This is a genomic window from Paenibacillus sp. SEL3 (assembly GCF_054602585.1).
The window spans coordinates 6278528-6336198 of sequence record NZ_CM137725.1; the positions used below are offsets into that span (position 1 = coordinate 6278528).

The 57671-nt window shown below is 42.7% G+C and carries 50 protein-coding genes and 1 pseudogene (2 of these 51 running past the window's edge); 18 read left to right on the forward strand and 33 right to left on the reverse strand.

Translation table 11 applies throughout. The features are described from left to right. From ACYCS5_RS28260 to ACYCS5_RS28295, 8 genes and pseudogenes are all read right to left on the reverse strand, one after another. Window positions 1–258, reverse strand: the beginning of a protein-coding gene (locus ACYCS5_RS28260; protein ID WP_103744610.1) for an ATP-binding protein. Its footprint begins 1062 nt before the window's first position; the window shows 258 of its 1320 coding nt (coding positions 1–258); it begins with the start codon at window positions 256–258; its stop codon lies beyond the left edge, outside the window. A gap of 20 nt (window positions 259–278) precedes the next feature. Continuing rightward, window positions 279–3446 (reverse strand): TerB N-terminal domain-containing protein, encoded by a 3168-nt coding sequence (locus ACYCS5_RS28265; protein ID WP_459760524.1) that lies wholly within the window; start codon window positions 3444–3446, stop codon window positions 279–281. A 437-nt stretch (window positions 3447–3883) separates the two neighbouring features. Then, a complete protein-coding gene (locus ACYCS5_RS28270) occupies window positions 3884–4390 on the reverse strand; it encodes a hypothetical protein (RefSeq protein ID WP_459760525.1) in 507 nt (168 codons plus the stop codon). Window positions 4391–4479: 89 nt separating this feature from the next. Then, complete coding sequence (locus tag ACYCS5_RS28275; RefSeq protein WP_459760526.1) at window positions 4480–4836, reverse strand: hypothetical protein; 357 nt, start codon at window positions 4834–4836, stop codon at window positions 4480–4482. Beyond that, entirely contained in the window at window positions 4802–5095 is a 294-nt protein-coding gene (locus ACYCS5_RS28280) for a hypothetical protein (protein ID WP_459760527.1), read from the reverse strand. Before ACYCS5_RS28280 ends, ACYCS5_RS28275 begins: the two co-directional genes overlap by 35 nt. Then, window positions 5092–5811, reverse strand: a pseudogene (locus ACYCS5_RS28285) (IS3 family transposase). The gene ACYCS5_RS28280 and the pseudogene ACYCS5_RS28285 overlap by 4 nt, the downstream one beginning before the upstream one ends. 228 nt (window positions 5812–6039) lie before the next feature. Beyond that, window positions 6040–6258, reverse strand: a complete 219-nt coding sequence (locus ACYCS5_RS28290) for a hypothetical protein (protein WP_459760528.1) — start codon at window positions 6256–6258, stop codon at window positions 6040–6042. Window positions 6259–6378: 120 nt separating this feature from the next. Next, window positions 6379–7374 carry a DGQHR domain-containing protein gene (locus ACYCS5_RS28295; protein ID WP_103042445.1) on the reverse strand — a complete coding sequence of 332 codons (996 nt, stop codon included), beginning with the start codon at window positions 7372–7374 and terminating at the stop codon, window positions 6379–6381. A gap of 137 nt (window positions 7375–7511) precedes the next feature. On the opposite strand from ACYCS5_RS28295, the gene ACYCS5_RS28300 reads away from it, so the two are divergent. Next, complete coding sequence (locus ACYCS5_RS28300) at window positions 7512–7841, forward strand: helix-turn-helix domain-containing protein (RefSeq protein ID WP_103042446.1); 330 nt, start codon at window positions 7512–7514, stop codon at window positions 7839–7841. A 96-nt stretch (window positions 7842–7937) separates the two neighbouring features. Here the strand turns inward: ACYCS5_RS28300 and ACYCS5_RS28305 are convergent, their stop codons facing one another. From ACYCS5_RS28305 to ACYCS5_RS28320, 4 genes are all read right to left on the reverse strand, one after another. Next, complete coding sequence (locus tag ACYCS5_RS28305; protein WP_459760529.1) at window positions 7938–9536, reverse strand: hypothetical protein; 1599 nt, start codon at window positions 9534–9536, stop codon at window positions 7938–7940. Window positions 9537–9549: 13 nt separating this feature from the next. Beyond that, window positions 9550–10431: an ATP-binding protein gene (locus ACYCS5_RS28310; protein ID WP_258043308.1), complete on the reverse strand. Its 882-nt coding sequence runs from the start codon at window positions 10429–10431 to the stop codon at window positions 9550–9552. A gap of 111 nt (window positions 10432–10542) precedes the next feature. After that, a complete protein-coding gene (locus ACYCS5_RS28315; RefSeq protein ID WP_459760530.1) occupies window positions 10543–12540 on the reverse strand; it encodes a hypothetical protein in 1998 nt (665 codons plus the stop codon). Next, window positions 12518–13186 carry a PDDEXK family nuclease gene (locus tag ACYCS5_RS28320; RefSeq protein WP_103744597.1) on the reverse strand — a complete coding sequence of 223 codons (669 nt, stop codon included), beginning with the start codon at window positions 13184–13186 and terminating at the stop codon, window positions 12518–12520. Before ACYCS5_RS28320 ends, ACYCS5_RS28315 begins: the two co-directional genes overlap by 23 nt. A gap of 844 nt (window positions 13187–14030) precedes the next feature. On the opposite strand from ACYCS5_RS28320, the gene ACYCS5_RS28325 reads away from it, so the two are divergent. Continuing rightward, window positions 14031–16193, forward strand: a complete 2163-nt coding sequence (locus ACYCS5_RS28325) for an amidase (RefSeq protein WP_459760531.1) — start codon at window positions 14031–14033, stop codon at window positions 16191–16193. A gap of 403 nt (window positions 16194–16596) precedes the next feature. Here ACYCS5_RS28325 and ppsA read toward each other — a convergent pair whose 3' ends face one another. The 4 genes from ppsA to ACYCS5_RS28345 all read right to left on the reverse strand — a co-directional run bounded on the left by ppsA (window position 16597) and on the right by ACYCS5_RS28345 (window position 20979). After that, on the reverse strand, window positions 16597–19215 hold the full coding sequence (gene ppsA, locus ACYCS5_RS28330) for a phosphoenolpyruvate synthase (RefSeq protein WP_459760532.1): 2619 nt from the start codon (window positions 19213–19215) through the stop codon (window positions 16597–16599). Window positions 19216–19630: 415 nt separating this feature from the next. Continuing rightward, the gene (locus ACYCS5_RS28335; RefSeq protein WP_209947502.1) at window positions 19631–20002 is read right to left on the reverse strand and encodes a hypothetical protein; all 372 of its coding nucleotides are present in this window, start codon (window positions 20000–20002) and stop codon (window positions 19631–19633) included. 63 nt (window positions 20003–20065) lie between these two features. After that, on the reverse strand, window positions 20066–20275 hold the full coding sequence (locus ACYCS5_RS28340; protein WP_029515189.1) for a hypothetical protein: 210 nt from the start codon (window positions 20273–20275) through the stop codon (window positions 20066–20068). Between the two features lie 50 nt (window positions 20276–20325). Continuing rightward, window positions 20326–20979 carry a GntR family transcriptional regulator gene (locus ACYCS5_RS28345; RefSeq protein WP_029515188.1) on the reverse strand — a complete coding sequence of 218 codons (654 nt, stop codon included), beginning with the start codon at window positions 20977–20979 and terminating at the stop codon, window positions 20326–20328. Window positions 20980–21138: 159 nt separating this feature from the next. Between ACYCS5_RS28345 and uxuA the strand changes: the two genes are divergently transcribed. Together uxuA and ACYCS5_RS28355 are read left to right on the forward strand one after the other, a co-directional pair. Then, window positions 21139–22215 carry a mannonate dehydratase gene (gene uxuA, locus ACYCS5_RS28350; protein ID WP_029515187.1) on the forward strand — a complete coding sequence of 359 codons (1077 nt, stop codon included), beginning with the start codon at window positions 21139–21141 and terminating at the stop codon, window positions 22213–22215. Further along, on the forward strand, window positions 22216–23823 hold the full coding sequence (locus ACYCS5_RS28355) for a mannitol dehydrogenase family protein (protein WP_459760533.1): 1608 nt from the start codon (window positions 22216–22218) through the stop codon (window positions 23821–23823). It begins immediately after the preceding gene. A gap of 7 nt (window positions 23824–23830) precedes the next feature. On the opposite strand, the gene ACYCS5_RS28360 is transcribed toward ACYCS5_RS28355, so the two are convergent. The 11 genes from ACYCS5_RS28360 to ACYCS5_RS28410 form a co-directional block, all read right to left on the reverse strand. Next, on the reverse strand, window positions 23831–24829 hold the full coding sequence (locus ACYCS5_RS28360) for an NADP-dependent oxidoreductase (RefSeq protein ID WP_459760534.1): 999 nt from the start codon (window positions 24827–24829) through the stop codon (window positions 23831–23833). A 104-nt stretch (window positions 24830–24933) separates the two neighbouring features. Further along, window positions 24934–25959 carry an alkene reductase gene (locus tag ACYCS5_RS28365; RefSeq protein ID WP_459760535.1) on the reverse strand — a complete coding sequence of 342 codons (1026 nt, stop codon included), beginning with the start codon at window positions 25957–25959 and terminating at the stop codon, window positions 24934–24936. Between the two features lie 106 nt (window positions 25960–26065). Continuing rightward, window positions 26066–26818 carry an SDR family NAD(P)-dependent oxidoreductase gene (locus tag ACYCS5_RS28370; protein ID WP_029515182.1) on the reverse strand — a complete coding sequence of 251 codons (753 nt, stop codon included), beginning with the start codon at window positions 26816–26818 and terminating at the stop codon, window positions 26066–26068. A gap of 312 nt (window positions 26819–27130) precedes the next feature. Beyond that, window positions 27131–27703 carry a TetR/AcrR family transcriptional regulator gene (locus ACYCS5_RS28375; RefSeq protein WP_029515180.1) on the reverse strand — a complete coding sequence of 191 codons (573 nt, stop codon included), beginning with the start codon at window positions 27701–27703 and terminating at the stop codon, window positions 27131–27133. Between the two features lie 101 nt (window positions 27704–27804). Beyond that, a complete protein-coding gene (locus ACYCS5_RS28380; protein WP_459760536.1) occupies window positions 27805–28842 on the reverse strand; it encodes an aldo/keto reductase in 1038 nt (345 codons plus the stop codon). A 305-nt stretch (window positions 28843–29147) separates the two neighbouring features. Beyond that, window positions 29148–30254, reverse strand: a complete 1107-nt coding sequence (locus ACYCS5_RS28385) for a Gfo/Idh/MocA family protein (protein WP_459760537.1) — start codon at window positions 30252–30254, stop codon at window positions 29148–29150. A 75-nt stretch (window positions 30255–30329) separates the two neighbouring features. Continuing rightward, window positions 30330–31058, reverse strand: coding sequence for a ThuA domain-containing protein (locus ACYCS5_RS28390; protein WP_029515175.1), 729 nt, complete (start codon window positions 31056–31058; stop codon window positions 30330–30332). 36 nt (window positions 31059–31094) lie between these two features. Beyond that, window positions 31095–32267 (reverse strand): Gfo/Idh/MocA family protein, encoded by a 1173-nt coding sequence (locus ACYCS5_RS28395; protein ID WP_039273095.1) that lies wholly within the window; start codon window positions 32265–32267, stop codon window positions 31095–31097. 52 nt (window positions 32268–32319) lie between these two features. Then, window positions 32320–33375 (reverse strand): LacI family DNA-binding transcriptional regulator, encoded by a 1056-nt coding sequence (locus tag ACYCS5_RS28400; RefSeq protein ID WP_176715732.1) that lies wholly within the window; start codon window positions 33373–33375, stop codon window positions 32320–32322. Between the two features lie 172 nt (window positions 33376–33547). Further along, on the reverse strand, window positions 33548–34405 hold the full coding sequence (locus ACYCS5_RS28405; protein WP_069011836.1) for a GRP family sugar transporter: 858 nt from the start codon (window positions 34403–34405) through the stop codon (window positions 33548–33550). Window positions 34406–34541: 136 nt separating this feature from the next. Continuing rightward, entirely contained in the window at window positions 34542–35381 is an 840-nt protein-coding gene (locus ACYCS5_RS28410; RefSeq protein WP_459760538.1) for an AraC family transcriptional regulator, read from the reverse strand. A 243-nt stretch (window positions 35382–35624) separates the two neighbouring features. On the opposite strand from ACYCS5_RS28410, the gene ACYCS5_RS28415 reads away from it, so the two are divergent. After that, the gene (locus tag ACYCS5_RS28415) at window positions 35625–37859 is read left to right on the forward strand and encodes an alpha-galactosidase (RefSeq protein WP_340885552.1); all 2235 of its coding nucleotides are present in this window, start codon (window positions 35625–35627) and stop codon (window positions 37857–37859) included. Between the two features lie 144 nt (window positions 37860–38003). On the opposite strand, the gene ACYCS5_RS28420 is transcribed toward ACYCS5_RS28415, so the two are convergent. Together ACYCS5_RS28420 and ACYCS5_RS28425 are read right to left on the reverse strand one after the other, a co-directional pair. Beyond that, window positions 38004–38990 (reverse strand): Gfo/Idh/MocA family protein, encoded by a 987-nt coding sequence (locus ACYCS5_RS28420; protein WP_459760539.1) that lies wholly within the window; start codon window positions 38988–38990, stop codon window positions 38004–38006. A 1-nt stretch (window position 38991) separates the two neighbouring features. After that, window positions 38992–40011, reverse strand: coding sequence for a Gfo/Idh/MocA family oxidoreductase (locus ACYCS5_RS28425; protein WP_069011831.1), 1020 nt, complete (start codon window positions 40009–40011; stop codon window positions 38992–38994). A 181-nt stretch (window positions 40012–40192) separates the two neighbouring features. On the opposite strand from ACYCS5_RS28425, the gene ACYCS5_RS28430 reads away from it, so the two are divergent. After that, entirely contained in the window at window positions 40193–41059 is an 867-nt protein-coding gene (locus ACYCS5_RS28430; RefSeq protein ID WP_069011829.1) for a MurR/RpiR family transcriptional regulator, read from the forward strand. A 78-nt stretch (window positions 41060–41137) separates the two neighbouring features. Here ACYCS5_RS28430 and ACYCS5_RS28435 read toward each other — a convergent pair whose 3' ends face one another. Next, the gene (locus ACYCS5_RS28435) at window positions 41138–42265 is read right to left on the reverse strand and encodes an NAD(P)/FAD-dependent oxidoreductase (RefSeq protein WP_459760540.1); all 1128 of its coding nucleotides are present in this window, start codon (window positions 42263–42265) and stop codon (window positions 41138–41140) included. Between the two features lie 150 nt (window positions 42266–42415). On the opposite strand from ACYCS5_RS28435, the gene ACYCS5_RS28440 reads away from it, so the two are divergent. From ACYCS5_RS28440 to ACYCS5_RS28460, 5 genes are read left to right on the forward strand one after another with little or no spacing between them, the layout of a single operon-like run. Then, the gene (locus ACYCS5_RS28440) at window positions 42416–43123 is read left to right on the forward strand and encodes a lantibiotic protection ABC transporter ATP-binding protein (RefSeq protein ID WP_340885560.1); all 708 of its coding nucleotides are present in this window, start codon (window positions 42416–42418) and stop codon (window positions 43121–43123) included. Window position 43124: 1 nt separating this feature from the next. Beyond that, a complete protein-coding gene (locus ACYCS5_RS28445; RefSeq protein WP_340885563.1) occupies window positions 43125–43856 on the forward strand; it encodes a lantibiotic immunity ABC transporter MutE/EpiE family permease subunit in 732 nt (243 codons plus the stop codon). 1 nt (window position 43857) lies between these two features. Beyond that, window positions 43858–44616 (forward strand): lantibiotic immunity ABC transporter MutG family permease subunit, encoded by a 759-nt coding sequence (locus ACYCS5_RS28450; RefSeq protein WP_459760541.1) that lies wholly within the window; start codon window positions 43858–43860, stop codon window positions 44614–44616. A 37-nt stretch (window positions 44617–44653) separates the two neighbouring features. Beyond that, window positions 44654–45313 carry a response regulator transcription factor gene (locus ACYCS5_RS28455; protein WP_459760542.1) on the forward strand — a complete coding sequence of 220 codons (660 nt, stop codon included), beginning with the start codon at window positions 44654–44656 and terminating at the stop codon, window positions 45311–45313. Next, on the forward strand, window positions 45304–46692 hold the full coding sequence (locus tag ACYCS5_RS28460) for a HAMP domain-containing sensor histidine kinase (RefSeq protein WP_165146503.1): 1389 nt from the start codon (window positions 45304–45306) through the stop codon (window positions 46690–46692). Before ACYCS5_RS28455 ends, ACYCS5_RS28460 begins: the two co-directional genes overlap by 10 nt. A 298-nt stretch (window positions 46693–46990) precedes the next feature. Here the strand turns inward: ACYCS5_RS28460 and ACYCS5_RS28465 are convergent, their stop codons facing one another. Next, window positions 46991–49042, reverse strand: coding sequence for a stalk domain-containing protein (locus ACYCS5_RS28465; RefSeq protein WP_029515153.1), 2052 nt, complete (start codon window positions 49040–49042; stop codon window positions 46991–46993). Between the two features lie 378 nt (window positions 49043–49420). On the opposite strand from ACYCS5_RS28465, the gene ACYCS5_RS28470 reads away from it, so the two are divergent. Continuing rightward, entirely contained in the window at window positions 49421–49750 is a 330-nt protein-coding gene (locus ACYCS5_RS28470) for a DUF3817 domain-containing protein (protein WP_069011816.1), read from the forward strand. A 206-nt stretch (window positions 49751–49956) separates the two neighbouring features. Here ACYCS5_RS28470 and ACYCS5_RS28475 read toward each other — a convergent pair whose 3' ends face one another. Then, on the reverse strand, window positions 49957–50208 hold the full coding sequence (locus ACYCS5_RS28475) for a YolD-like family protein (RefSeq protein WP_029515150.1): 252 nt from the start codon (window positions 50206–50208) through the stop codon (window positions 49957–49959). Window positions 50209–50410: 202 nt separating this feature from the next. Further along, on the reverse strand, window positions 50411–50980 hold the full coding sequence (locus ACYCS5_RS28480) for a TetR/AcrR family transcriptional regulator (RefSeq protein ID WP_029515149.1): 570 nt from the start codon (window positions 50978–50980) through the stop codon (window positions 50411–50413). Window positions 50981–51117: 137 nt separating this feature from the next. On the opposite strand from ACYCS5_RS28480, the gene ACYCS5_RS28485 reads away from it, so the two are divergent. From ACYCS5_RS28485 to ACYCS5_RS28510, 6 genes are all read left to right on the forward strand, one after another. Further along, window positions 51118–52581: a DHA2 family efflux MFS transporter permease subunit gene (locus ACYCS5_RS28485; RefSeq protein ID WP_069011926.1), complete on the forward strand. Its 1464-nt coding sequence runs from the start codon at window positions 51118–51120 to the stop codon at window positions 52579–52581. A 207-nt stretch (window positions 52582–52788) separates the two neighbouring features. Continuing rightward, entirely contained in the window at window positions 52789–54324 is a 1536-nt protein-coding gene (nikA, locus tag ACYCS5_RS28490; protein WP_165146509.1) for a nickel ABC transporter substrate-binding protein, read from the forward strand. A 1-nt stretch (window position 54325) separates the two neighbouring features. Then, entirely contained in the window at window positions 54326–55270 is a 945-nt protein-coding gene (gene nikB / locus ACYCS5_RS28495) for a nickel ABC transporter permease (RefSeq protein WP_459760543.1), read from the forward strand. After that, entirely contained in the window at window positions 55267–56121 is an 855-nt protein-coding gene (gene nikC, locus ACYCS5_RS28500) for a nickel transporter permease (protein ID WP_340932291.1), read from the forward strand. The genes nikB and nikC overlap by 4 nt, the downstream gene beginning before the upstream one ends. A gap of 8 nt (window positions 56122–56129) precedes the next feature. Beyond that, entirely contained in the window at window positions 56130–56966 is an 837-nt protein-coding gene (locus ACYCS5_RS28505) for an ABC transporter ATP-binding protein (protein ID WP_459760544.1), read from the forward strand. Further along, window positions 56959–57671, forward strand: the 5' portion of a protein-coding gene (locus ACYCS5_RS28510) for an ABC transporter ATP-binding protein (RefSeq protein WP_165146521.1). 130 nt of this gene lie beyond the right edge of the window; the window shows 713 of its 843 coding nt (coding positions 1–713); it begins with the start codon at window positions 56959–56961; its stop codon lies beyond the right edge, outside the window. Before ACYCS5_RS28505 ends, ACYCS5_RS28510 begins: the two co-directional genes overlap by 8 nt.

Consider the following 57671-nt stretch of genomic DNA (forward strand, 5'->3'; position numbering starts at 1 on the left):
CGCTACCACAAAATCTCGATCCATTGCATAATTCCGAAGCGTCTGCAGAAGAAAGCTTTTACCGCTCCCGTAACGGCCCGTAATAAACTTAAAGGCCGCCCCTCCCTCTGCAATATTCTCCATGTCTCTTAAAATGGCTTCAACCTCTGCTCTACGGCCAACTGCGATATGCTCGAGTCCTATCCGCGGTACTACTCCGGCAGTCAGAGAGTTCACAAGGGCCGTGGTAAGTCTCTTAGGTATTTTTTGTGCGCTCATATTTTGTTCCAACATTCTGTTCACCTCTTCAAATTCTTCACATCATTTAGGTACTCTTCCACAACACCATCTTCTGACACGATCAAATCTCCAATATGCTCCATCGCGGCTTGGTTAATTTCGTCGATAAGAAGTGTTGGCATCGTTCCATGCTCTTCTGCCAATCGGCTTAGTTCTATTACGGGTGCATCGCTCATTAGTGTTGCCAAAGCGTTGAAGTGGACTTCGTTCAAGGCTTCCGCCAAGAGTAACCATTCCTCTCCAAGGTCTGCCGTATCCCACGAAGACTCTACAGAGTTATCCAGTGATTGTGCTTCTTCTGCAGCAGCACATTGTAAATGGGTGACTAGTTCCGACTCATGCGAGACTTCCGCCGACATATGAGCGTCATTTGATGTCTCGAGTGGATCTTCTATTTCTTCAATCGTTAACATCTCACGCACATACTCTGTATCCAATTGAAGCTGTGCTAGTTTATCAGTATCAATTTGAATGGCAGTTGCAATAGACTGTTTGGCATACTCTCTGGCTAAGTAACGATCAATTAGTGTCTCCACTTCTGGTTCCAAGGAACTCCCTTTTAACCGTCCCTTAAAGCCTTGGTATTCACGGAGTTTATTCTCGGCAAATTTGATAATCTGAGTAATATATTCTCGTAATGGTTCATGATCTAAAATGGGCAAATGACTGACGGAAAAAGTGCTGCCGTAAAGTCTATTGTTATATACTGCACTACGAAACAGGTATCTTTGTGTCACTAGCATTTCACCAGGAGAAAACATATCTATTAGACGCACGTCGTGTATTTTACTGATATAGCCATCCACAACGGCGAGAATACGGGGGATATAGAATTCAAGATCATCCTTTCCTTCTCCCAAGTAGAATCTGCTTCGTTTCATATCATAATTGCTTAAGCTTAATAGCATATCCAATGAAAGCTGAAGCGGAGATTCCTGGAACTTGCTTAATAACTCCATTGCAAGAAACTCTCCAGGTAGCCTATCCGGCTTCCTTGTCAATACATCCAGTTCCCCAATTGTACTTGTTAACTGGTGGACTAACGCAAAATCATATATCCAGTTAAATAAGTAGTTCTCAAGTTGACGATAAGCTTCACCATAGTGGATCAGTAGCTGTGTAAGCTGGAATAGTCCATGCTTTGGCTCTGCCCATCCTACTCCATTAATGAGCTCATAGATATGCATAAAAATATAGGATAGGTCCGTCTCTGGGTATCTCATGTTCCTGACTTCCGATCTCCAGTAAAAATACCATTTTTGTTGGGAGTCAGTCATGTCCTGATACGTAGGCCAGTAGCTCATGAATTGAACAAAAGGCGCTGGTTCACCGTTGCGATCGGCAAGTGACTCGGCCTGTTCCACAAACTGCTGCTCTCGAGATTCGTATTCTACTGACACTTTCACGGTGCGTTCCTGAAACGAGATTGTGCTTGCTGGTATATTAATTCCCACGTCCTCTTCATTGGACTCATTTAGGTCAAACTCTGAGAAAAAGAGATCATCTGAGCTATTCTTCACGCTTGTATTCACCTTCATCTGATAGGGTTCTGGCAGTAAGGCAAGCGGGGCGTTCTGATCAAAAATGGTCCAGCGCTGCTCGCTTGCAGAATGGAGTTGCAATAGCATTTCATGCGCTGATTTCACATTACTCTGCTCAAGGTAATTGGCATCTGAAAACAAGGAAAATCTGCACCGAGACTTGATGGATGAGAGTGTTCCGTATATTTTGGTGTCTGTACTTTTTGTTATAAGATCCGGCTCCAACATAATTAGCAAATCGTACTTCTGCTTTATTAAATCGGTTTGCTTGCCCAGAACACTTGGTGTCACTGCAATATAGGAAACGTCCTCCAGTTGAAGTCGATTCGCTTCGGCCAACGACGTGATCCACGTGAAATTAAACGTATCACTGCATTGCTTTTTTAATGACTCTAACATTACCTTGGTGCCAACCATGAGGATTTGCACTTTAGGAAACTGAGTGATTAGTTGAAAGAGATACTCTAGAAGAGGACTCCCCCAAATGACCTGTCCCCCTTTAACTCCACCATTCAGGCCCCAATGTGCCAGAAATTGAAGATGCTCTAATACAGGGGTGCTTGATTGGTGTGGCCAGTTGAACTCAGGGAACTCAATTTTGCTCCAGGGACCTTCTAAACGGTAGCCTCCTCTTTCGAGAATTTCCCGAGCTCCTAAAGAAAAAACGTTATCTAAAGAGAGACCATTTACAGCGCGTCCCATAAACCCGATACCTACTCGCCTTAAATCATCTACCGCAATCCATCCCGATCCATTCCTTATGTATTGCAATCTGGGTTTCAATCGTCGGGAGATTGCAGCAGCGCTCATCTGGACACCTTCAACCTTAAGCATAGGCGTTGCAGTGACTTGGCCTATGCCATTATTAATTTGAACCGATGCTGCAAGGATGAGCTTAATTGCGCTCTGAATAGGATGGGCTTGTAGTAATCCTTGAACATCGCCCGAGGTAAATCTCTTCCATTCCCCTTCGATCTGTGCAACTACATTGGGTATATCTTCCCCTTGAAGAAAAATTAGCCCATTTTCGTCTTCAGGGTGCTTAGACAGGAAATCATTCAAGTGAGCTGGATGCGGACCGGGGTATAGATGGTTTCCATCTAAGAGATAACCTTCTAGACCAGGAATTCGCTTTGGAATATCGACGTGCACGTTTACTCTTAACTGAATAGCATCTGGACCAAACTCATAAATATGAAAATGTACTGCTTCTTGGGATTCTAGGATGATAGGACTATATACTGGAAGCTTTCTGTTAATCATATCTGGTAGAATATTCGTCAGCAAAAAAGGAAGTTGAGCGGGTTGAATTTTACTGAATACCCAGCTTCGATCTACTGAGGTCCAATCAGGAAGATGCCAGACTTGGTTTCCTTTTATGAACCAACCATGGTCAAAGTTCTCTAAGTATTCTACTCCACTCGGTAGTTCCATAAGGATCTCATTTTGACTTGAGTTCCATACAACTTGAATTATAAAATCATCCGGTGGAGGTATTTGATTCAGATCCAATATAATTGGATCGATTTCAAACTGTATATGGCTTGAACCGACACTCTCCATGAAAGAGATTGCTGTCTTTCGGAGAATTAACACATCGGTTAAACCAAGCTCAATTTCGTTCAAGTCAGTATTTCTCCATCTACTGAGAACGGAGTTATCTAGTAATGAAGGAAGTGATAGCACCTTCTGAATAGCTATAGATCGATGTTTTGACCAAGCACTAAGTATAAACCTTTTATTGGGGGTAAAATACAGTTTCAAAGTATACTTCTTTCGACTAAAAAGCCTTAATAAGAACTTCATATCTCCCATCCTTAAACTGAGTCGAATGTACTATTAATAGTATATCATTCTTTGGTGGGGGTTTCTTTTCTAAAACCTATACAACAAACTTATTTCAAGAGAAATTCTATTTCATGTGCTACCAAGAGAGAAGTAAATACTCATATGTAAAATCGAACTACAACCTCCCTCTGCTTATTCTACCTCCTCTGCTTCCTCGACGATGAACTGAAGAATAAAATGAGCAAATGAATTTATTATTTGATCGGCTAAGAATACTACTGTATTTGTATCCATAAAATGTTCTCAAGTTCTTCTTCCATTTCCTTTACTTTGCTGTCGTCCACTCCATTAAGAGTATGTTCCACAAAGAATTCGTGAGCTAAATAATTTCGATATTTTCTGCATTCATGAAAAATATCTATGAATCTACTATTATCTTCAAACTTAAAAACTTTAAAATCCATATTCCTCAAAATAGTTAACAACTCTTCATTATCAAATGAAGCATCTCCAACTGAATTCTCAATTTTATCAACAAATCTTTTTCTATTCTTCTCGCTAATCCGAAAATCCATATTCTCGTCAAAAAGATCTGGACTTAGTTTGCTTGTTCCCTCCTTTTCCACAATTTCTGCTTGTTCTTTCAGAAACATTATAGTAGCAAGCTTATATTCTAATTTCTGAAGCATCTCGATTAGCCAAGTAAACAGCAACGGAACTTCCTTGGAGATGTTTGCAAATTCTTGTTTCACGAGTAAGTATTCTTTATAGTCATCTTTCAAATCAAATTCCCTCCAGAACGATCTTTCTTGTCATATGATTTATCCAAAATTGTTAAATTTAATAACTAACGTACTTATAGCTATCGCCTTCAAATTAGGCTAATCATTGGAAATTCTAATCTTCTCTTTAATGATTTCACTCGTCTCTCTCTAATCACCCACAAGCATGTTTTTTCATCATAGGTTCCAATAAAAGTAGGGATTTCAGGTATTGATTTTTCGTGTGTTTCTATTGTTTGTGATTGTACAGATACTAGTAAAGGAATAATTTTATCTAGTGCTTCGCGAAATGCTTTTTCCGATGAGATTCCATTAAACCTAAAATTGTAATGATTATTATTCACCTTTACTTCGATACCCAAAGTAGCTTCTTTTTCTTCAATACCTTTACTTGTTATTTTGTTGTATTTTTTATCTTTTACTTTTTTGAAAGTATGTAATATCACGTATCTTATGCTTTCCCACGCTGCACTTGCGATGACCCCTGAAACCAAAACCCGCTAGTAATGACGAATTAATTAAAAATGAATATACATTAGTAAAATCTTCGATTGATGCAGTAATATTTCCGTTTTTATCAAATGATTTAAGTTCTATTCCATTCTTCTTTAAGTTTGATCTAAGAATTAAGAGGTCATCTTCTTTTAAAATCCCAGATACATATAATAATCCTAATTCATAATTTGGATTTGCCACGTTACTCATAGTATTCCTCCCAGTAAAATGATTAGCTTACATTCAGCCGGACTCAAGTAATCCAGAGAACCATGAATCCGAATAGGGTTAAACCAGTGCACATAGTCATGTAATTCTGTGGTTAGCTCAGCTAGACTTTCAAAATGACGTTTCTTCACAAACTCCGTTTTGAAAATTTTAAAAGTGGCTTCTGCAACAGCATTGTCATAGGGACAGCCTTTCATGCTCAAAGAACGCTCAATCTGAAAAGCCTCCAGAGCATCGTCGATGAGCTTATTATTGAATTCATTACCTCGGTCGGTATGGAAGAGCTGAATGTCATTCAGGTTGCCCTTAATTGAAGCCAAAGCACGGTAAACTAACTTGGCAACCTTGTGGGGGCCTGCACTGTAGCCGATAATCTCGCGATTAAACAGATCTCCAAAGAAGCATACGTAGTTCCAATATGAACCCACTCGGACGTACGTCAGATCGCTTAAAATCATTCTCCGTGAGCAGTTGCTTGTACTGTTTTCGAAGTTCGATCAGCTCTAATTCCTCTGGAGTCCGGTTGTCTTTCTCTTTGAAGGATCCTGATGTGGCACTCTGTTTCACCCATTTATCCAACGATAAGGATTTAAATCATATTCCTGAATGATATCTTTTCGGGGTTTGCCACTCTGATAAAGCTGAACCATCTGCGCCTTAAATTCAGCGCTAAAGGTGCGTCTTTCTTTTTTAGTCATGATCCGTTTGCACCTCCTAGGTTGATCTGTAGTCTACTATATTAGACCACAATTTTTCTGTCTAGAAGAGTGTAGCCGATCCAGCTGTAAGAATTTTCATTATCGAGAACTCCTATATTTGTTCTTTCATTTAACACCATGCCCAAAGAGCTGATGCAGACTAGTCTTTTAGGCATGGCGCGATAGGGAAAAGATGGATTATATCCCTTTCTCTACTTTTTTTTATTATCAGCAAAATAAACCTTCTGTAAGGTCTAAAATTCTATCACAAACATCGCAATGAACTTGAATTATGATTCCTATACCTGTTGGTATAAAAGTATAAGAAAATTTTGCTCCAGTCACATCAATAGGCACACACATATCCCATTCATTAATTTTACCAGTCATTGTTTCAGTTATTATAAAATAGATTTCTTTGTCATGTACATTATTAAATGTATTCATCATCACCTATGAAAGCCACTCTCTTTCATTATTCAACATTTTATATCTGCAATTATTAATAGAATAAAAAGACTTACTTAGCACTTGAATGTCTGTATCCTAAACCTTGGTAATGTTAGACTAATTAATTTTGCATAGTGAAACTAAATCCAGTGCCAGTGCCCTAGATCCATTTAGCCCTTTGATGTATTTTAATGGACCGTTAGAGGACCAATCTAAGCTACTTATTCTATCTAAGTATTTCGGAATTTGCTGGTAATCAATGTGCTTCTTATCAGTATTAACTATCTTCATAAAAATCTCAGTCCCCGTGATAGCAAGAGCGTTAAGGGTTACGATATGTGATATACGATAGTTTTTATAGTCTAACCATTCTTTATTAAACTGTTCTTTTATATTGTTAAAGTAAACAAGGACTAGCATTAACTTATCTTCCTTAGATAATCGAGAAAGTTTATCCGGCTTAAAAAGAATCTCTAAAAGCTTATATAAATTTTGTAGTGTAACATGTCTCCCAGTATTTCTTTTTCCGGTGAGGCTACCAATATAATGGAATGGGCTATCCCCTCTTATTATTAATTCAGTTGCAATCCAACTATTATCATCATAGTTCCTTTTTAAATATCGACTTAGAGAAGTGCCGATTCCCTTGGCTTTAGTGTTGATAATATCAAACAATTGAATTTCCTCATCTTCATCTAGATAATGAAATGCCAAGAATGGAACATGGATTTCCGAATTAGTATCTTGAGTGTATCTCTTAATTCCACCCAGGCGATGCTGGCCATCCATTAATGAAGCTTCATTCTTACATAATAATCGACCAAAAGTTGGACGACTCTTGTCATAAGGCGTGAAATCCCAATGAGACTCTGCATTTACCAGTATAGGAGTGAATAGTGCATTTTCACCTTGGGACAAGTACATAGCGAAGTCATTGCAACGTTTACTATCGACTGGTCTCTGATATCCTTTTCCAGATGGATGGTCGTATGGTTTTACGTAGGTTAATTGAAGGGCAGCTGATGCTGATAAATTCCCCTGATAGGTTACTTTTCCACGCATTTTTGATTGTAGTACATTTTCAATAACATATTGCTGAGCTAATGATGCCATTAAAATTCTCCTTTTAGTCATTTATTTTAAATAATAGGTAATATATATCCTTTTTACAATGGTAAATGGTAGTAAAGTATACTTCATTCTCTTAGTGGACTTGCCTACTCTTAAAGAGAGGTGAGGATACATTGTCCATGTTCGAAGTTGGTAAAAGAATTAGGCAACACCGTAAGGCAGCTCGTTTAACTCAAGAACAAATGGGCGAACTACTTTCTATTGATCCCTCTTATCTTGGCAGAATTGAGCGTGGAGAAATCAACACCACACTGGATATGATATTTAGAATTGCAGAGGCATTAAAAATATCACCATACGAACTTTTTATATCTACAAATAATGTCGGTATCTCCGAGAAATATGAATTGATCGAGAAGATTGATACAATGCTCTTAAATTTACATACTGATGATTTAAAGACTATCTATAGAATCATGAAAGACACGGTGAGTCTAATAAAAAAATGACGCAATCATATGATTGCGTCATTTTTTAGTTTTGTTGCGCACGAAAGGTAGTAACAATTTGAAATGAAATAAGATAATTATTGAGATTTATAAGAATCAGTAAAGATTGTCAATAGCTATCTGCATGGGGTGAAATGATTCTTCCAGCTTTGATTTTCTTTTTTCTTTCACTGTTGGATATGGGCAGCTTAAAATATTGTCATTCAACCATTCATGTTTGTTATCCCAAAATACAACAAATGGCTCATTGTTTTTTTGTGGAAATAGTACCGCAAGAAAGTGTCCTTCAAATGCTATTCGCTCTTCTGTGAATTTCTTTATCGATGGGTTTGGGTTTCTTAGGAACGAAATAAACAATTGTTTTCCAATATGCCAAATCAAGTGAGATATAAGCCATTTGTAATGAGAATGAAATTGAGGTTTCTCTATAGGGAAAGCTCTAATGCACGCATCAAGAATACTTAATAATGGATCGGGACTAATGACTACAGAAAGGTCCGATATTCTTGCGCGATTTTGAAGATTTAATGGTTGGCTATCAACATCATAAAAGTGCTTAAATGATAGAAGTTCTTGCTTCCAATTGACATAAGCCTCCGCATAGGGACAGATCGGGGTTTCTTCTCGATCTATATATCGCGAAACACGTACATATCTTCGTATACATGTTTTATGATGTTTTAGTATGGTTCTTTTTAAGTGATTGGACATAGCATTGAGAATGTTACTTTTTATCTTAACAAACTCCTTTATAAGAGGCTTATTCCCATAACTATCGGCAAATGAAATACTATAATCTATAGGACTCCATTGCTCGAAAGAATAACCCTTAAAAGAATTTTCTGGAAATGGATGTTTGAAAAATTGAATGTTTGATGAACTCTGTACACTTGAATAAAACTTATCGAGCTTAACAGGAGACTTCTGCTTTTGTGAAACATTTAATAAGAATGTGAGAATTTGTGGAGTTTTGGACATTTTGCTGAGTGGATAAATATATACCCTTTCCAGTTCATTTTTTTCTTGTTCACCTAAACTCAACCAGTTTAATACTTGACAGTTCTTAATATCATCTATAGAGTATTTTCCCCAAAGACTAGATAAGGGAGAATTGGAATCAATTTTTTTAAAAGTAAAGCCGCAATAACAAAGATAAGGATGTTCAAAATATGAATCTGAAAGTTCATATGGAATTTCTCTCTTACATGATGGGCAATGGTTTATTAAAGATGAGTTATGAAAGGGACAAAGATTAATAAATTCGACTTGGTGTAGCAAGCTGTGAAATCCGTCTTTTATGCAATGCATGCAAATTGAAAGGTTCTTTTCAAGAAAATGATACTCAGAAGCCTCACTTCCTTTCTCATAGTCTTCTCCTCCTCTAAGGAATCCTACAAGGCTGTTAAGTACCGTTTCATTGTATTTTAAAAGTTTAAAGCCTAGACGTTGATCGAAGAGTAATTCATCAAAAGCGCTTAATTTATATAAATCATGATTTTTATGGCCGATAATCGTTTTTTTGTTCAAAGTTTCTGCGTTCCCAAATAATTTAAATATATCTTTTCTTTTTGCTAAATTTGTGTACTTTAGTTTTTCGAAAATCGACCATGGAGATTCAAAATCACTGATCCATCTTGTATTCCATGTGAGTGTACCGTCAGGTATAGATAGATAATCTTGTAAGACTGGAATCAAGTTCAATCTCTCCTCATATAAGATCATTGTATAATTCATTTAAAATATATCCAGATTCCTTTAATCCATCTAACCAGTGAACTTGTGAAAGGTTTGATACATTCCTACCATTAACGCCATATTTTTTGAATACGTATTCAACAGTTAATGTGAGATACTGCATAGGAATCTCCAAAGGTTTTGTTATTCCCTTAACCTTGCGTGCATTCTCAATAGTTAAGAATAGCTCCTCCGTACATTGTTCAAGGCGGAACCCTTGTTCATAAGCATTTGGGAAGTAGTATCGCGTGTAAGACCAACCACTTTGATCAGGGTATTCTGACAGTGAGTCGTATCCATTAAGACAAGTTTGAAGTTCATCTTTTGATTTAATTCCAGAAAATTTGTACTCATGCACCATAAATCTCCCAACGATCTGTCCCTGTTTTGCATTAATAAATGCAGATCTAACATGCTTTAATTCTTCCTGCCCAACAAGAATAGCTGTCATACTAATGCCACAATCTATTAAATAGTTGTAAATATCCATAAGTATATTATATTGGAGTGGCACTAAGCGCTGCGCGTCATCAATGAAAAGTACAATTCGATTGCTACTTGAATGTTCTGCTTTTTCTTGAAGAAATTTATATAACCGATCACTTTTTATTGTTTTTCGACCTGAATAAGGTAAGGCATGACCTAACTGCTTAAGAATTTCTTCATAATAAGTATTTTCATTTATTCTTGTATTTTGCTCACATTTTAACTTAAGGATGGTTATATCTTCGCCGAAATCAATAGGCAACTCTTTTTCCAAATATCTGATCGCTGTTGTTTTGCCTAGCCGAGGGCGCCCATAAGCGATTCCTCCAGGTGCTCGATTCTCTACCCATTGTTTGATGTTGGTATACATTCTCCTAACCTCTCTGGTACCTATGAAATATCTCCCCGTCTCAATAGGATGGGTTTTGGGCGGGATTAATGGTCGTTGACAAGTGTTCATCTTTTTATCACCTCTATATTTTTAGAAGTTATAAGTACGAAATGGACGGCTATCATCTTCGTCATTTGAATCAGATGTTTCCAAACTAAACCAGCTTGGATTGTTTTCGCTAATTTCTTGATTTTCATTTTCTACAATATCTTGATTTTCATTTTCTACAATATCTTGATGTTCTGTTTCAATGGATTGAAGTTCTCTCTCTAATTGCGCGAGTTTATTTCTCATACTCTTTGCTGTTTTGGCCTTTGAAGCTAAATAATCATAATATATTTGGAATGGATCTTGATAAGAATTGAAAAATATTTTTCGGTCTGTTTTTAGTTTATTTATTGCTTTTCTAGTACGAAGTGAATGTGGAGTAACCCCCCAAGTTCCATATGCCGTTAGGAAACCGAATTCACTACCATCTGGCAAGAATGCTCTAATTGTTCGTATATCCTCCATATTTACAATCAAAGTTAATTCGCTCCCAATTAAATGAGCACTATTAGATAAAACATCATTACGATAAATGACTCCTTCAAAGTGAATAAAAGGGCGCTTACCTTTCTTAACATTTCCAGCGACAGTTCTTTTCGTCTGGAGAGAGAAAAAAGCTGCCTCTTTCCTTTGTGTTGGATCTAAAACTCTCGGCTCCATCCCCTTTTCGATTCTTTGTCTCATTAACTTTAAAGGCGTAAAATTCCGAATCCCACTATGCGGAATTCCGTTATAGTCTGAAATAAGAATATGCGTTAATTCCTCCAGATCATTTAACGAAATATCATACTTTTTGGCTTGTTCTTCTGGATTCCTTCTTATAGGATCAGAAGGATTGCTACCAGTTGTGCTTAATAATTTTCTGTATCCCATTCCTTCCAGTGTCCGAAATAATCGTTCAATAATCCCTCTTAATTCAGGTGCACTAACTGGTCCATAATTAACAGTACATCCAAAAATTTGTTGTAATCTGTCCTTTACTAGATTTGCTAGGTTGGCGCGACTATTGTCCATACTGAATTCATCCCAGAGTGCCCATTCTGCTTGAGGTATTTCAGCAGATGGTAGCCCACCACTTTCGTGATAAGAAATGCCCGGTATAGTAAAAGTGATTTTTTTATATGGAACTATTGAATTACGAATGCATTGAAGTACATCATTAAGATTGTATTCTTTATTAACGCATAAATGATGCCCGAGAATTGCTCTAGTTGCCACATCAACAATAACGAGCAACCAAATTCGTTCAACTACTTCAGTGATTAAATCTCCTTCCGGTGTACTAAACGTGATAGTAAAAATGGCGTCTATTTTATGCCCATCAAACTGTACACGTTGGTATGGTCTTCTTAATAATAAATTCTCATTATCGTTATTGTTTCCTTTTAATCTTGCTTGTCTTGCAGATTCATCACCGTAAAGTTTAGCTGCTTCAGCAAAATGTGATTTCTCTAACTTTTCAAAAAATCGATATAAAGATCGATAGGCTTTATCATTTGTATTAAAGGGATACTCATGAATACTAATTCCCTCATCTTCGCATAGTTTTAAGAAATATCGATGAATCTCTTCGCTTGTTAAAGTTTGTCTCCTCATACTGGAATCCTTACGTCGTAGATATGCAGCTGTAATTTTCTTTTTAATATCGGGGAATTTGCGAAGAAGAGCCGTGAAAGCACCATTGAAATTTAGATTTTCCTTTGACTTTGGACTTGATTCTAGTGGTGATTTTCGCACATATTCGGAAATCCTTTTTCGAGGAATGAGAGCTCTGAATCCCCAAATCGTATGTGTAGAAGGATCATATTCCAGACAGCGTCTTACAAATCTTCTTAACTCTTTTGCATCAATTCCGGTCTGATCCCTTATTTCTTTTAAATCAGCGATATCTTGCATATAAAAAGTAACGGCTTTTTCTCTATTCTTATATATTTTTTGTTCTTCTGTCTCTAATTGAGTAGTATTAACTAATGGCCAATTGTTGATATCCAAAAACTGTTGATCTATATTTAGCTTTTCAAGAATACGTTTCCTGGACATTAATTGTCACCTCCGAAAGAGAGGAAATAATTTCATGATTTTGATTAAACTTAATAATTCCATAATAAATCATGGCGTAAATATGATTTCTTACAGTAATAGGATGAAAACCGGGTATTTTCTCCAGTTCTCGAATAGCTGTTGGTTCGTTACAAAGCTTATCTATGATTAAAGGGTACAGTTCATTTCTAAGTTCATTAATAGGCATGTAATAAGGAATAAGAGTTTTTTTATTTGCAAGTAAAATTAAGTTGCTTCTAATATCCTCATCAGTAATAATTCGATGTTTATATTTCATTTCTTTGCACCATATCTGCTGAGCTAATAATTCTTTTAGTGCTTTCTGCTTAACTCGATGATCATTGATATTAATCTCATAAGCGTTTCTTAAAAAAATGAATATTTCTTCCTTCTCAGTTTTAATCCACATATCAAATACAGTTTCAATAATCTCACCAGCAACTGATACAACGATTTTTTTTGGCCTCTCGCAGTAATATTCTACGCTAAGATCCGTTTCAACCATTACCCAGTTGTCATATTGAAGTGGGCTGTAGAGTCTAATTTCTCTTTTTAATCTTCGGCTAAAAGCGAAAAATCTGTTCCGACCCATTTCATTGTTTATTTCCTTAATAGGCGAATACATTCCCAATACACCTCAATACTTTTTAACTTTCATTTTTAGGACTTCGTCGCAAATCCAATGTTTTCCTTTGATGAAAAAACACTATTTTTATCGAATGCTGGATTAATTTAAATATCGATTGAGGATTAAATTACAAGAGGACAATTACTTCATATAGATGCAAGAAATTATTCTCCATTCGCAAGGGGACTTTCGTGTCAATATCCAATTATAGTGGTAAAATTGTGTCATTGTTTAGTGACACAATTTTACCACTATAATTAAAAAGAACCCTTATAGAATAAGGATTCTCAGAAGGGGAGTTTTGTGTCAATCTACATCTTTATTCATTGGTGCAGGAATTAAAATGTCATGATATGTACGCATATATTTCCTTCCAGAACCGTTCACCAACACATTTAATTATGTCCAATCGGTTTTTAACCTATTCCTATACCAAACGTTCAACCTTACTTGTTTCTGAAGCAATGGTGGATTCTGAATAACATGCCTCAATCGCCAAATGATGTGGCTGATCAATTATGGGAGCTGTTAAAAAGGAATCAAGTCATAAATTAAAACGTAAGAATTAAGCCTCTATTGCCTCCTCCCGCGAAAAAACGGCACCAAAACGGTGTCGTTTTCATTTCAAAACTTGAATCAGCGATGATGCAACAATCTGAATCATGGATTACTAGATTTCACACTTAAAAGTAGCGAATTTCCTTGTATTGCGCACTACAAAAATTGACATTCTGCATGAAAATAAGTAGTATAATTAGAAACATTTATGCTATAAAAGCGCCTTTCTCATCCCCCTCTTTTTAAATTCCTGATACTACCTAATTTTAAGGAGTGAAATGCTATGTGCGCACGAACGCTAAAAGCGAATAAAAGGAATGTAGTCAGCAACTATTGCAAATGGATTGCAGTTGGTATGATTTTAACTTTCACGGGATGCCCGCTTGCATCCGCCGCTCCTTCACCCTCATCCTCTAGTAAAACTAGTGACCCCGCCTCCTCTCTAGTCACATTTCAATTGCAAGAGGCTACGATTACTCAAATGCAGGAAGCGATGAAGTCAGGAGCACTGTCAAGTGTCGAGCTCACCGCCCTGTACCTTAACCGGGTATATGCCTATGATTCTAGTGGCATTCGACTGAATTCCATCCCTGTTCTGAACCCCGACGTACTAAAAGAAGCTGCTCAGGCTGATCAACTTAGGGCGCAAGGTATTAAAACCGGGCCTCTGCAAGGCATCCCCTACACGGTTAAAGACAGTTACAAGGTTAAGGGACTTACTGTCGCTTCTGGATCTCCAGCTTTCAAAAACCTGATGTCAAAGGACGATGCCTTTACAGTAGAGAAGATACGTAAATCCGGTGGGGTGCTCATTGGTAAAACCAACATGCCGCCAATGGCAGCAGGGGGAATGCAAAGAGGTGTTTATGGCCGTGCTGAAAGTCCGTACAATCCAAATTATTTGGCTGCAGCCTGGTACTCCGGCTCCTCAAACGGATCTGGTGTATCAACAGCCGCCAACCTCGCTGCCTTCGGCATGGGGGAAGAAACGGTATCCTCTGGAAGATCACCAGCATCGAACAATGGTTTAATTGCCTACACGCCATCGCGAGGGCTAATCTCCATTCGGGGGAATTGGCCGCTCTTCCCTATACGGGATGTCGTTGTGCCACATACGAGGACTATCGAGGACATGCTCCGCTTGCTTGACGTGATCGTTGTAGAAGATAAGATCACCAAGGGTGATTTCTGGCGAGAACAGAAAGCCGTTCGGCTCCCTTCTGTCAACAGTGTCCGTCCCAAATCCTATTTAGAACTACGAGATATTCAAGCTTTGCAAGGCAAACGCATTGGCGTTCCGAAAATCTATATCGGTAAGGACCATGAAACCTCAACTCCGATCAAATTCAGACCTTCGATACAGGCATTATGGGAAAAAGCTGTAAAGGATTTAACTGCTCTTGGAGCTGAGGTTGTGGAAGTTGACTTCCCCTTGCAGGCCAACAGCGAGAAGGACCGGGCAACAGCGAAAACACCTGAAGAACGTGGTTTAATGCCGGCAAAGTGGGCTGAAAAGGAATTCGGGCTGCTTAATCCCTATGCAGCTGAGGAATTCCTTAAAAGTGTGGACGATCCGAATTTCCCGTCATGGGCTAATATAGACCCTGCAACCGTCTTCCCGAATCCACCCGGTTCGGTAGATGCCAAACGTGGCAGAGACCTTGGCCACTATGACGTATTTATTGAAACCATAAAGAAAGGCGTCACCCCTTACGAACAAATTCCTCAGTTTCAAGAAGGACTACGTGGGCTTGAAAATGTACGAAAGATTGATTTTGAAAATTGGATGAAGCAAAACAACCTTGATTTTATTGTATTTCCGGCAAATTCGAATATCGGTAAAGCTGACTCCGATGTGAATGAAACATCCTATGAGGAGGCTTGGGAGAATGGCAACTATTTCTCCAATACGAATTTTATTCTACGCGAGTACGGGATCCCAAGTGTGTCTGTGAGTATGGGCGCTATGAAGGATACCGGAATGCCCGTTAATCTGACAATGGCAGGTGCCGCATACAGCGATAACGACCTGCTTCGTTACGCTTATTCCTATGAGCAGGCTACCAAAAACCGTCCTATTGCAGCACGCACGCCAGCGCTTGAGGATGAAACCTTTTCCTATAACCCGCAAACTTCTCTCCCACCCTCTAAACGCAAGGAAACAGGAACCCCTGAACTTAAGTTGAATGCTTCAATCACGGATGATGTTCTCGCTTTGGAAGGTTCAGTCACAGATCAAAGCGATATCGCACAGCTTAAAGTTTATGTCAATGGCATTCGTGTCGTTATTACAGAAGATAAAATCAATTGGTCAGCAACGCTTCCAACTACTAAATATAAACAGGATGGTGCCTCCCAGGCCGATACGCTGCATATTCTCGTGCTGGCTAAAGATATTTACGGAAATACCTCTGCTCAAGTCAAGTCTGTCACTTTACCCCAATAACGTAGGACATCATAGAAATCACTTTTGGATTTTGTTGAATAAAAACAATTCGGTGTGTCTTCCTCTGCATGCACGCATAAATTAGATCATCATAAATAATCACACAGCAGTACAGATCGGATCAGCTATGTATAAATCATTGTGTTGATCGCAGCAAGGGAAACCATTGATAACTCCTAAAGGTTCCTGATTATTGTTACACATTAAATAATGTGTTTTTTCGATCATCAAATAAATAAGTTCTTAAATTATTCCCCCCCAAAATTAAAATCAGTTGATATTTTTGGGGAGTACTTTGTGTCATGGATAAAAAGGACGACAGGATAATCGCCCTTTTATCCATGACAGGTTGCATTTAATACCGTCCATTATGACAGAGGCTATTACTTAGCGTATTCAGCCATTACAATATTTCGATATACCCTTCGGTTCCATGCACGCGAATTCGTTGCCCATCTTTTATCAGTTTGGTCGCATTCTCCACTCCGACTACGGCTGGCAAGCCATATTCACGTGCGATAACGGCTCCATGGGTCATCAGTCCACCCACCTCCGTAACCAAGCCTTTTATGGATAAAAACAATGGAGTCCAGCTAGGATCGGTAAAGGCGGTGACTAGTATATCGCCATCTTCCAGATCAGCCCCTTCTATATTCAGGATCACACGTGCCCGCCCCTCTACAATACCCGAAGAAACAGCGAGGCCTACAATAGCTTCGGCAGGGATATTTTCTCGTTTGTACTGACCCGTAATGATTTCCCCATCAGACGTGATAACACGTGGCGGAGTTAGTTTTTCATATAATCTGTACTCATCTTTTCGTTTGTCGATGACCTGGTAATCCAGTTTATTTGTGCGTATGGTTTCCTGCAATTCTTCAAAAGCGAGATAGTAAATATCTTCTTTTTCATGAAGAACGTTGGCTTGTACGAGTCGTTCCGCTTCCTTTAGTAAAGCCTGTTTATAAATAAAGTAGCGACTAACAATGTCGTATTTCGGATATTCACGATAATCGATGAAGTTCCGGATCAGGTCGATCATTTGTTTTGTCTCTTCGGCTTTTTGTTCACCACCCGGTAATTGTTTCAATCGGGCTAATAAGTCCTGTTCTTTGTTCAAAGCTTCCTGTCGCCCTTGCTCAAACTTTCGTTTACTGGCGCCAGGATCAAGGTTTTTGATGTTACTGAGGATCATAGGTACCAGTGTACTTGGTTTTTCACTCCAGCGTGTTCTTGTAATATCGATCTCCCCGGCACATCGCATTCCATATTTGTCGAGATAAACAGCAATAGCATCACGCACCTGCTGCCCACCTTCGAATTGAACCAGTTCATCCAAAAAGTTATCATCCTTTACCTGTTGTAAATACTCAATTATTTCCGGATAGGGACGAATCACATCTGCAACATCCAGTAGCTCCATACCCATTTCCGAAGTGACGTTGTTAGGTACAGATAGGGAAAGTGTGTCTGCTACGTTTTTTTCACCTAACCATTCATTCATTTTTTCATTGATCCATGCTGAAGCATGCATGGCGGCCATAATCACATTCAAATTTTTCAGTTCTGACGCTCGCTGCCTCCGTTGCTGCATATCTTCCAGGATACAATCAAATACATCCAATCCTGATTTCGTTTGGATATTATGTTTTAATGCTGATAACGATGTCTCACTACTCTTAATCAAAACAGCAACAATTCCCGGGTCGTTTCCTGCTTCTTCCAGAATATCCGCAGACGACATACCCTTATGGCTTTTAACGGGCCCCGGTTCGCTTGTGTCATATGGGTCCGATTTTATAAAATCTCCCCGCTCTATGATGGTAATAAGCGCGTCTTTTATGAGCGGATCGGAGTGCCCTAGAACATCCAATAAATTTTGCCTGCCAGCCGGTGAAGCCAGGCCCATCGTGATATCCACAAACAGCCTTCCGCCACCAGATCTAAACATGGGCGTGGCACCTGTTAATATCCAAACAGATATCCCCAGTGGTTTAATAGGATCAGTCATCATTTGCTGATGACCAACAGATACATACACGTGATTCTCCTGGTCATTTGCTTCAGGAATGGGATATAAAGTGGTAATCGGCCGGCTCTGGACAATATAAAATGTATCATCAGCCAAACACCATTCGATGTCTTGGGGGCAGCCGAAGTGTTCTTCGATCCGTCTTCCAATTCGTTCCAGTTGTAAAATTTGTTGTTCCGTAAGGGTTTGAGTCCTTTGCTGATCGAGATCGATTTGCTGAGTCTCTGTTCCGCCTTCTCTTCGTCCATAGATAGCCAATTTTTTGGTTGCTATCCTCTTATCGACGATTTCCCCTTCCTGTACTTGATAACAATCGGCAGAGACTAAGCCAGAGACCAGTGCTTCTCCAAGTCCGAAACTGGCATCGATAGAGAGCAGCTTTCGGTTGCAAGTGATGGGATCAGCGGTAAATAAAATCCCTGAAGCCTGTGGGAACACCATTCTTTGAACGATAACAGATAAATAAACTTGGCTGTGATCAAATCCATTCTGCATTCGGTAAATTACCGCGCGTTCCGTAAATAAAGAAGCCCAACATTTGCGGATATGCTCCAAGATGGATTCTTTGCCGATAATATTTAAATAAGTGTCTTGTTGACCAGCAAAAGAAGCATGCGGCAAATCCTCAGCGGTCGCACTAGAACGCACGGCATAAGCATATTCATCGCCAAACTGGGAGAGATAGTGAGCAACTGCTTTCACAACATCGGAAGGAATGGCTACTTCCATAATGGCCTGTCGAATCTTCTTGCTGATTTCATAAATTTGTTCTCGATCTTCTACTCTAAGCGTAGTTAGCCGATCCAACAAAGCATGAATCATTTCGTTTTGTTCGATGGCTTTTTGATATCCCACTGTTGTAACACAAAACCCTTCTGGCACTTGTATTCCTTCCATTTTGGTTAATGCCCCTAAGTGCAGCCCTTTTCCACCAACAAGCAAAAGCTGGGTGTTATCCATTTCTTGAAAATCGAGAATCAGTGAATTCATTCAACATCTCTCCTAACCATTAAATTGAGAAAAAAACATTTGACAAGAGTTTAGCGGCATGGTAAGATTTAATTGTAAGATGCGTTATTTATGTCTACTACATCTTTATAAAAGATAATCTGATTATATCATCGTGTCTGTTTTATATGCAATATAAAAGAACCTGATAAAACTATCCAGGTTCTTTTTTGATTTCCGCTATCACTTCTTAAAATAAAAAAAGCCGCGATTTCGCAGCAATGAATGGGATGAAATTCTTATTACCCGACAGGTGCTGCATGACAAGAATATTATCTCATTCCAAGTCGATCTACCTTACAACACCTGCTTTGCTCGATCAAACAAATTCCGATAGAAAACCTGTCCACGAGTAGACTTCTTCGAATTGTTGGATACGCTTCAAAATACGTTTGTTCTAGCTTTGCAAAAGCCGGTACAGCAGCGCCTCTCCCTTATTCTCAAACGTTCGCTGTGTTTCCAGAAATTCAGGCACCTCTAGGAGCCGAGAGGGTCTGTACCCGGGGCCACCACAGCCGCAGGAGTGGTAAGTGTATCCTTGTTGATATAGTAGCTCTACCTTTTTCCACTGTTTGATATCCGTTTGCTTCGGGGCCTGAAAATCATGACCCATGTCATGCATGGATGCCTGGCATTGCGGACAGACATGGACAATCCGTTCATATTCATCCTTCGGCATTTCAAACCGTGATGTCTGCTTATATACTTTCCTGCAGGTAAAGCAGGCAAAGATATCTTTATATGGGCCGCATATTGCATATCTACACATACGGTTACCCCCTTTATAATCTAGAATTGGTCTGGCATTTTTCACTTAAATCATAGAAATATTTCAGTATTTTTTCAATTGACATGTATACAAGTCTGAAAACTCCTGTGAGAATTCCTCCAGTTTGGCCACCGCCTGACGGTAAATAACAATACTCACGAGCAAAAACGGAATGACAAAGGCCAGCTCGTTTCCGCCCATAAATTTTGCTGCAGTCTCGCATTTCTTACTCGCTCTTTCACCGATATATCCAACTCGTAGAACAGCCTCCATGACTCCCCCACTTCCTCAATATTCATACAAGTTAATTTAAGCTAGCCGCCTTATTTCTTGATATAATCAGCGAACTTCCGAAGAAAATCGAGCGAATGGATATCCTCTCTAAGATGATGATGAACCAGATCATCCATTTTGGTTGTTTCCTTATTCAGCATGTATTCAAGCATAGCTTGGTGCTCATGCCAGATGCCCATCAGCTTCCCTGTTTCCAGCATATGCAGCTTGCGATATCTGATATAGTGAACATTTGACTGCTGAATGAGCTGCCAAAGAAACTCCCGCCCCACCAATTGGAACATGGTTTGGTGGAACTGATCATCCAAACTGAGAAATTGATCCGTCGCATGATCTTCTTCGATCACAGCTCTCTGTCTGTCCAGAATATCGCTCAGCTCCTGCACATCGCTTAATGTAATTTGCGAAGAAAGCTCCTTCATAATCTCCTTTTCCAATGCGCTTCTTAAGTAAATAATTTGCTCAACGGACTCCAGATCAATATAGGACACAATGTTCCCCTTCTTGGGATAAATATCAATGTAGGACTCGAGCGCAAGCCACTTTAATACATCGCGTAGCGGAGTTCTGGACAGCTGGAAGCGTTCTGACAAAGTCGTCTCACTCAGTAGAGTACCCGGCTTTAAAGTCAGTGACAAAATATCATTTTTCAAAAGCTGCTTGATTTCTTCTTTCGTCAACATTTCATTCCTACCTTCACTTTATAAATCTAGAACTATTATAAAGCATTTTGAGGTGATAAATCCCTTTATAATTATCATTGACAAGAACAAACCCTATAATTTATGATCAACTCAATCTTGTATACAAGACAGACGAAATATAATCAGGGAGGTATCGCTATGAATATGACCTGGAGATGGTATGGAGAAGGCAACGACAATATTACGCTGGACCATATCCGGCAAATTCCTGGAGTTATGGGCATTGTCTGGTCTTTACATGATAAGGTAGCTGGTGAAGTATGGGAAATGGAGCGAATTCAGGAGGTAGCTGATCAGATTACGAGCAAGGGCTTTAGTTCGGCGGTCGTAGAAAGTGTAAATGTCCACGATGATATCAAAATCGGCCTACCATCCCGCGATCAATATATTGACATTTATATCGACACCATTCGAAAATTAGCCAAAGTGGGAGTTAAGGTGATTTGCTATAACTTTATGCCTGTCTTTGATTGGACCAGAACAGAGCTGTACAAGGAACTGCCTGACGGGTCCAATGCCCTCTTTTATGAAAAGGCTGCCATTACTGATGATCCCCGCCAAATGGTGGATCGGATTCTCAAGGGAGCTGGGAAGTTCACCATGCCTGGCTGGGAACCGGAACGGTTGGCGAGACTGGATGAACTTTTTGCTGCTTATGCGGATGTCACAGAAGACAAGTTGTTTGACAACCTAAAGTATTTTCTTGAGCGCATCATCCCGGTCTGCGAGGAGTCTGACATCAAGATGGCCATTCATCCTGATGATCCAGCATGGCCCATCTTCGGATTGCCGAGAATTGTCCGGAGTCGTGAGACCATCCGGCGCATCCTAGACGCAGTGAGCAGTCCATATAATGGTCTAACCTTCTGCACAGGCTCACTGGGAAGTAATCCTGAGAATGATTTACCAGCCATGATTCGGGAGTTTCATGATCGTATTCATTTTGCGCATATTCGTAATGTCAAGGTGTTTGAGAATGGAGACTTTATTGAAGTGTCACATCGCGGGAAGGACGGAAGCGTCGATGTACCGGAAATAGTTAGAGCTTATCACGAGAACGGCTATCAGGGATATGTACGTCCAGATCACGGCAGACATCTATGGGGGGAAGAAAAGAATTGTCGGCCAGGCTATGGTTTGTATGACCGTGCACTGGGAGTTATGTACTTACTTGGTGTCTGGGATAGTCTCGCTCAAGGCAAAGGAGTGAAATAAATGCTCCAACTTGACCGGAAAGGCCTTTTAGATAAGGCGGCCTGGGAAGCAGCAGGTATTGAATTGCCGAAATATGATCTGGAGCTTGTAGCCCATAACACCCGACTTAGACCGCAATGGGTGCATTTTGGCGCAGGCAATATTTTTCGAGGGTTGATAGCCAATGCGCAGCAACAACTGCTGAATAACTTGAAAGCGGATACAGGTATTATTGCAGCCGAAGCCTTTGATTTTGAAATGATCGACAAAGCCTATAAGCCTTACGACAATTTAACCTTACTGGTGCTGATGAGTGCAGACGGAAGATTTCACAAGAGCGTGGTCGCAAGCATCGTTGAGGAAATCGCGGCAGAACAGAATCGTCCAGACGACTACCTCCGTCTGATTGAAATATTTGAGAATCCGTCCCTGCAGATGGCCAGCTTTACTGTCACGGAAAAAGGATACGCTCTGACCGGGCCCGACGGCAAGTATCTGGCTGTTGTAGAGAGGGATTTGATGAATGGCCCTGAACAACCAGCGCATGTGATGAGCATAGCTACTTCGCTTGCCTATCGGCGTTATCTAAAGGGGCGACTTCCAATGACTTTTGTGAGCATGGATAATTGCTCCCATAACGGCGATCTGTTAAAGGATAGTATGATTGCCATCGCCAAGGAGTGGACTCGCAGAGGCCTGGTAAAGGAAGGATTTGCAGACTATCTGCAGAATGAGGAGAAAATAACCTTCCCCCTGACCATGATCGACAAAATTACCCCCCGCCCTTCCTTGCAAGTACAGTCTGCTCTTCAGGAACTGGGGTTAGCCGACATGGAGTTAATCGTTACCTCCAGGCATACGTATACGGCTCCCTTTGTCAATGCTGAGGTTAGCGAGTATTTGGTCATTGAAGACAAGTTTACGAACGGGAGACCTGCACTGGAGGAAGCTGGTATCATTTTCACGAATCGGGATACAGTGGACAAAGTGGAGAAGATGAAAGTCACTACCTGTCTCAATCCGCTGCATACAGCGCTGGCGCTAGCTGGGTGTCTGCTTGGGTATGAGCTTATTGCAGATGAAATGAAGGATCACACATTACGTCGTCTGGTGGAAACTATCGGCTACAAGGAAGGGTTGCCTGTTGTAGTTGATCCCGGTATTATTCAACCGAAACCATTTATTGACGAGGTATTGCAGGAACGCTTCGCCAATCCCTATATTCCGGATACGCCACAGCGGATTGCAACAGATACCTCTCAAAAGATGAGCATCCGTTTTGGTGAAACCATAAAGTCTTATGTTGGCACAGTAGGACTTGATCCTGCGAACTTGACTGCTATTCCCTTGACCATTGCGATCTGGTGTCGCTATTTGCTGGGAGTGGATGATCAAGGAGAACCCTTCACACTCAGTCCGGACCCGTTACTGGATACGTTGCAGGGATATTTGCAGAATACGAAGCTGGGCGATCAGACCTCCGAGGTTCGCTGCCTCCTCGAGGATGACAAATTGTTCGGTGTCCGATTATATGAAATTGGTCTGGGCGACAAGATTGAAGCCATGTTTCATGAAATGCTGGCAGGTCCCGGAGCAGTCCGAAGCACGATAGAGAAGTATGTGAACTAGAACTTACTTAGAAGGTCACAATCACTTTGCCCTGGGAGTGGCCCGTCGACACTTTAATCAACGCCTTGTTAATGTCACCAAACGTATAAGCCGAGTCTATTGAGGGCTTTATATTTTTCTGTTCAACAAGTTTAGTGATATCTTGTAATTGACTTCCATTGGCTTGCACAAATAAAAAATGATATTCATTTTGATTCTTGCGTGCTAAAGAATCTAAGCGAGCACCCACCAGACCAAACAATGCTTTTTTCCACAGGGGAAAACGATTGTCAACCGCAAAGCGATAATTAGGTCCGGCTTTCAAGGATACCAATTTCCCATGCGGTTTTAAAATGCCCAGTTCAGCTTTGATCTCTTTGGTCCCCAAGGTGTCGATCACGTAATCGATATTGGACAGTATATTAGCATAATTCTCTGTCTTATAATTGATGAATTGATCGGCCCCGATCGACATTGTACGTGATCTGCTTCTTTCACTTCCACTTGTAATAACAAATAACCCCAGTGATTTGGCAATGGGGATTGCCATAGCGCCAAATCCTCCGGTTCCTCCAGGAATGAATAGCTTTTTATTCGGCTGGACATGGAGTACATCGTGCAATGCTTGATAAGCAGTCAAGGCAGTAAGGGGTACAGCAGCAGCTTCAATAAAAGATAGATTTTCAGGCATGATGGATAAAGCATCTTCATTTACGGCCGCATACTCGGCAAAAGCACCGATTTTATTAAGCGGCAACCTCGTATAAACAGGGTCACCAACCTTAAAATTCAAAACATCATCACCAACAGCTTCAATAACCCCAGATAGCTCATTCCCTAAAGTTAATGGCAACTTATAGTCAGCAATCATCCGAACACTACCATTCAAATTTAGGATATCCAGTGGATTTACACCTGCTGCCTTTACTTTGACAAGCACCTCATGGTTGTTGATCTGTGGCATGTCAACATCATTTAACTCCACTTGGATTTTTTTTGAATATTTCTGTATTTGTGCTGCTCTCATATTCATCCTCTTCCTTTGCTAATTTGGAGATAGCATAACCATGAAACTATTGGCTAAAAACATGGCGTACAATTTACGGTTGTACGCCATGTTCCACTCTTTTGCTATTGTAGTCCCTCTTGCGATTCTAATTCTCGTATCGTCGGATAGTCCGTGTAACCTTTACTCCCCAGACCAAAAAATGTTGTCGGGTCTGCTTCGTTCAATGACGCTCCTTTTTGAAGTCGTTCCACCAAATCTGGATTGGCTAATGACCACACACCAACGGGCACCATATCAGCAAGGCCACTATCTAAATCCGTACTAAGATCTTCCAGAGCCCGTCCTGCACGATTGACTAACAATGGATTCGTCCATATTGAGCGAATGTCTTGGAGCAGCTTTTCATTTCCTAGATGCATGACATGAAGGTAAGCCAGATCCAATTGAGCTAATTCCTTTACAAGATAGCGATAAAGTTCAGGACCTTGTTCTCCGTCTTGGATCCCACCTAGAGGTGTCCCTGGCGAAATACGGAAGCCTGTTGCTTCTGCTCCAATTTCTTCGACGATGGCTTTTGTTAATTCGATCGCAAAGCGAGCACGATTTTCTATAGATCCCCCGTATTGATCTGTTCGTGTATTCGAGTTTTCTCCGATAAATTGATTAATCAGATAACCATTGGCTCCATGAATTTCAACGCCATCCGCACCTGCTTTAATAGCCGCTGCTGCTGCTTTCCGGAAATCTGCTATAGTCGTTTGAATGTCCTCTACACTTAACTCACGGGGAACGGGGATTTCCTGCATACCTTTAGCAGTAAACATCTCTACACCAGGCGCGATTGCAGATGGTGCAACAGGTTGGCGATGATGTGGTGTATTATCAGGATGCGACATACGACCAGCATGCATTAACTGAATATACATATATCCACCTGCTTCGTGCACTGCATCGGTAACCTTTTTCCATCCTTCAATATGTTTATCCGTATAAATCCCAGGTGTCCATAAGTACCCTTGACCATCATCAGAAGGTTGTGTACCCTCCGTAATAATGAGTCCCATTGATGCACGCTGAGCATAATAAAGAGATGTTAGCTCTCCCGGTGTGCCATCTTCTTGCGATCTGCTACGTGTCATTGGTGCCATTGCTAAACGATGTGGCAGCTCCATTTTTCCAATCTTCGTTTTACTCCACAACTTTTCATTGGATACTCTCCTCTTTCAATAAACTCAACAGATCTATAAATTGAATTTAAAATTCTGAAATGATCGGATATATTTGACCTCTGAGATTGAAATTATAGTTCTGGTCTACAATCCCTACCCCTTCGTTGCTGTCATAAAGATCCACCATGAAGCCCGCCATTTGTTTGGCAGTGTGGTACTTAGGCATGTTTGCTTTATAATCAAAATCTTCTGCATCTAATGATTTCTTCACAAATTCCGTTTCTGTTATAGCTGGTGCCAAAACCTTTGCCTTTAGTTTTGCACCTTTTATTTCTAGTTCTTTTGCAAGTCCTTCTGTGAAGGCACTAACGTAATACTTAGATGCAGAATAAGTAACACTCCCAACAGCAATGGCATATCCAAGTCCAGATGAAACGTTAATTAACTGAGTTCCTTCTACATCAGCATAATCTCGTACATATAGTGTAGAAAGGATGGTCAAAGCTTCGATATTAACACGTAACATGGTTTCAACTTTATCTAAATTCTGTTCTGCTACAAAAGAAGATTCACCGAGTCCCGCATTGTTTATCCAGGTCTCAATTTGGTATTCCTTTAAATCGTTATATAGTGTGTAGGCTTGATCTGTAACAGACAGGTCACTTGTATGAACAATAACATTTACATTAGGGTCAATATTGTGAATTGCTGATTTGAGTTCTTCTAATTTATCAAATCTTCTAGCTACCAAGATTAGGTTTTTGCCACGTGCCGCAAATGCCAATGACGTTTCATATCCAATCCCCGAGCTTGCTCCTGTAATAACTGTATACTTCATAATATTCTCTCCTTCATAACATGCATATTAGTGTAAATAAGTTTTAAAGACGATTTTAGAACGACCATTCTTATTAGGGCAAAAAAAACAGTTAGATCTGACTTGCTATTAGCATATCAATTTTAGAACGAACAATAAAGAATTTTTTCGTGGCTAAGAATTGTAATTTTGGAGCGGTATTCCTTGACATGTTTGAGGCGTAAGATACAAGTTCTTTCTTATGTTAGAGGGACAAGAAAAAACTTGTATCACGGAAACAAACAGTCCTCCATTGAGGTAACTCCTTTTGCCTGTCATGCTGTAATTTCACTTTTAATCTAAAGCGGTCAGTGTCATATCAATAATATTCTTTAATTTTTGCTGATCCGTTGTTGTCTTAACCAACGTACGTAGCCCTAACCACGCATTCATTAAATAATGAGAAATAACTACAGGATCCAAGTCAGCCTTGAATTCACCCGATTGTTGACCCTTCAGAACAAGGTTAGTCAAGAGTTCCTCAGTTCGCGAATAACTTTCATCAACTAAGGATGCAACTTCAGGATCCAACACGCCGAGTTCCACACCTGAATTCACGAGAAAACACCCTAGAGGTTCTCCTTCGTTTCTTACTGTCGCCTCAAACAACTCCCGAATTGATTCTTTGATCGGTTTTTGTTTTTCAATCAGAAACCTCATTTTGCTGGTCTGCTTCGTTTCATATCGTTCGAGAGCTTTCATAAATAAGGCATGCTTATCCCCAAAGGTATCATAGATACTTCTTCGGTGAATGCCCATAAACTCAACCAAATCTTGCATTGAAGTTTTCTCATATCCTTGTGCCCAAAACAGGTGTATCGCTTTATCTAATACTTCATTAACTTCAAATTCTTTTGATCTTGCCATCGTCATCACCTCGAATAATCATTATACAATTTAGTGAAGGATCGGCAAACTAGATTTAAAATATGTGAATACATTACAGCTATGAGGTCTGTCTTATATATTTAACCCAGGATTCTTCGTTTGTCTGCTTGTAACCAATCAGGCGTCCATCCTTTTTCCAGGGCATCCAGGGTTACTCCTGGCGGAACGATAGCATCTATCGCATCCAGAATATCAGTGCTTAATCGAATGTCACTGCCTTTTAACGTTTCACGTAGTTGCTCAATTGTTCTTGCCCCCACTATAGCAGAAGTAACTGACGAATGAGCTTGTGTAAATGCCATGGCAAGATGAGGCAAAGTTAATCCTGCTTCATTTGCAAGGGTTTGGAGCTTAGCAACGGCTTCGAACTTGGTTCGGTTTTCTTCTCGATTTGGGTCTACAACAGTTGAAAGTTTCCCTAGAGAACTCGCTGCTCTTGAATCTGGGGCAACCGCTTCTCCTGAGCGGTATTTTCCCGTTAGTAGACCACCCGAAAGTGGGCTCCAAACCATTACGCCCATTCCATATTTTGCAGTTGCAGCAAGCAAATCGAATTCGACACTCCGATTCACAATGGAATATGGGGCTTGCTCGGATACAAAGCGTGCTGTATTTTTACGTTCGCTAGTCCACTGTGCTTCGGTCACTTGCCATGCCTGAAAATTGGATGTACCAATATAGCGAATTTTCCCTTCACGAACCAGGTCCGTAAGTGCGTCAAGACTCTCTTCAATGTCAGTATGGAGATCCGGCTGATGTAGTTGATACAAATCGATATAGTCCGTTTGCAACCTTCTCAAGCTTCCCTCTACTGCACGCTTAATCCAATATTTCGAGTTACCGGATTGATTAAGCCCACTGCCCATGGGCATTCCGCCTTTCGTGGCCAGAATAACATCCTGTCTGCGTCCTTTTAGGATGTGACCCAGAATTTCTTCGGATTGACCACTTGAATAGACATCCGCTGTATCGATCAGATTAATGCCTCCAGCCAAAGCCTCATCTAACATGACTGTAGCTTCTTTCTCCGTATTGTTGCCCCAAAAACCCAAAGTACCTGTACCTAATACAAAACTGCTTATTTTAAGGCCTGTATTTCCTAATACACGATATTCCATGTTCAATCCATCCCTTCTCCATCTGTTATAATTAGAATGATCATTCTAATATTCGTAGAAGAGCACCACGGCAAGATCTCACACTCACACCACTCCCCATAACTTTTGGCTTCTTATCCGTGTACTCCTCCCACGCCAACAATATAACATATCTAGAACGACCGGTAAAGAATGATTTTATGCCCGCAATTAAAATCCTTCCTGAAAATGAACTAAGAAGACTCCAAAGCCCGGTCAAAACGGAGCTGGAGTCTTCTTTTTAATAGAAATGAACATTCAAAGCGGGATGTAAAATTTACATTAGTTTACGCATCTAACGTATACAAGGGCAGGTTTTCCGGTAAAGCCGCCGGGCGCAGACATGTGCTCTGCATTGGATAGAAGGTCTGCTGATCGGAGGAATCATGGAACGCCCACATCGCCTCCAGCACATGGTAGGCCAGTTCTCCACTAGCGCGGTGAGGCCGTCCGCTGCGGATAGCGTAGGCCATATCGGCAACACCGATGCCCCGTGTATTCTCCTGGTATCCAGGCAGCAGCGGTGCCTCTGTCCATTCTTGCTCGCCTAGCAGCCTATAGCGAACTGGCCCTCCGAACGTGTTCGGGTCAGGCACCTGTAGCGTGCCATGAGTACCGTAAACCTCAATCGGTGGCAGAGTGCTTCCACCAAAGATGTCAAAGCTGGTAATCAGCGTACCGACAGCTCCCTGCTTAAAGCGCAGCAACCCGGCCACATGGGTCGGAATATCGACTGGGATAGTCTGGCCTTTCTTTTTCTCGCTCGTAATCGTTCGCTGGTCCATCGCCTTGCCTGTCATGCCCGAAATGGCAGCAATCGGACCCAGCATTTGCACCAGAGCCGTCAAATAATAAGGGCCCATATCAAACATTGGACCGCCGCCGACTGCATAATAAAATTCAGGATCAGGATGCCAATGTTCATGTCCACGGCTCATCATGAAAGCCGTAGCGGCTACCGGACTCCCAATGACTCCGTCTTCAATCAGCTTCAATGATGTCTGTATACCGGAACCAAAGAAGGTCTCTGGTGCGCAGCCGACAAGCAGTCCCTTTTGATGAGCAAGATCCAAGACAGCCTGACCCTGCTCACGGGTGACGGCAAGTGGCTTCTCCACATAGACATGCTTGCCTGCCTCAAGAGCTCTGAGACTTACGTCGGCGTGAACGCCCGGAATGGTCAAATTAATGATGAGTTCGATCTCCGGATCAGCCAAAATCTCATCTACCGAATATACATTTGGAACGTTGAACGCTACCGCCTGCTCCTCTGCCCGACCTTGGTCCAGATCCGCTACAGCGTACAGCTCCAGAATGTCGAAACGATGGCAATTTTCCATGTAAATTCCGCTAATTTTACCACACCCGATAATGCCTACTTTCATTTTGTTCATGCCTAGACTCCCTTCTTCTTCAGAAAAAATGGATAATGGCATTCTTTTGTTACATCGGATACCATCCTGTTCACCCTAGCGTTGCTGGTTGTCTGTCATGCCTGTATAAGCCTCTGCGAGAGAGCTGCCCCGGGTGGCCACCGCCTGTTTGCCTGCTGCTGCCCACAGAAACCCGCTGCGCATCATCTCGGTCACTTGAGGCATATCTATGATATCTGCGTGATGCCCCAGCGAATTGTAGAAGACGCGGCCGTTCCCCCAGCGCTTCGTCCATACAACGGGCATATCCACTGGCCCATTAGCTGAATGGGGGCCTGGTACGATCGGAAAGCGTGTGGTTGCCAGCACTTCAACTGCTGGGTCTACGTGGAGGTAATACTGCTCGCTTTTGACCTGAAAATCCTCAATATGGTCTAGAAGTGGGCTGGAGCCGCGCTTCATGTTCACCATGTACTCTACGCCGTCATTGCCGGGATGCGCAACCCATTGCCCGCCTGTCATAAACTGCCAATCCACATTGTTCCGGAAGGCATCACACATGCCACCATGGCAGCCTGTGAGACCTACGCCGCTTTGAACCGCAGCGGAGACATTATCGACCAGTTCCTGCTCAATCTGTCCCATGGTCCACATTGGAACGATCAGGTCCAGGTCAAGCAGTTTCTCTGCATCCTGGTAGGCTTCAAGGGTATTAGACACCTCCACCTCGAACTGCTCTTCCTTCAAAATGCGTTCAAAAATGGCCGCCACCTGCTCCGGCTCATGTCCGTTCCATCCGCCCCATACAATCAGTGCCTTGCGCATCTGTAATCCACTCACCTTTCGGAATGTATTGTTATACTACATTTCTTCAATGGATACCCAGCGGCGTTCCTCTATGGATCGTTCTACCGCTTCAAGCACAGCCTGACAAGCAACACCGTCACGGAAGTTCGGCGACGGTTGCCTTCCTTCAGAGATGGCACTCAACATCTCAAGCATCTCATGGGTGAAGGTATGCTCGAATCCAATCGTATGTCCTGCAGGCCACCAAGCTTCAGAATACTTGTGTGCCGGATCGGTGGCGAGTACGCGGCGAAAGCCCTGAACGTCTTCCTCATCCTGTGTGAAATACACTTCCAGTTCGTTCATTCGTTCAAAGTCAAACCGCACACTGCCTAGGCTACCGTTGATCTCGAATGAATTGGTGCTCCGATGTCCGGCAGCAAAACGTGTGGCCTCGAAGCTGCCCAGCGCACCTCCGGCGAAGCGTGCCAGGAACAGCGTGGCATCATCGACTGTCACTTCTCCCATTGGAGCATTTGCTTCAGTGTTTCTTTTGGAGCTCAACCCGCTCATCTCCAAAGCTAACGGGCGCTGCTGGATGAATGTCTCGCTCATGCCGATCACTTCATGGAACTCGCCAACCAAGAAGCGAGCGAGATCAATCAGATGGGCGCCAAGATCACCATGAGAGCCAGAACCGGCCACGTCTTTTTGCAGCCGCCATACCAGCGGGAAGGACGGGTCCATGATCCAGTCTTGAAGGAAGAAGGCACGAAAATGATAAATTTTGCCTAGGCGACCGCTCTCGACTAGCTGCTTTGCCAGCTGGACAGCCGGTGAAAAGCGATAGTTGAAGCCTACCATATGTCTGACCCCTGCTTGCTCTGCTACCTGCAGCATGTCACGTGAATCCGCCAGCGAGAGCGCAAGCGGCTTCTCACAGAACAGATGCTTGCCATGGAGGGCAGCCTCCACGACAATTTCTTTATGGGCATTACTCGGGGCGTTAATATCAATGAGATCAATATCGTTACGTTTCACTAGATCACGCCAATCCGTAACACTTTCGGTCCAGCCGTACTGGCGGGCAGCTGCCTGAACCCCCTGCTCGTTGCGTCCACAGATAACGGACATCTCTGGCTGCAGCGGGGCATCTGGGAAGAACATGGGTAGACTTCGGTAAGCGTTGCTGTGAGCCTTGCCCATAAATTTGTAGCCAACCATTCCGATACGAAGACGATTAGACATGTCGTGATCCTCCTTATGGGTCTGAGTTTCAACGAATTTTTGACGAATGGTGTTATTGACGAATGGATGACGCCCTGATAATCAGTTCTGTGGATAGGAGTTCTCTTATTGAGTCGCACCCGGTTAGTTCCAGAGCCGGAATGAGATGCTGAGAATCGGGTATAAGCTTCGAGGCTGCAAGCTCCCCCATCTCATAAAAAGGTACGCGGACACTGCTTAGCGGCGGAACAGCCATCTCAGCCGCATCCGAATCGTCATAGCCTACAAACGCCGGAAACCGGTCAGCTGCCAGTCCGCGCTCACGGAGACCCTGCATTACCCCAAGAGCCATCCGGTCGTTCGCCGCAAATACAGCATCAATATCATTCAATTGGTCTGCGATTGTAGCTGAGGCTTCGAGTCCGCTCCGACGGCTATAGTTACCTTCCAGAAGCAGTTCGTGGTCATATTCAATCCCAGCGTCCTGAAGTGCGGTACGATAACCCTTCATTCGCTCAGTACTATTGGAATAGATATCCGGGCCGTTGAGAAAGGCAATCCGCTTGTATCCCTGCTCGATGAGGTGACTTACAGCCGCCCGGCTGCCTTCTACATGGTCTGCATCCACTTCACAGAACGATTGCCCTTCAAAATGGTGATTCATGACGCAGAACGGACGTCCTTCTTCCTGAAGCCTCTTTAGAGCTTCCACCTCATCGTGGTCATCCCTGGCTCCAAGGATGATACAGGTATCGATCCTTTGCTGACGGAAAAGACTACTGTAATCAATCCGTTCCCCCGGCTTCCGGAACAATAGAAGCAGATCAAGTCCGCTGTCTCTAGCCTTGTTTCCGATACCGCTCAGCATCTCAGAGAAAAAATAGGCTGAGAACAAGTGCGCCTTCGGGACATAAGGCATAACCACACCAAGATGGCCACTCTTCCTTCGGGCAAAGTTACGGGCCAGCGCACTGGGAACATATCCAAGCTGATTGGCTGCGTCCAGAACCCTTCTTCGCGTATCCTCTTTGATAGGACCTACCGCATTCAAGACCCGGGATACTGTCGCTTCAGACACGCCGGAAAGTTCGGCTACTTCCTTGCGCGAAACAATATTACCCACCTCCAAATCATTTTATGTACGCGCGTACATTTTCTCATGCAGTCCTACCTCTGTCAATCCCAAAAAGCGTACCCCATAGATGGATAAGCTCTTTTCGTTACTAAAAGAACGTGGTCTCGTGGTTCCTACTGGCAAACAGTCAAAACACCTGATCATATACAAGATACAAAATGATTCCTTAAGGCTTGAGCATGCTGATCATTCCTACTCCTATCATCAGTACTGTAATTCCCGCAAGTATACCTATCCATTCCTGAGGACTCTTCTTTTCCTTAAATATTAAAATGCTGCCAACACAGGCAATAGCAATGCTCGCTTGAGAGATCGGAAAACTAGCCGCCATGCCGATCAGCCCATTGGAAATAAATAGTGCTAGATTCGCAATGCTCCAAACCAATCCTGTCGACAAATTGCGAACCACCAGAGAGAATCGTAGCCGCTTTTTGCCCTTCAGATTCATGGCCATGGCTGAGCATAGCATACCGAGCGATTGCGGCAGAATGACGGATAGCCCGGATATATGAAAAAACTGATTAATCACGACATAACTGCTTAACGCTAACCCCGAGCAAACCAACATTATGATAATGGGTACCGGCAAAGGCTTGGGCAATCCAGCAGACTTGCCCTGATAGCTGGTTAACAGAACTCCTGCCAATATACACAGAAGAGAACCAACGCCTATCGCATATTGGTACCCTGTTATCCATTCACCCAAAATAAGTGCGGCAAATAGCGTCGTCCCTATCAACTGCAGACCACAAATCACAGGAATGGCGATCGATACGCTTACTTTTTGAAAAGCTTGAAACTGGAGCAATTGTCCAGCGGCCCAAAAAATACCAGATATAAAACTTACCACAAAATGAATCGGTGTTAATGAGGTAGGATGAATGGTATACAGGCACAGGGAAAACAGCACAGCACCAATAACGGTACCTGTCAGTTGTTCTCGGGGACTGGCTTTTGTAATATGCGCCAGTATCGGCATAACTCCCCAGCCAAGGGCTGGAATAAAAGCAATAATGAAATCCACGCGCGGAATTCTCCTCCCGTAAAAAGTACTCTTCCTACAATCGTTAAAATGCCATGCAGGAAAAAATCCACAGTTTTACGATAGCAAAAAAAACCGCTTCTAAATACAAATATTTTTATAGATTTATATAGCAAAATCAAAGAAATTTTTTTCTATACGCGCTGGGTGATATGCTCATTACATTTTTAAAAGCTCGCGAAAAGGTCAACTGATCGGTATAGCCGACCGAATTGGATATAACCTGGATCGAATAGTCTGTATGCTGCAGCAATTCGCACGCTTTTTTAATCCTGAGGACTATCAGATATTGTTTAGGCGTTTCACCAGTCTCAAGTTTGAAAACGGAGGTCAGATAATTCGGATGTAGACCAAGGTACTCCGCTACTTCACTAATCTGGATGCCACTGATGTAGTTTTTCTCAATAAAGTTTATCGCTTGCACCGAATAAGGAAGCTGTTCCTTTATCGACATCGTTTCCCCCAAATTGTGTACAAGTTTGGCAAGAATATGGAATAAATACCCCTGTATAGCCAGCGATGAAGAAAGCGTGTTATCTCCGATCCGCAACATCTCAATAATCGTGGAATGAAAGAACGTAATATCTTCGATATCGATTACATAAGGGTTCTGGCTCGGAAGTGATATGTTCTGCAGGTAGATGTCGGATTTAATGCCCAGAAAGCCGACCCAACTGTACTCCCAAGGCTCGGCTTCATCTGCCTGGTAATAAGCTACCCTATTGGCCGGAATTAAAAAAGCCTGTCCTTCTCCTATATCGTAATTTTTGTTGTCAATCACCAGCCTACCTCGTCCTTTTAGCACAAAATGAACCAGATTAAAATCGCGGGCGATGGGTCCAAAATCCTGTTTGGATAAGCAGAGCTCTGTGCCACAGTTATACAAAATCAAATCTGATATATTTTTATGCTCTGAACTGGTATACGTATCAACATATTGAATCATATTCTGGCCCATTGGCATCCTCCTCACTTTTCCAAATAAAGAACCTATGCTTGTTAATTTAACAGTATAGCATAAGTTAAGGATGACAAATGTCCAGAAAAAATTTGGCTCTAAACTATATTTTTTTGTAAGGTTCTTTGTTTTTCCCATATCCAACTTAAAAAAAGTCATGTATTTACTATCACTATCTTTGTTATGCTGATTCAATAATAACGCTTTCAAGTGGTTCGACATATTTTGAAAGGGGCTATGTACATGGCTAGTCTACAAGTTAACCAAAAGGAACGGACATTTTACTTAACGAACAAATACTGTAGTTATCTTTTCCGTGTCATGGAGAACGGGCAATTGGAGCATTTATATTACGGCAAAAAAATAGAGTACCTTGGTCAATATGACCGCTTTATCGAGCGAAGCTATCGTCCCGTGTCTGTCGGTGAGTTTGATAGTGACTTGGTGACATCGTTGGAAAGTATTAAGCAGGAATTTCCTTCTGCGGGAAGTGGAGACTTTCGAGAGCCAGCAATTGAGATCATACAGGAGGACGGATCTCATATAATGGAGTTCACTTATGACCATTACGAGGTAATCACTGGAAAACCTAAAATTCCTCATCTTCCAGCTACGTTTTGTAAGGAAGCACATGAAGCAGAGACACTCCTCATCACGCTGACCGATTCTCTTACAGGAACGGTGGCCGTGCTTGCTTACACCATCTTCAGCGAACTGCCCGTGATCACGAGATCCGTATCCATAACGAATTCCGGGAATAATCCCCTGAGAGTCAACCGTCTAATGAGCCTGAGTCTTGATCTTCCTGAAGCCGAATATGAAATTATTCATTTATCAGGGGCTTGGGGCAGGGAACGTCATGTGGAGCGTACACCATTGAGACCTGGGCTACAGTCGATTGGGAGCACTCGAGGAATTAGTAGTCATGTTCACAATCCATTTCTGGCGCTTGCCAAACCCGGATCACAGGAACACCAAGGAGAAGTATATGCGGTTAATCTCGTTTACAGCGGGAACTTTCTTGCCCAGGCGGAAGTGGACAGCTATTCAACTACCCGATTGATGATCGGCATTCATCCTGACAAATTCTGCTGGACCCTGAAGCCAGGAGAATGTTTTTATTCGCCTGAAGCAGTTCTGGTCTATTCTGAGAGCGGTTTAAATGGCATGAGCCAAGCATACCATAGCCTGTACAATAAACACTTAATTCGCAGCAGTTGGACCGAGCGGGAACGACCTGTATTGATCAATAACTGGGAGGGGACCTATTTTGATTTTACTGAGCAGAAAATAGTTGATATGGCAAAAAAAGCAGGTGAACTGGGGATTGAACTCTTTGTCTTGGATGACGGATGGTTCGGTCGAAGAAACAATGATACCTCTTCCCTCGGTGACTGGTTTGAAAATCCTGAAAAGCTACCGAACGGGATCTCGAATTTGGCAAAGAAGATCAATCAGCTCGGGATGAAATTCGGTCTTTGGTTCGAGCCGGAAATGGTTAACTCCGACTCTCATATTATGAGGGAGCATCCAGACTGGGTTGTGGGAACACCCGGCCGTCAACGCAAGCATGGACGTCATCAATATGTTCTTGATTATTCCCAACCGCCTGTCGTGGATTACCTGTTTAAGTTAATGGATGACGTGCTCTCTTCTGCTCGGATCGAATACGTAAAATGGGATATGAATCGCTGTATTTCAGAAGCCTATTCGTTATCTCTGGGCAAGGAAAGGCAGGGCGAATTTTTTCACCGCTATGTCCTGGGTGTATATGCTTTATATGAGAAGCTGATTACCGAACACCCTGAGATTTTGTTTGAGTCCTGTGCTTCCGGTGGGGGACGGTTTGATCCAGGGATGCTTTATTACGCTCCGCAAGCATGGACAAGCGACGATAGCGAGGCTATAGAACGTCTGAAGATTCAGTATGGCACTTCCATGGCCTATCCGCTTAGCAGTATGGGTGCTCATGTGTCAAGCATCCCGAACCACCAGGTAGGCAGAACGGCACCGCTGCAAACTAGATCCAATGTCGCCTACTTTGGTATATTCGGTTATGAACTTGACCCATTGGCGTTGTCCGAAGAAGAGTGCAATGTAATTAAAAAACAAATACAAGTATATAAACGTCACCGACGATTAATTACACAGGGAACCTTTTACCGTCTGCTAAGTCCCTTTGAAAAAAATGAAACAGCATGGATGACCATTGATGCAGAACGTGAGCATGCTCTCGTCGGCTGGTACCAGGTTCTCTCACGCCCCAATGCAGCTTATTCACGGCTAAAGCTCATCGGACTGGACGAAATGGCAGTATATTTCGTGGAAGAATTGGACCGACGTTTTACAGGCAGCGAGTTAATGAACATCGGACTTATACTCACCCCGCCTTATAAGGCTGACCAGGATTTTAATATTGCGGAGAAATATGATTTTTCATCTGAATTATTCACTCTAACTAAAGAGACTTCCTCGTGATTGGATTATGACTTGAAGTAATAATATCAAAGACATGACTGAAGAGAGAAATCAAGGATTAAACGAAGAAGTGGTTATCCGTTATGCAGTGTCCGCTGTGTGGGAATTACGGATCAGAAGCAACTCAGTAATTGAGCTGCTTCTTTATTTATCAGGACCAAATACAAGATTGGCGGATTGCTTGGCTTTCTCAATGACATTCATGACCCTCTCGCTGTGTTCAAGCATTTCTGAGACTTTTTCCAAATCTTTTTCCTCGATGATACGGTCAAACTCAACGAATTCGTCATACATTCGATGGGGATGATCTTTCTGATCTACCCGGATTGGCGTTTCCTTATTCGCAGTGTGATCAAAGCAGTCGCATATATTTGCTGAACTTGCCATGTGTATATAGCCCTTATTGCCTTGAACGTTCACTGCATTGGGAGCCGTACTGTCTTTTGAACCTATGCAGACACACTTGAAGTCACCGTAATCAAGCAGCAGCATACCTGAAGTATCAATTCCACGCTCCATGTTCGCCCAATACTGCACTTTCTTCGGGCTCCCGAAAAATCCAACAACCAAATGAATATTATATAAATTAATATCCATCAAGGCTCCACCAGACATCTCCGGATTAAACGCAGGCTGGATTATTCCCGCTTTGAAAGCTTCATACCGAGATGAGTATTGAGAATAGTTGCATTCCACTATTTTGATCTCACCAAGCTTAGGTAGATACTCCTTCATTGACAAATAATTTTTCAAATATTGATTCGTTATGGCTTCCACCAATACCAGTTTTCTTTGCTGAGCAATTTCTTTTAGCTCTAGAAATTCTTGCAAATTGGAAGTAAACGGCTTCTCACAGATGACATGTTTACCACTCAATAATGCCTCTTTCGCATATGAATAATGAAGATGATTAGGCAACCCGATATAAACTGTATCCACATCACGACTCATCAGCATCTCGCTGTAATCCGAATAAATCTGAGATATTCCATATTTACTTTTTAAATCCAGTAATTTCCCCTTGTGGCTAGGTCTAGAACAAATGCCCTTTAGTAAAATGGTCGGGATTTCCTGAATAAAGCTTAATAGATCCCCTACGATCATCCCTGCTCCGACAATTCCTAACTTCATTTTAGCTGCACTCCTCTATACCTTTTTCAAGTATTTCCATACACATTATCGTTTCTTCGTCTTTAATCACTTTTTCTTTACCAATTACGATCGACTGATACATATCGTCATACACTCGGGCATAGTCTCCCTTTTCAGAAACGATTTTATCTTCATGATACTCGCCCTTATCATCAAGGTATGTTAAAATGCCATAATGCTCAGGCTGGTCGATGCCGAAATCGGCGTGTCCCTTAGGCAGATAGTATAATTTAAGATGCTCCTCCTGACGATCCTTTGTCTGCTTTATAAAAACGCCTTTTTTGCCGTATACAACAAAACTCGGCCGCTCTTTTAAACGAAAAAAGCTGGATTTAATGGATACCTTAAGTGAGGGATAATAAAAATCTAGATCAAAATAATCATTCATTCTTCCAGAACCGAGCAATTGGCGCACGTCGTAATGGATCGTGTCAGGTTTCCCAAAATAGGCAAGAACCTGGTCAATGGTATGAGCGCCATGTCCATAGAGGTAACTGTTATATTTGGAAAAATGAGAGGTGGAGTTGGGGGTCTCAGGGCGGTAATAATCGAAATGCATTTCCACCTCCAACAAATCACCGAGTTTTCCTGATTCAATAACCTTCTTGGTAGTGAGGAAATCCGAATCGTAACGTCTGTTTTGATAGCACTGTATAATCAGATTTTTCTCTTTGGCATATTGGAAGATGGACACAGCTTCTTCTTTCGTTAACATAAAGGGTTTTTCAACAAGTACATTTTTCCCGTGGTCGAGTGCCATTTTCGCATAAGTGTAGTGGGATTCTACAGGTGTACAGATAACAATCAACTGAATTTCCTTATCGTTCATTAGAGATTCAAGATTATCAGTATACTGCACACCAGGGATTTTCTCCCACTCCCCTTTATCTGGATTACGGGCGTAGATCGTCTTTACGTTCAAATGATCTCTGGTCAATGAAAAAGGAAGATGATACCGATTGGTGCTTTTGCCATTCCCAATATAACCGATGTTAAGCATATTAATTCCCCCTAGGCTCTTTTTCATTTATTATAGAAGAAGAACGTTGATCGTAAAGGATTTGCCGCCAAAATGGTACAATCAACCGAATATTTTTAAAAATGTTTATTTATTTTCAAACAAAATGTTTATTTTAGATCCTTTATCAAACGTCATTTCAATTGAACCGGAGTTGAACCTGTTGAAAATACTGATGCAATTATCCGAAATGCAAAACTTTACACCAAACGAAAAAAGCATTGCATCCTATATTTTGCTTCATAAGGAAAGGATCCTGCACTTAAATATTCAGGAGCTTGCAAAGGCAACATATACTTCGCATTCCGCGATTAATCGATTAACACATAAACTTGGGCTATCTGGCTTCAAGGAGTTCATAATCAAACTTGCTCGGGAGTTTCAGCAGAATACCCAGAACATTTCCAATGTAGACCCCAACTATCCATTTGGTTTTGATGAATCCCCACTTCAAGTGGCGAAAGAAATTGCAGAATTAATGAAGGAAACGATAGAAAAAAACTTTACATTCATGGATGATGATTTATTGTCGCAAACAGCCCTATTGCTGGATCAAGCGAAAAGGATCTTTATATATGCGTTAGGAGATTCACAAATCCGTGCGAAAAGTTTCCAAAATAAATTAGTGAAAATTAACAAGTATGTGGTTATAGCTACGGAGCTGTCTGAGTGGGCGTACCATACGGCTAATCTTACGCCACAGGATTGCGCTGTTTTTTTAACTTACCACGGAAAATCACCGATCTTTTTAAAAGCAGCAAAGCACTTTACACATGAAAATATTCCCTTTATCACAATTACAGCAACCAGTCAAAATGAATTGGCCAAACTCAGTAATATCTGTATTCAGGTGCCTAATGACGAAGTAAAACATGCCAAGATTGGTACATTTTCGTCGCAAATTGCCTTTGACTATGTATTAAATGTGATCTACTCCTGTATCTATAAAATTGACTACTTAAAAAACATGCAATTCGCAACACAATCGTTGAAGAATTCGCATCTCAATGACATGATGAATGACGTATAAAATAAATATAGTACTAAAACTAAAAGTCGCCAGTATGGCGACTTTTTCAGTATATATATTGTTCTCCTCAGTCAAGGATCAACTTTCAACTATTGCTTTTTGAATATCATAATCATTGATATCGATATCCAAGGCCATTCCAAGTACCAACTTTGCCAACTGATTTCCAATAAAGGGACCCATGGTTAACCCGGATGCTCCAAGCCCATTTGCCGCTATAAGGCCATTCCAGCCAGGAACAGCTCCAAGCACCGGTAGAAAACCAGGTGTAAACGGACGGAAACCAACTCTTACCTCTTGAAAAGTACTATTTGCTAAATCAGGTGCTAATTCTAAACCTTTATTTAGGATTTCCTGCATCCCGCCTGCTGTTACTCTTGTATCGTATCCTTCGATTTCATTTTCGTGAGTCGCCCCTATGACGATCTTCTGTTGATCAAACGCTAACAAATATTGATCAGAAGGCGGCATGATTACAGGCCAGGTGCCTGTATCTTGCCCATCAGGGATCTGTAAATGCATGATTTGTGCTTTTTGAAAGCTAACCTTAAAGCGAATGCCCAAAGGCAGCATCAGTTGATTGGCCCATGCACCAGCACAAACAATGACTACGTCAGACGAAAAGCTGTTTCCACCAACCGTTACTCCGGTTACATGATCGGAATCATATTGGAGCACAGCATCTCCATGGATAAGGGTTGCCCCATTTCTTTGTGCTGATCGGATCAACGCATCCCGCAGCGCACGACCATCTATACGTGCGGCACCGCTAATATGAACGGAGCGATAGCGATCTACTAACAAAGGAAAACGTTCATGGGTTTCCTTTTCATTGAGTTGCATAATTTCACCGATTTCCGGTGCATCTGTATGACGTAAATGTGCCCGTTCCTGCATTTTTTTGATTTTCTCTACATCATCATGAATACTGAGAGCTCCAACTTGAGCATAGCCAGTTTCTGTTTCCCCCTCGCTTTTAAGTTCTTCAATCAATCCGGGGTAAAAACGTGCGCCCGCTTTGGCTAGCTGGTACCAAGCTTGATTGCGTCGCTGTGATAACCAGGGACAAATAATGCCAGCAGCTGCATCAGTCGCCTGCCCTTTATCTTTGCGGTCTACAAGAATGACATCAGCGCCCAATTTTGCTAACTGGTATGCTGTCGATGCCCCCAGAATTCCTGCTCCGATTACGATAACCCTCTTCATGAATACATCCCTTTCCTAAATCACTGTATCCATTATAGCGAATACCGCATGAATGCATAAAGTTTGAAGCATTAATATTTCTATCCTTATAAAATTCTTAGAATTGATCTGTAAAGTAGTTGTCAGAACGAATGAAAAGGATGAACTGATATGGATAACATTATTTTACAGACTAAAAATCTCTGCAAAACCTTTAGACGGCAACAGGCGGTGAACAACGTCACACTGTCTATTCAGGAGAATTCCGTCTATGGACTACTTGGCCCAAATGGGGCTGGAAAATCAACCACCTTAAAAATGTTAACTGGTATGCTACGTCCGACAGGCGGTGAAATATTATTCCAAGGAAAACCTTGGTCACGAAAAGATCTCGCTCAGATCGGCGCACTGATCGAATCTCCTCCACTCTATGAGAATTTGACTGCTAGAGAGAATTTAAAGGTTCGTACAACCTTGCTCGGACTACCTGATTCACGAATTGATGAAGTACTGAACATTGTTGATTTGACTCATACCGGGAAAAAACGCTCTGGCCAGTTCTCGATGGGCATGAAACAGCGGCTGGGCATTGCTATTGCGCTCCTCAACCATCCCAAACTACTAATTTTAGATGAGCCAACCAACGGACTTGACCCCATTGGCATTCAGGAGCAACGCGAGCTGATTCGCTCCTTCCCGAAGCAAGGAATTACCGTAATTCTTTCCAGTCATATTTTATCCGAAGTCGAACAAATCGTTGACCATGTCGGTATTATCGCTGGTGGCATATTAGCTTACCAAGAGGCGGTTACACCAGGACAAGACTTGGAATCGTTGTTCATGCAGATTGCACAGGAATACCGAAAAGGGGATGAGTAGGATGCAGCAATATATAGCCGCCGAACATCTAAAATTAAAGCGTACCTTCACGAAAAAGCTGGTCTGGCTGGCCCCCATCGTTACTCTTCTTCTGTGTACCGTGCTCATGGGGGGACATATGCTCCAAAGCGCCAGCTACAATTGGTGGTATTTCATGCTGCTGCCAGGTGCGCTCACCTTAATGTGCTCAGGAGTGATCCAAAAGGATGGCAAGAAGCTGAAATACCGTGCTGTCCTTGGCATGTCTGTAGATTTGGCTCAGGTATGGTACGGTAAAATCGGGGTTTGCGTAAGGCTCTTAATGGTTTCCTCTATTATTTTATTAATAGGGATAACTCTTGGCGGATTCGTATTCTCAACTTCCGTGACACTAGCAGAAAGCGTCGCTGCAACTCTGATCCTCTTCATCACCTTTTTGTGGCAAGTTCCACTTTGCCTGTTCCTGACGGATCGAATAGGCATGTTTGCCACCCTAATCATCAACATGCTGGGCAACGTAGCCTGCACCGTCTTGTTCGCTACGTCTTCTGTATGGTGGGCGGTACCCTATGCTATACCAGCGCGATTGATGTGCGCCGTCATCCAAGTGCTGCCTAATGGGCTTGCCGTTCCTTCAGGAGATCCACTTTTGGATGGAGGCATAATTGTTCCCGGCCTGTTGATCACAGTATGTCTATTCATGATTCTGTCAGTGCTGACGGCCATGTCTTTCCGTAAACGGGAGGCTAAGTAAGATGATATCTTTCTTCCGCAATCTGAAATCTGACGTGCTTAAACTTCGAAGGCAGCCCTTATTGCTCGTGCAGCTGCTTGTGCCGATCTTGGGGATAGCAATTTTTCTAGCCTACTATTCCTTTACTCCGTATTCACCGATTTCGAAGATAGACGGCTATTTGCAGGTCCTGGCTGTGGTTCTTCCTATCATGATTGGTATTGTATGCTCCATTGCTGTTGAGCAGGAGTCAGTCGCTGGAAATTTCCAACACCTCTTGACCTCGCCGGTGAAGCTGTTACCTTTTTTGAGCAAGCTTAGCCTACTCCTGTGCTTGGGATTTGGCAGTGTGCTGCTTGCCTCAGGCGGCTTTGGGGCTGGCTATATATATCTTATGAAAGAGTCCCCGTATGGCTTGAAGTTTTATGTGTTGGCTGCCTGCATTCTGTTTGTGTCCAGTGTGTTCCTTTATATTCTGCATTTTTTCATTAGTTTGCGGTTCGGTAAGGGAGCTTCCATCGGCCTGGGTATTATGGAGAGTCTATTGTCCGCTTTGCTTCTTACAGGGCTGGGTGATCATAATTGGATATTCGTTCCCTCTGCTTGGGCGGCCCGGTTCATCACGATCTGGGTGCAATACGGCGTAAGCTCAGCAGATTCTATCACTGAAGCTATACAGCTTGATTTGGGAATCAGATATTGCGTAGTAGGGACCTTAGTCATCATGGTATTATTAGGGTTATGGATTTGTCGTTGGGAAGGACAAAATTCGTTGGAGTAAAGATTAGAGTAAAGAAAGCAAGGGATGTGAATAAAGCATGGCAAACTTGTTGGCCGTTGATGACGAACCCGCCGTTTTGGCACTCCTTCAAAATATTTTGCAGAAAGATGGCCATGTTGTCACGGTGGTCTCCGCCTCCCCACAGGTTCTCACCATGCAGCTCGGAGCATTTGATCTTATACTGCTTGACGTGATGATGCCTATCATGGACGGATTCACACTCTGCCGGGAAATTCGCAGCAAGGTAGACTGTCCGATACTGTTTCTTACCGCAAAATCCATGGAGAACGATGTGATGTTGGGGCTTGGGGATGGAGCCGACGATTATATTGTCAAACCGTTCGGCACTGGAGAGCTGCGCGCACGAATCAACGCCCATCTCAGACGGGAGAATCGTGAACGGCGTAATGTATTCTGCATCGGGGAAGTTCATTTCAATCTGTCTGGCAAGGAAATCACCGTTCAGAATGTTGTAGTCCCGTTTACCAAAAGTGAATATGAGATATGTAAGTTTCTAGCTTTGAACTGGGGGCAGGTATTCTCTAAGGAGCAGATTTACGAAGCGGTCTTCGGCTTGGATGGGGACAGCGATTCCGCCACCATTGTAGAGCATGTCAAAAATATCCGGGCCAAGCCTGGCAAAGTAGAGGTTTCTCCAGTGGAGACGGTTTGGGGGATCGGCTACCGATGGAAGTAACCAAAGTACAACAAGCACGCAAGACTACCAAATTACGAACCATTTTCCTGGGTTATTTAGTTATGTTTTGTATTGGGACGATTGCGCTCGCTCTGTTCCTGGTCCTCATCTTCTATGCCCTGATATCTTATGGGGCCATTCTTCCCGCGAACTATGCGGAGAAGCAGGTACGGGAGGACAAGTCAATCATTGAAGCGGGCAAGACCCTGCAACCGAATTCTCAGATAAAACTGTATAAGTACGCGTTGTTCACTTCGGAAGGCCGCCTCATTGAAGGAAATCTTTCTGAAAACCAGGCCCAAGCCGCTTGGAGTGTTACGCAGCAGAGCAATACTGCGTATCAATTTCCCTATAACTATGTAAAAGTTCCACATCATGATGAAATTACTGTGATGCGCTATTCTGTCTCGGCACAGTTTGAACTTCCTATCCTGCGTCAATATCTGCCGAACGCAGAATTGTCCTTTTTGGCCGTGTTCTGTATCGCCTTCCTGGGGGGAGGTGCTTTACTGGCTTCCTCCTTCGGACGAAAGCTGGCACGTAAGATGATCGGATTGCAGCAGGCTACCAAACAAATTCAAGCACAGGATTTGGACTTCTCAATCAAGTTCAGTGGCGTGATGGAGATCGATCAGGTGCTGCATTCCATGGATAAAATGAAAGAAACTTTAAAGACATCGCTTCAGAAACAGTGGAATCTCGAAAAATCCCGCCGCGAGCAAATTTCCGCTCTAGCACACGATGTCAAAACACCACTCACTATCGTTCGTGGAAACGTAGAGCTACTGTCCGAGACCGAACAGTCCGAAGAGCAAAAGAACTATACGGATTATATTGCGGAAAGCACCAGGCAGATGGAGCAGTATATTAAAACTCTCATTGACATTTCAAAAGCGGAAACACTAGTCACCCTGCGGGCGGAAACGATGGACGCTGACTTCTATTTATCGAAAGTGAAAGATCAGATAATGGCCTTGGCTGCTGTCAAAAAAATATCTGTAGCATTCGCTGTATATAACCTCCCTAAGACGCTGTATGCAGACCCAGTGCTACTTGAGCGTGCCATTATGAATGTTGCTTCTAATGCGGTAGATCAGGCGCCTGAATACAGCGAGATCCAGCTGATCGTAGAATCTGTTGAAAACTGTATTCGGTTCAGCATCGTAGACGAAGGCCCGGGCTTCTCTCCAGCAGGTCTCAAACAGGCCGCCGAGCAGTTTTATATGGGTGATTCATCCAGAAGATTGAGTGGACATTACGGTATGGGCCTGTATATAACAAAATCCATTGTCAACCTACATGGCGGACAACTGATCATCACCAACTCCACCCAGACAAGCGGCGGACAGGTAAGCATTGAGATACCAATCAGTGCATGAATCATACAAGCGAGAATCAATCCTATCGTATACCTTAATCATTCCAGGTGCGACCAAGCCTGATCAGATCGAAACTAATCTTCAAACGCTGAGTATTCAACTAACTGTAGAAGATCTTAAGCAGCTTAATATCATTTTAGTCAAAATAACTTGTTTACAGAGTAGCTGATTGTCAATTTATAACTCTATTAGCGGGCGCTTATAAAGCGCCCCTTTTCGCATTTTACGTACACTTATTGGATAGTAGACAAAAAGGAGTTCTAAAGTTTTCACTTTAGAACTCTTTTAACAGATGCATTTATTTGGTAATCGTAATTTGTTTGGATGCAGTATTATAGTTCACCTGATACCCCGAAAGCTCGCTAATCACTCGTAATGGAACCAGCGTGTAGCCGTTAACAATAACCGGAGCTGTGATGTTCGTCGAATAACTTCGGGAGTTGTTTAACTCATATACGGCAAGGGTCGAATTCTTGACTTGAAGCACTACCTGTTTGCCGTCTGTAGGTCGATTCAGAATAATCTTTTTGGTCGATTTTTCATAATTCACCTCGTAACCTATCCGTTCACTGATAAAGCGCAGCGGGACCATCGTCGCCCCATTAATGATCCGAGGAGCCTGAGCCATCGTCGTAGCACGACCATCGACATAAGCTGATTTAGCTCCTGGTGTCAGGGTGAACGAAGATGAATAGGAGGAAACCGCATTGTTAGGATATGAAGACGTTGTACCAGAAGTGGTTGTCGTAGTAGAACTCGTCCCGGATGATGAACTACCGGTACCAATCGCTCTATTGCGAATAGCTTCTAGCCGATCCAGCAGATCGCTTTTACGGGTTCCGCTCGGCAGATCACTGATTGCATCTCTGGCAGAACGCCAGTCGGACGCATTTAGACTGTTTTCCGCAATTCGCATCAAATCTCTTGCTTTCTCATAGTTCGATGAACTAGATGAAGAAGAGTAGTAACCATCCGAATCTGTGCGTTCTGATATCTTTACACCGCTAGATTCTCTTCCATTGCTATTGACAGTCACGACCTTAATCTCATACCAGCGTCCTTCTCGCAAATCCGTGATTTTATAGGACTCAGAGCTTGTAGTCCCCTTATAATCACCATCCACATATATCTTCACCTTGTCGGCTCGACTCGGCATATCATAGGTGATTTTGATCCAGGTGTCGCTTTTGCTATCTACTTCAAGATTGGACACTTCTGACGAATTGGAAGACGTACTGTCCGTTGTGGCAGTTAGTCTCACACCGGAGGACAATGTACCTGTGCTTCGCTTAGATCTTATCGTGAACGTATAGGTCTGGCTTGCCGAAAGATTGTTGAAAGTATAGGATGTTCCTGTTGAATCGGTTACCAGTTGCCCGTCCTTATACAGACTGACCGTACTAATTCCGCTAGGCCTTGTCCAGGAAACAGTAACACTATAGTTATTAACTGATGTCACTGAAGCACCTGTCACATCGGGCACGATATCGGTAGAGACCGTAGAAGTTGTAACTGGAATACTAACTCCTTGAGATATATTTCCGGATTTGTCTATCGTTTTGACCGTTACGGTATAGGCTGTGGCAGCATTCAAGACATTAAACGTGTAAGACGTGCCTGTGGTTCTTTGAATTTCTGTACCATTTAAATAGACAATCGCTTGGCTTAAGTCAGCATCCTTAGGCAATATGTAATTGATGGTAAATCCATTATATCCTACATTCGTCGCTGCCAGTCCGCTTACTTCTCCTGGTGGTGTCTTATCCACAGGACCATCAACGGAAGCCGTTTTAGCCTGTATTGTTGTACCGAGAGATTCATTTCCACTCTTATTCACCGTTTTCACGCGAAAGGTATATGTCGTGTTCGGCTGTAAACCGCTTAACATATAAGAGTTACTTCTAATGTTATCTACATACACATCGTTAGTAACACCAACCACTTTTACGTGGTCAAAATTGATGTCCGACGGATTGTTCCAGGACAAATTTACTTTTGTTGTTTCTGTAGGAACCGCTGTCAGATTGCTTACCTCTGCCGGCGCGATATTCGCAGTCACCATTTGGCTCGACATTACTTTTAGCATTTGGTTAAGATAGGTGTTCTGACCATAACCTTTGGTTAACGTAGTCACTTTCGGACCTGAAGTAACAGGCACTTGACTACCTTGAGCGGTTGCTAATTTGGTATGTAACTGTGTTGTATTTAGGCCTGTCAGATTTGAGTAATGCCTCTCAGTCGGCAACGCGCTAGCCACTGCATCGGGTGTCAAAATGCCATATCCCGTATTCAAAATCAGTGTAGCCGTTGCGAACGGAGCCATCCATTGACGCAAACGTTTTTTATTCATATTCTATGCTCTCCTTGATACCAGTATGGAAATTTTATTTGTCAAAAACTAATAAGTTAAGCTTACAAGCCCTTCTGCTGCAATCTAGCTTTTAAAATATGTACCATAATGTACACACGTTCATTTAACTGTTATCGGAATTTGCATACAAAATGTTTAGGCTTCACACCGTATTTTTACTGATAGGGGGTCGCGCATACAATAGGGATACACATTTTGACAAGTTAAATGAAATTACAATTATCGTTTCCAGGAGCGCTAAGCTGTGTGACGTTGGCATCTGCCGTAAATATTCGATATATCGTAACTTTCTACCGTTTAATAACAATGCATTATAGGATATATTAAATTTTAAGTAATAAGAGAAAGAGGTGTATTATGTTCAAAAATGCCTTTAAGATGTTTGGTGTCATTGGTAATATTGAAGCAATTTCATATCTACTGCTTGTGTGTATCGCTATGCCACTTAAATACGCAGCTGGAATACCGCAAATGGTAAGCTGGGTGGGTATGATCCATGGGGTACTGTTCGTGGCTTATGTTGTAGCGACTGTGGTCATGCTGATTATGCGGAAAATAACGCTACTGCAAAGTCTTGCTGCCTTGATTGCCTCACTTTTGCCGTTTGGCCCCTTCATTTTTGATCGTAAGGTGCTTAAGAAAGCCGAAGCACGTGCGAGTCATACCAGCCCGATAAAAGCTGCATAAGCATATACAAGGGCAAGTGCCAATACAACAACGCGGCTTTCTCTTCCCACTCATGCAGCAGTATACAAAAACAACCGATGGCTCTAAACCACTCGGTTGTTTTTGTATACGCGAATTTTAAATTGTTACTTTCCCTCGCAGTAAGGGAGACTCTAACTTTGTCATTCTTGTTGTCCCTTTCTGCTATATTTATGTAATCACAACAACTAATCTCTCGGGTAATTTACACTCATAATATCCATAAAAGGAACTTTATCCGTTTCTCCATTACTCTCTACATGAACCTTCCCTGTTCTTGGGTCCATTTTAACAATCTGTCCGCGGGTTGTTTCTGCGCGTCCCCATACGGTCAATACAACCTCGGATTGCTCTCGTTGTGCTTCTACAAGCTGATTCCCGATTTCCTCCAGTACAAATTCATCCCGAGTAGGCCGTTTGGGTACCTTCGCTTTTGCCACTTGCTATCACCCTTCCTTTCGTGCAAAATCAAAATCAAATTCATTCTATTTTACCATACTTTTCATCATTTGGTGCTGGTAATGTGAGTAAAATTACGTCTCAGAACCACAAAAAAGCCGAGTTCTCAAAAACGAGAACATCGGCTCTCTAAAGTTACTTGTTGGAGCTCATTAGGAGAGATTGAAAATTGAAGAGACAGGATTATTTGACCAACTGTGGAATGTAATCCACGATATTATAAATAGGAGCACTGCTCTGTTGCGTAACGGCCAAAATCAATGCACCTTCGAGCATCGAAATGATAAGTACCGCCAGACTGCGTGCCTTTTCCTCGTCCCAGCCCGATTCCTGAAGACGCTCCATATAGATGTGCTGCCAATCTGTAAACGTATTCACACAAGCATGACGTAGCGATTCACTAATACAGGAAGTTTCCGCAGCAGCCCAGAAGCCAATCGGCATGAAGTCGTTAAAGCCGGTACGGTCTGCCTCCTCAGCTGTATTACGAATAAAATCCTGAATGGCTAGCACTGGATTATCATTCCCGTCCAGTGTCTGTTTTAATTTTTGCTTTATAAACTCATTCCCTCTTCTTATGCACTCCAAAGCCAATTCTTCTTTACCACGCGGAAAATAATAATAAAGTGACCCTTTCGGTGATCCACTCTCCGCAAGAATCTGATTCAGTCCGGTCGCGTGATACCCCTGATGAAAAAAGAGCTTCGATGCGGTTTGTACGATATTCTCGTATGATTCGGGTTTAGCAGCCATATACAGCATCCTTCATTATTTAATATTTACAACTTATACTTTGACAAAAAAATAACAACATGTTTATTATATATAGACCGATTGTTATAATTCAACACTATTAATTTATTTGGAGGAACAAAAACAACATGAGTACAATGAGTCAAACAAGTTCACCCTCTGAACCCAAAACGTTCAAGGTGCTACCTATTATGATTGCGCTGCTCCTTAGCGGCTTTATTGGGATGTTCAGTGAAACGGCACTTAACATTGCACTGAATGATTTGATGCAGATTTTGCATATTACAACTGCAACAGCCCAATGGCTGACAACCGCTTATCTGCTTACACTTGGTATTTTAGTACCTGTATCGGGATTGCTGATTCAAACCTTTACGACAAGACAGCTGTTTGTGACATCGTTGCTGTTCTCAATAGCTGGTTGTCTCGTTGCTGCGCTTGCACCTACTTTTTCAGTGCTATTGATCGCACGTATTCTTCAGGCCATTGGCACGGCGTTGTTATTGCCATTGATGTTTAACACCATCTTGATCATTTTCCCAGCTGAAAAGAGAGGCGCGGCTATGGGGATCATCGGATTGGTCATTATGTTCGCACCGGCAGTGGGCCCTACCATTGCAGGACTGGTACTGCAAAATCTGTCTTGGCACTGGATCTTCTGGATCTCCCTTCCGTTCTTGGTTCTCTCACTGATTTGCGGTATTTTATTTATGCAAAACGTTTCAAAAACGACCAAGCCCAAAATTGATTTTTTATCTATCCTGTTATCTTCCATTGGCTTCGGCGGTGTCGTGTTCGGTTTCAGTAAATCCGGAGAAGGTGGCGAAGGTTGGGCTAGCCTGATGGTTCTGCTTCCTGTGATTGTCGGTCTGATATCGTTGATTTTGTTCTCTGTACGTCAATTGAAAATGAAGCAGCCTATGTTGAATTTGCGTGTATTTAAATACCCTATGTTTGTTATTGGCGTTATTATGGTGTTCCTATGTATGATGACGATCCTTTCTACGATGCTGATTCTTCCACTCTTTTTGCAAAAGGGGCTGGCTCTGTCTGCTCTAACAGCAGGTTTAGTACTTCTGCCCGGTGGGATTATCAACGGCCTCTTGTCTCCTATTATGGGTTCATTGTTCGATAAATTCGGTCCCAAGTGGCTTGTCATTCCAGGACTTGTGATTGTAGCTGCTGTTTTGTTTTTCCTGTCCGGCATTACAACAACATCAACTCTTGTACTCATTATTGTGCTTCATAGCTGCTTGATGATCGGCATTTCCATGATTATGATGCCAGCTCAGACAAACGGCCTAAATCAGCTCCCTATGGATCTATACCCAGACGGAACAGCCATTATGAGTACGCTCCAACAAGTTGCTGGTGCAATCGGTACAGCTGTAGCGGTAAGCATTCTCTCCAAAGGTATGGAAGGCTATTTGAGCCAATCCAGTATGCCTGAATCCGTAAATGAAATGGCCAATGCCATGACAATCGGATCACAAAATTCATTTTTCTTTGCGATGATCATCAGTGTGATCGGGTTGATCCTTGCCTTTTTCATCCGCAGAGTTCATGTTGAACATGGCACTGCCAAAGCTCCCATGCACTAATTCATAATTTTCATGTGACCCCAAATTAAAAATATGTGAATAAACTTAAAGACTGCTAACCATATCACTATTGGTTAGCAGTCTTTTTGATATGAATTTACATACACATTCGTCAATTACATATTTACAAAGCACCTTCATTTGGTTACGATATGATTTATGAGTTAAAGCGTAAAAATTACGATTACTATTAAGGAGGACTCCCTGTTGTTTAAACGTTCTTATTTTAAACTATTTATACCTGCGGTAATGGCGGTGATGATGGCAGCCTGCGCTTCATCTCCGTCAGCTTCACCCTCTCCATCTGCTGCACCACAAGATAAAAGTGTCACCTTATTGTTCAACGTGCAAAGCCCTACTATAGACCCCCATTCAGATGTAAATTACACAGCTGTTCGTGCTGGAGTAAGTGAAACACTGATCAAAGTGAACAAGGATCTTAAGCTGGAAGCTTGGCTTGCAGACAAATGGAACAGCAAGGACGGACAGCACTGGACCTTCAACATCCGATCAGGTGTGAACTTCCACAGCGGTAAAACCGTCAATGCTGCTGCTGTCAAAGCCTCTTTGGAAAGAGCGTTAAAGCTCAATCCATCGGTCAAAAATGCGCTACATATCCGTGATATTCATGCGGATGGACAGATTTTGACCATTACGACAGACAAGCCTTTCCCAGAATTTGTGTCTGAGCTGGTTCATCCGAATACGGCTATTATAGACACCACAGCTACAGGTGACCTCCCATCTGGGACGGGACCGTTCAAGGTTGCCAGCTTCCGTGCTGGAAGTGAACTGAATTTAGATCGCAATGAACAATATTGGAACGGTGAAGTAAAGTTGAAGCATGCCAAATTCATGTTTAACGAAGACGCCAATGCACGTCAGCTTGCTTTTCAAGCCAAAACTGCTGATATTGTGTATCGCCCGCCAATTGAAAGTCTGGAGCTATTGAAAGCTGATTCTACCGTTAAGGTTGACTCACTTCCTAGTTTGCGAACGCATCAACTTATTTACAATATGAACAATAACGATCTGAAAAAGACGGCTGTGCGTAAGGCATTCGATAACCTGATCAACCGTGATGAGATTGCCAGCGGTATCATGTCCGGCCAGGGAACCCCTGCTCAAGGGCCATTCTTGCCCGACTTTCCATTTTCGCCGGAATATATTACGAAAAAATTTGATTTAAATGCTGCACGAGAAGGCTTCAAGCAAGCTGGATATACAGTGCAGAACGGAAAAGTTGCAACCCCTGACGGCAAGCCGCTTCAACTTACATTACTAACTTACCAGTCGAGAGCGGAACTTCCACTCATTTCCCAGCTGATTCAGGCTAATGCTAAAGAACTTGGCATTACGATTGATATCCGTCAGGTTGATAATATTGACGAATATCTTGCCGCTCATCAGGATTGGGATTTAGCGACTTATAGTAGCATTACAGCCCCGCGCGGCGATGCAAGCTATTTTCTAAATGCGGCTTACATGCCTGAAGGAGCACTAAATTATGGGCGTGTGCATGTACCGGAACTCACGAGTATGATTTCACAGCTGAACACAACCGTGAATGAGGAACAACGCAACAAGCTGGCTTTGAAAGCTGTCACACTGATTGACCAAGAAAATCTGCAATCCTTTCTGGTCCATCCAAACAACGTAGTAGCCTATCGCGATTACGTACATAACTGGGTAACTAGCCAAAGTGAATATTACTTGCTAACCCAGGACCTGGATGTGAATTAGCATGTTCAAATCCATGGCCAAAAAGTTTCTTGAACTAGTTTTGTTCTTTCTTATTCTTTCCTTTGTGAGCTTCTGTCTGCTTAAGCTTGTTCCGGGCGATCCCGTCCGGAGCATTCTCCGAGTCGATGATGTAGCTGTGTCCAATCAGCAAATTACGGATATGCGCAGTCAACTAGGGCTGGACCAACCATTACCTGTGCAATATGGTAAGTGGCTGGTTCAGTTGCTTCAGTTTGATTTTGGACAATCTTATTTAACCCATCGTCCGGTATTCACAGAGTTTATGGAAAAATTGCCTTATACACTGCTGCTGACCGGCGGCTCCCTGTTCATAATGCTGCTGATAGCTCTCCCGCTGGGAACAATGGCGGCGCTTTACCGTAACCGCTGGATTGACAGCGCCAGTCGTGTGTTTGCCTTAATCGGCTCCTCGATTCCCAGCTTTTGGGTGGGGCTTTTGTTTATCGAATGGTTTGCAGTTAAATTGCGCATTTTGCCGTCTATGGGCGAAGGAACCGCTTTTCACTTGGTACTCCCTTCTCTTACCTTGGGGTTGGCAATGGCGGCCGTTTATGTACGAATGATTCGCGCAAGTCTGATTGAAAGCTCGGGGCAAGACTTTATCAAAGCGGCGCAAGCGCGTGGCATCAGCCCCATCCGCATTTTTTTCAGACACATGCTTCGTCACAGTCTAGTTCCACTCATTACGGTATTCAGTGAGAGTATAGGCAGTCTACTGGGAGGCACAGTCGTAATTGAAGTGCTATTCGCCTATCCGGGGCTGGGAAAATGGATTGTGGATGCCATTGCTGCAAGGGATTACCCCATAATTCAGGGCTATACCGTATTTATGGCTGTATTCATTGTATGTATCAATATTTTGGTAGAGCTGTCCTACCGTTGGGTCAATCCTGAAATCGCTTTGAAGGAGAAACGTTTATCATGATAAAATCCGTACATGCGGAAAACGGGCAGCTCACTAGAACGCGATTGTCCAAAACATGGATCGTGTCGCTCTCCATCCTGCTCATTCTTTCAGCAATTACAGTCGTTCCGTTTCTTGTACCGCAAGATCCGTATCGTATCCAGATGGGGAATCGACTACAATCGATCAGCGCTACGCACTGGCTGGGAACGGATCATTTGGGCAGAGATGTACTATCGAGAGTCATAGCTGGACTTCGGACGACTGTCGGAACCAGTTTGTTGATTTTGGCAGTTTCGCTGGTTGTCGGGGTCCCTCTTGGTCTGTTTTCAGGATTTATTGGAGGCTGGATGGATCGTGTATTCAAGCGGGTGGTCGATGCCTTCATGACATTACCAGATTATATTTTTGCCATTGTGCTGAGCGGTTTGCTCGGACCAGGCTTAGTAAATCTTATTTTCGCGGTAACGGCGGTAAAATGGGTTGGTTATGCACGCCTAGTTCGTAGTACCGTGCTGGCTGAAAAGCAAAAGGATTACATTTCGTTATCCATACTGGCGGGTACCTCCTCCCTGCGGATTGTCATGCGACATATTCTCCCCCATGCAATAGGGAATGTTCTTGTGCTGGCTACGCTGGATGTCGGCAAAATTATTTTAATGATTGCCTCCCTATCTTTTTTGGGCTTAGGTCCACAGCCGCCAATTCCGGAATGGGGTACTATGTTGAATGAAGGACGAGCGTATTTTCAAATGGCTCCCCACCTGATGCTGGTTCCTGGGATAGCTGTCGTGCTAACCGTGCTACTGGCGAACGTATTTGGAGACAAGCTGCGCGACCGTTATGATGTTAAAACCCGGACAGAGGAGTGAACTGGTACATGCTGACTATTGAAGGCTTAACGATTCGGACCAATGTAAAAACGATTGTAAAGCAACTGGAGCTTGTCGTTCGTCCGGGGGAATGGTGTGCTCTAGCCGGCGAAAGCGGTAGCGGCAAAAGCATGACGGCGTTCGCTATCGGCGGACTTCTCCCCTCTTCTGTTAAAGCGGAAGGAATTATTGCGTGGAAGGACAATAATTTGCTGGATCTATCCGCTAAACAAAGACGTTCTTTGCTTGGTAGTGAAATATCTTACATTTTTCAAGACTACCATGGGGCTTTCACCCCCTTTCTGCGTGTGGGCAGCCAACTGGACGAGCTGATGCGCGCCCACGGCAAACAAGATCGCAAGGCGCGCAAACAGCGCTGTATCGAGGTGCTGGAGCGCGTACAGCTTCCCGCCGAGCGTGTGTACCGCAGCTATCCGTTCCAACTCAGCGGCGGTCAATTGCAACGGGCTGCTATTGCGGCTGCACTCCTGCTGGAGCCGAAGCTGCTTATTGCCGACGAGCCTACAACAGCGTTGGATACGCTCACAGCTCATCGGGTGCTGCAGCTCATTGACCAAATCCGGACGGAAACGGGTATTTCCGTCTTGTGGATCACTCACGATCTGCGTCATGTACGCAAGTATGCAGATCGAATCGCAGTGATGCGCGAAGGTTCACTGGTTGAAATAGGTGAAACGCAAGCGGTGCTGAACCATCCGGACCACCCGTATACTCGTCGTCTATTGGCAGCTATTCCGCCGCTGTCTCCGGGCGCTCCAGCACGTTTACCTTACAACAGCACTGAAGAACAGGACGCAATGGAAAGGAGCGCTGCACATGAATAATCAAGCCGCCTGCGCTCAGCGGCAAGACACGTCTAATCCTGTCGTGACCGTCTCCGGTTTGACGAAGGCTTACACTGGAGGCAAAACGGTGCTGCAAGATGTTGCTCTGTCGATCTCCCCTCGAGAATGTCTGGGCATTGTCGGGGAAAGCGGCAGTGGGAAAAGCACACTCGCTCGCTGTATATTGACATTGGACCCATTTGATCAAGGTGAGCTTAGACTAGATGGGCAGTCTATCCGGGGATTAAAGCGGAGCGAGTTAAAACGGATTCGCAGCAGGCTGGGTGCAGTTTTTCAACATCCATCTGCGGCTTTGAACCCCAGACTAACCATCCTGCAATCCCTGCTGGAGCCACTGGACCAGCTTAAGTACTATGTTCCTTCTTTTATGACGGGTATGTCCTCAGAACGTCGGGATATAGCAGAACATTTGCTTGATATGGTAAAGCTTCCAGCCAGCTATCTGGACAAGTTTCCACATCAGCTTAGCGGTGGGGAAAAGCAGCGTGTAACCATCGCACGTGCCATCAGCACAGAGCCGGATTTTATCGTATTGGACGAGCCAACAGCAAGTCTGGATGTGACCACACAAGCCACCGTTTTAAATCTGCTCAAGGATTTGCAGGATGAGCTAGGATTGGCTTATCTGTTTATCTCACATGATCTGGCGGCTGTGCACTTTATGAGTGATCGAATCATGGTCAT

What these genes read in the sequence shown, in the direction of transcription:
- nikC (WP_340932291.1), top strand. Translation starts at nt 55,267, where the DNA reads ATGATAAAATCCGTACATGCGGAAAACGGGCAGCTCACTAGAACGCGA.
- ACYCS5_RS28470 (WP_069011816.1), top strand. Translation starts at nt 49,421, where the DNA reads ATGTTCAAAAATGCCTTTAAGATGTTTGGTGTCATTGGTAATATTGAA.
- ACYCS5_RS28440 (WP_340885560.1), top strand. Translation starts at nt 42,416, where the DNA reads ATGGATAACATTATTTTACAGACTAAAAATCTCTGCAAAACCTTTAGA.
- ACYCS5_RS28480 (WP_029515149.1), bottom strand. Translation starts at nt 50,980, where the DNA reads ATGGCTGCTAAACCCGAATCATACGAGAATATCGTACAAACCGCATCG.
- ACYCS5_RS28390 (WP_029515175.1), bottom strand. Translation starts at nt 31,058, where the DNA reads ATGCGCAAGGCACTGATTGTATGGGGCGGATGGAACGGACATGAGCCG.
- ACYCS5_RS28290 (WP_459760528.1), bottom strand. Translation starts at nt 6,258, where the DNA reads ATGAATACATTTAATAATGTACATGACAAAGAAATCTATTTTATAATA.
- ACYCS5_RS28385 (WP_459760537.1), bottom strand. Translation starts at nt 30,254, where the DNA reads ATGAACAAAATGAAAGTAGGCATTATCGGGTGTGGTAAAATTAGCGGA.
- ACYCS5_RS28460 (WP_165146503.1), top strand. Translation starts at nt 45,304, where the DNA reads ATGGAAGTAACCAAAGTACAACAAGCACGCAAGACTACCAAATTACGA.
- ACYCS5_RS28450 (WP_459760541.1), top strand. Translation starts at nt 43,858, where the DNA reads ATGATATCTTTCTTCCGCAATCTGAAATCTGACGTGCTTAAACTTCGA.
- ACYCS5_RS28415 (WP_340885552.1), top strand. Translation starts at nt 35,625, where the DNA reads ATGGCTAGTCTACAAGTTAACCAAAAGGAACGGACATTTTACTTAACG.
- nikB (WP_459760543.1), top strand. Translation starts at nt 54,326, where the DNA reads ATGTTCAAATCCATGGCCAAAAAGTTTCTTGAACTAGTTTTGTTCTTT.
- ACYCS5_RS28410 (WP_459760538.1), bottom strand. Translation starts at nt 35,381, where the DNA reads ATGGGCCAGAATATGATTCAATATGTTGATACGTATACCAGTTCAGAG.
- ACYCS5_RS28505 (WP_459760544.1), top strand. Translation starts at nt 56,130, where the DNA reads ATGCTGACTATTGAAGGCTTAACGATTCGGACCAATGTAAAAACGATT.
- ACYCS5_RS28325 (WP_459760531.1), top strand. Translation starts at nt 14,031, where the DNA reads ATGTGCGCACGAACGCTAAAAGCGAATAAAAGGAATGTAGTCAGCAAC.
- ACYCS5_RS28320 (WP_103744597.1), bottom strand. Translation starts at nt 13,186, where the DNA reads ATGTATTCGCCTATTAAGGAAATAAACAATGAAATGGGTCGGAACAGA.
- ACYCS5_RS28310 (WP_258043308.1), bottom strand. Translation starts at nt 10,431, where the DNA reads ATGTATACCAACATCAAACAATGGGTAGAGAATCGAGCACCTGGAGGA.
- ACYCS5_RS28345 (WP_029515188.1), bottom strand. Translation starts at nt 20,979, where the DNA reads ATGTTGACGAAAGAAGAAATCAAGCAGCTTTTGAAAAATGATATTTTG.
- ACYCS5_RS28355 (WP_459760533.1), top strand. Translation starts at nt 22,216, where the DNA reads ATGCTCCAACTTGACCGGAAAGGCCTTTTAGATAAGGCGGCCTGGGAA.
- ACYCS5_RS28360 (WP_459760534.1), bottom strand. Translation starts at nt 24,829, where the DNA reads ATGAGAGCAGCACAAATACAGAAATATTCAAAAAAAATCCAAGTGGAG.
- ACYCS5_RS28445 (WP_340885563.1), top strand. Translation starts at nt 43,125, where the DNA reads ATGCAGCAATATATAGCCGCCGAACATCTAAAATTAAAGCGTACCTTC.
- ACYCS5_RS28420 (WP_459760539.1), bottom strand. Translation starts at nt 38,990, where the DNA reads ATGAAGTTAGGAATTGTCGGAGCAGGGATGATCGTAGGGGATCTATTA.
- ACYCS5_RS28295 (WP_103042445.1), bottom strand. Translation starts at nt 7,374, where the DNA reads ATGGCATCATTAGCTCAGCAATATGTTATTGAAAATGTACTACAATCA.
- ACYCS5_RS28315 (WP_459760530.1), bottom strand. Translation starts at nt 12,540, where the DNA reads ATGTCCAGGAAACGTATTCTTGAAAAGCTAAATATAGATCAACAGTTT.
- ACYCS5_RS28365 (WP_459760535.1), bottom strand. Translation starts at nt 25,959, where the DNA reads ATGGCACCAATGACACGTAGCAGATCGCAAGAAGATGGCACACCGGGA.
- ACYCS5_RS28280 (WP_459760527.1), bottom strand. Translation starts at nt 5,095, where the DNA reads ATGAGTAACGTGGCAAATCCAAATTATGAATTAGGATTATTATATGTA.
- ACYCS5_RS28455 (WP_459760542.1), top strand. Translation starts at nt 44,654, where the DNA reads ATGGCAAACTTGTTGGCCGTTGATGACGAACCCGCCGTTTTGGCACTC.
- ACYCS5_RS28465 (WP_029515153.1), bottom strand. Translation starts at nt 49,042, where the DNA reads ATGAATAAAAAACGTTTGCGTCAATGGATGGCTCCGTTCGCAACGGCT.
- ACYCS5_RS28485 (WP_069011926.1), top strand. Translation starts at nt 51,118, where the DNA reads ATGAGTCAAACAAGTTCACCCTCTGAACCCAAAACGTTCAAGGTGCTA.
- ACYCS5_RS28300 (WP_103042446.1), top strand. Translation starts at nt 7,512, where the DNA reads ATGTTCGAAGTTGGTAAAAGAATTAGGCAACACCGTAAGGCAGCTCGT.
- ACYCS5_RS28435 (WP_459760540.1), bottom strand. Translation starts at nt 42,265, where the DNA reads ATGAAGAGGGTTATCGTAATCGGAGCAGGAATTCTGGGGGCATCGACA.
- ACYCS5_RS28375 (WP_029515180.1), bottom strand. Translation starts at nt 27,703, where the DNA reads ATGGCAAGATCAAAAGAATTTGAAGTTAATGAAGTATTAGATAAAGCG.
- ACYCS5_RS28425 (WP_069011831.1), bottom strand. Translation starts at nt 40,011, where the DNA reads ATGCTTAACATCGGTTATATTGGGAATGGCAAAAGCACCAATCGGTAT.
- uxuA (WP_029515187.1), top strand. Translation starts at nt 21,139, where the DNA reads ATGAATATGACCTGGAGATGGTATGGAGAAGGCAACGACAATATTACG.
- ACYCS5_RS28335 (WP_209947502.1), bottom strand. Translation starts at nt 20,002, where the DNA reads ATGTGTAGATATGCAATATGCGGCCCATATAAAGATATCTTTGCCTGC.
- ppsA (WP_459760532.1), bottom strand. Translation starts at nt 19,215, where the DNA reads ATGAATTCACTGATTCTCGATTTTCAAGAAATGGATAACACCCAGCTT.
- ACYCS5_RS28370 (WP_029515182.1), bottom strand. Translation starts at nt 26,818, where the DNA reads ATGAAGTATACAGTTATTACAGGAGCAAGCTCGGGGATTGGATATGAA.
- ACYCS5_RS28395 (WP_039273095.1), bottom strand. Translation starts at nt 32,267, where the DNA reads ATGTCTAATCGTCTTCGTATCGGAATGGTTGGCTACAAATTTATGGGC.
- ACYCS5_RS28340 (WP_029515189.1), bottom strand. Translation starts at nt 20,275, where the DNA reads ATGGAGGCTGTTCTACGAGTTGGATATATCGGTGAAAGAGCGAGTAAG.
- ACYCS5_RS28380 (WP_459760536.1), bottom strand. Translation starts at nt 28,842, where the DNA reads ATGGAATATCGTGTATTAGGAAATACAGGCCTTAAAATAAGCAGTTTT.